The sequence below is a fragment of the Nonomuraea sp. NPDC049504 genome, assembly GCF_040676845.1.
GTDB classification, from domain to species: domain Bacteria; phylum Actinomycetota; class Actinomycetes; order Streptosporangiales; family Streptosporangiaceae; genus Nonomuraea; species Nonomuraea salmonea.
Map to the genome: position 1 here is coordinate 1 of NZ_JBFAPT010000002.1, position 53,758 is coordinate 53,758.

Annotated in this window: 66 protein-coding genes; 56 read left to right on the plus strand and 10 right to left on the minus strand. The window is 69.0% G+C overall.

Translation table 11 applies throughout. From position 1 onward, the window contains the following. From AB0K28_RS03285 to AB0K28_RS03385, 21 genes are all read left to right on the plus strand, one after another. The coding region (locus tag AB0K28_RS03285) for a hypothetical protein (RefSeq protein ID WP_364364541.1) at nucleotides 1-201 on the plus strand (201 nt) is incomplete at its 5' end. A gap of 16 nt (nucleotides 202-217) precedes the next feature. Further along, complete coding sequence (locus AB0K28_RS03290; protein ID WP_364364544.1) at nucleotides 218-4,093, plus strand: DNA-directed RNA polymerase subunit beta'; 3,876 nt, start codon at nucleotides 218-220, stop codon at nucleotides 4,091-4,093. A 510-nt stretch (nucleotides 4,094-4,603) separates the two neighbouring features. Beyond that, nucleotides 4,604-4,978, plus strand: a complete 375-nt coding sequence (gene rpsL / locus AB0K28_RS03295; RefSeq protein ID WP_020542315.1) for a 30S ribosomal protein S12 — start codon at nucleotides 4,604-4,606, stop codon at nucleotides 4,976-4,978. After that, entirely contained in the window at nucleotides 4,978-5,448 is a 471-nt protein-coding gene (gene rpsG, locus AB0K28_RS03300; RefSeq protein ID WP_020542314.1) for a 30S ribosomal protein S7, read from the plus strand. Before rpsL ends, rpsG begins: the two co-directional genes overlap by 1 nt. Nucleotides 5,449-5,481: 33 nt before the next feature. Continuing rightward, complete coding sequence (gene fusA / locus AB0K28_RS03305) at nucleotides 5,482-7,581, plus strand: elongation factor G (protein ID WP_345395629.1); 2,100 nt, start codon at nucleotides 5,482-5,484, stop codon at nucleotides 7,579-7,581. Between the two features lie 153 nt (nucleotides 7,582-7,734). Next, nucleotides 7,735-8,928 carry an elongation factor Tu gene (gene tuf / locus AB0K28_RS03310; protein WP_345395632.1) on the plus strand — a complete coding sequence of 398 codons (1,194 nt, stop codon included), beginning with the start codon at nucleotides 7,735-7,737 and terminating at the stop codon, nucleotides 8,926-8,928. Between the two features lie 304 nt (nucleotides 8,929-9,232). Continuing rightward, on the plus strand, nucleotides 9,233-9,541 hold the full coding sequence (gene rpsJ / locus AB0K28_RS03315; protein WP_012887830.1) for a 30S ribosomal protein S10: 309 nt from the start codon (nucleotides 9,233-9,235) through the stop codon (nucleotides 9,539-9,541). 14 nt (nucleotides 9,542-9,555) lie between these two features. Beyond that, nucleotides 9,556-10,209, plus strand: coding sequence for a 50S ribosomal protein L3 (gene rplC / locus AB0K28_RS03320; RefSeq protein WP_345395635.1), 654 nt, complete (start codon nucleotides 9,556-9,558; stop codon nucleotides 10,207-10,209). Further along, the gene (gene rplD / locus AB0K28_RS03325) at nucleotides 10,206-10,853 is read left to right on the plus strand and encodes a 50S ribosomal protein L4 (protein WP_345395638.1); all 648 of its coding nucleotides are present in this window, start codon (nucleotides 10,206-10,208) and stop codon (nucleotides 10,851-10,853) included. Before rplC ends, rplD begins: the two co-directional genes overlap by 4 nt. Then, the gene (rplW, locus tag AB0K28_RS03330) at nucleotides 10,853-11,155 is read left to right on the plus strand and encodes a 50S ribosomal protein L23 (RefSeq protein ID WP_345395641.1); all 303 of its coding nucleotides are present in this window, start codon (nucleotides 10,853-10,855) and stop codon (nucleotides 11,153-11,155) included. The genes rplD and rplW overlap by 1 nt, the downstream gene beginning before the upstream one ends. 106 nt (nucleotides 11,156-11,261) lie before the next feature. Beyond that, nucleotides 11,262-12,098, plus strand: a complete 837-nt coding sequence (rplB, locus tag AB0K28_RS03335) for a 50S ribosomal protein L2 (protein ID WP_111180890.1) — start codon at nucleotides 11,262-11,264, stop codon at nucleotides 12,096-12,098. 11 nt (nucleotides 12,099-12,109) lie between these two features. Then, nucleotides 12,110-12,388: a 30S ribosomal protein S19 gene (gene rpsS, locus AB0K28_RS03340; RefSeq protein WP_049572698.1), complete on the plus strand. Its 279-nt coding sequence runs from the start codon at nucleotides 12,110-12,112 to the stop codon at nucleotides 12,386-12,388. A 24-nt stretch (nucleotides 12,389-12,412) separates the two neighbouring features. Further along, nucleotides 12,413-12,766 carry a 50S ribosomal protein L22 gene (rplV, locus tag AB0K28_RS03345; protein WP_103960883.1) on the plus strand — a complete coding sequence of 118 codons (354 nt, stop codon included), beginning with the start codon at nucleotides 12,413-12,415 and terminating at the stop codon, nucleotides 12,764-12,766. After that, nucleotides 12,766-13,608: a 30S ribosomal protein S3 gene (gene rpsC, locus AB0K28_RS03350; RefSeq protein ID WP_355425609.1), complete on the plus strand. Its 843-nt coding sequence runs from the start codon at nucleotides 12,766-12,768 to the stop codon at nucleotides 13,606-13,608. Before rplV ends, rpsC begins: the two co-directional genes overlap by 1 nt. Before the next feature lie 2 nt (nucleotides 13,609-13,610). Then, nucleotides 13,611-14,030 carry a 50S ribosomal protein L16 gene (gene rplP, locus AB0K28_RS03355; protein ID WP_111180887.1) on the plus strand — a complete coding sequence of 140 codons (420 nt, stop codon included), beginning with the start codon at nucleotides 13,611-13,613 and terminating at the stop codon, nucleotides 14,028-14,030. Then, nucleotides 14,030-14,266, plus strand: a complete 237-nt coding sequence (gene rpmC / locus AB0K28_RS03360) for a 50S ribosomal protein L29 (protein ID WP_043623744.1) — start codon at nucleotides 14,030-14,032, stop codon at nucleotides 14,264-14,266. Before rplP ends, rpmC begins: the two co-directional genes overlap by 1 nt. Further along, the gene (rpsQ, locus tag AB0K28_RS03365; protein WP_345395660.1) at nucleotides 14,259-14,558 is read left to right on the plus strand and encodes a 30S ribosomal protein S17; all 300 of its coding nucleotides are present in this window, start codon (nucleotides 14,259-14,261) and stop codon (nucleotides 14,556-14,558) included. The genes rpmC and rpsQ overlap by 8 nt, the downstream gene beginning before the upstream one ends. A 191-nt stretch (nucleotides 14,559-14,749) precedes the next feature. Beyond that, entirely contained in the window at nucleotides 14,750-15,121 is a 372-nt protein-coding gene (gene rplN / locus AB0K28_RS03370) for a 50S ribosomal protein L14 (RefSeq protein ID WP_026214151.1), read from the plus strand. An 8-nt stretch (nucleotides 15,122-15,129) separates the two neighbouring features. Further along, nucleotides 15,130-15,423: a 50S ribosomal protein L24 gene (rplX, locus tag AB0K28_RS03375; protein WP_345409517.1), complete on the plus strand. Its 294-nt coding sequence runs from the start codon at nucleotides 15,130-15,132 to the stop codon at nucleotides 15,421-15,423. Then, nucleotides 15,423-15,998, plus strand: coding sequence for a 50S ribosomal protein L5 (gene rplE, locus AB0K28_RS03380; RefSeq protein WP_345395665.1), 576 nt, complete (start codon nucleotides 15,423-15,425; stop codon nucleotides 15,996-15,998). The genes rplX and rplE overlap by 1 nt, the downstream gene beginning before the upstream one ends. 2 nt (nucleotides 15,999-16,000) lie before the next feature. Then, nucleotides 16,001-16,186 (plus strand): type Z 30S ribosomal protein S14, encoded by a 186-nt coding sequence (locus AB0K28_RS03385; RefSeq protein WP_020542298.1) that lies wholly within the window; start codon nucleotides 16,001-16,003, stop codon nucleotides 16,184-16,186. Nucleotides 16,187-16,231: 45 nt separating this feature from the next. On the opposite strand, the gene AB0K28_RS03390 is transcribed toward AB0K28_RS03385, so the two are convergent. After that, nucleotides 16,232-16,381: a hypothetical protein gene (locus tag AB0K28_RS03390; RefSeq protein WP_345395668.1), complete on the minus strand. Its 150-nt coding sequence runs from the start codon at nucleotides 16,379-16,381 to the stop codon at nucleotides 16,232-16,234. On the opposite strand from AB0K28_RS03390, the gene rpsH reads away from it, so the two are divergent. From rpsH to truA, 19 genes are all read left to right on the plus strand, one after another. After that, complete coding sequence (gene rpsH / locus AB0K28_RS03395; RefSeq protein WP_020542297.1) at nucleotides 16,380-16,778, plus strand: 30S ribosomal protein S8; 399 nt, start codon at nucleotides 16,380-16,382, stop codon at nucleotides 16,776-16,778. The two genes, AB0K28_RS03390 and rpsH, sit on opposite strands and share 2 nt — an antisense overlap. Before the next feature lie 16 nt (nucleotides 16,779-16,794). Continuing rightward, nucleotides 16,795-17,337, plus strand: coding sequence for a 50S ribosomal protein L6 (rplF, locus tag AB0K28_RS03400; protein ID WP_345395672.1), 543 nt, complete (start codon nucleotides 16,795-16,797; stop codon nucleotides 17,335-17,337). A gap of 2 nt (nucleotides 17,338-17,339) precedes the next feature. Continuing rightward, nucleotides 17,340-17,723: a 50S ribosomal protein L18 gene (gene rplR / locus AB0K28_RS03405; RefSeq protein WP_345395675.1), complete on the plus strand. Its 384-nt coding sequence runs from the start codon at nucleotides 17,340-17,342 to the stop codon at nucleotides 17,721-17,723. 52 nt (nucleotides 17,724-17,775) lie between these two features. Next, nucleotides 17,776-18,405, plus strand: coding sequence for a 30S ribosomal protein S5 (rpsE, locus tag AB0K28_RS03410; RefSeq protein WP_345395678.1), 630 nt, complete (start codon nucleotides 17,776-17,778; stop codon nucleotides 18,403-18,405). A gap of 2 nt (nucleotides 18,406-18,407) precedes the next feature. Then, on the plus strand, nucleotides 18,408-18,590 hold the full coding sequence (gene rpmD, locus AB0K28_RS03415) for a 50S ribosomal protein L30 (RefSeq protein ID WP_080043226.1): 183 nt from the start codon (nucleotides 18,408-18,410) through the stop codon (nucleotides 18,588-18,590). 2 nt (nucleotides 18,591-18,592) lie between these two features. After that, the gene (rplO, locus tag AB0K28_RS03420) at nucleotides 18,593-19,048 is read left to right on the plus strand and encodes a 50S ribosomal protein L15 (protein ID WP_345395681.1); all 456 of its coding nucleotides are present in this window, start codon (nucleotides 18,593-18,595) and stop codon (nucleotides 19,046-19,048) included. A 171-nt stretch (nucleotides 19,049-19,219) separates the two neighbouring features. After that, on the plus strand, nucleotides 19,220-20,524 hold the full coding sequence (secY, locus tag AB0K28_RS03425; RefSeq protein WP_364364556.1) for a preprotein translocase subunit SecY: 1,305 nt from the start codon (nucleotides 19,220-19,222) through the stop codon (nucleotides 20,522-20,524). Continuing rightward, a complete protein-coding gene (locus AB0K28_RS03430) occupies nucleotides 20,524-21,174 on the plus strand; it encodes an adenylate kinase (RefSeq protein ID WP_364364559.1) in 651 nt (216 codons plus the stop codon). The genes secY and AB0K28_RS03430 overlap by 1 nt, the downstream gene beginning before the upstream one ends. Nucleotides 21,175-21,286: 112 nt before the next feature. Continuing rightward, complete coding sequence (gene map, locus AB0K28_RS03435) at nucleotides 21,287-22,096, plus strand: type I methionyl aminopeptidase (protein ID WP_364364562.1); 810 nt, start codon at nucleotides 21,287-21,289, stop codon at nucleotides 22,094-22,096. 17 nt (nucleotides 22,097-22,113) lie between these two features. Then, nucleotides 22,114-22,545 (plus strand): DUF1707 domain-containing protein, encoded by a 432-nt coding sequence (locus tag AB0K28_RS03440; RefSeq protein WP_345409518.1) that lies wholly within the window; start codon nucleotides 22,114-22,116, stop codon nucleotides 22,543-22,545. A gap of 102 nt (nucleotides 22,546-22,647) precedes the next feature. Then, nucleotides 22,648-23,055: a hypothetical protein gene (locus AB0K28_RS03445; protein WP_364364565.1), complete on the plus strand. Its 408-nt coding sequence runs from the start codon at nucleotides 22,648-22,650 to the stop codon at nucleotides 23,053-23,055. Between the two features lie 279 nt (nucleotides 23,056-23,334). Beyond that, the gene (gene infA, locus AB0K28_RS03450; RefSeq protein ID WP_012887858.1) at nucleotides 23,335-23,556 is read left to right on the plus strand and encodes a translation initiation factor IF-1; all 222 of its coding nucleotides are present in this window, start codon (nucleotides 23,335-23,337) and stop codon (nucleotides 23,554-23,556) included. A gap of 23 nt (nucleotides 23,557-23,579) precedes the next feature. Beyond that, on the plus strand, nucleotides 23,580-23,693 hold the full coding sequence (gene rpmJ / locus AB0K28_RS03455; RefSeq protein ID WP_003956441.1) for a 50S ribosomal protein L36: 114 nt from the start codon (nucleotides 23,580-23,582) through the stop codon (nucleotides 23,691-23,693). Nucleotides 23,694-23,904: 211 nt separating this feature from the next. Further along, nucleotides 23,905-24,285 carry a 30S ribosomal protein S13 gene (gene rpsM / locus AB0K28_RS03460; RefSeq protein WP_132617274.1) on the plus strand — a complete coding sequence of 127 codons (381 nt, stop codon included), beginning with the start codon at nucleotides 23,905-23,907 and terminating at the stop codon, nucleotides 24,283-24,285. A 117-nt stretch (nucleotides 24,286-24,402) separates the two neighbouring features. Beyond that, nucleotides 24,403-24,807, plus strand: coding sequence for a 30S ribosomal protein S11 (rpsK, locus tag AB0K28_RS03465; protein WP_020542285.1), 405 nt, complete (start codon nucleotides 24,403-24,405; stop codon nucleotides 24,805-24,807). Between the two features lie 23 nt (nucleotides 24,808-24,830). Continuing rightward, nucleotides 24,831-25,457, plus strand: coding sequence for a 30S ribosomal protein S4 (gene rpsD / locus AB0K28_RS03470; protein WP_080043218.1), 627 nt, complete (start codon nucleotides 24,831-24,833; stop codon nucleotides 25,455-25,457). Nucleotides 25,458-25,554: 97 nt separating this feature from the next. Next, a complete protein-coding gene (locus AB0K28_RS03475) occupies nucleotides 25,555-26,571 on the plus strand; it encodes a DNA-directed RNA polymerase subunit alpha (RefSeq protein ID WP_043623495.1) in 1,017 nt (338 codons plus the stop codon). A 93-nt stretch (nucleotides 26,572-26,664) separates the two neighbouring features. Next, nucleotides 26,665-27,195: a 50S ribosomal protein L17 gene (rplQ, locus tag AB0K28_RS03480; RefSeq protein WP_364364570.1), complete on the plus strand. Its 531-nt coding sequence runs from the start codon at nucleotides 26,665-26,667 to the stop codon at nucleotides 27,193-27,195. Between the two features lie 86 nt (nucleotides 27,196-27,281). After that, nucleotides 27,282-28,142: a tRNA pseudouridine(38-40) synthase TruA gene (gene truA, locus AB0K28_RS03485; protein WP_364364573.1), complete on the plus strand. Its 861-nt coding sequence runs from the start codon at nucleotides 27,282-27,284 to the stop codon at nucleotides 28,140-28,142. A gap of 91 nt (nucleotides 28,143-28,233) precedes the next feature. Here truA and AB0K28_RS03490 read toward each other — a convergent pair whose 3' ends face one another. Next, a complete protein-coding gene (locus AB0K28_RS03490) occupies nucleotides 28,234-29,148 on the minus strand; it encodes a hypothetical protein (protein ID WP_364364576.1) in 915 nt (304 codons plus the stop codon). A gap of 1,605 nt (nucleotides 29,149-30,753) precedes the next feature. On the opposite strand from AB0K28_RS03490, the gene AB0K28_RS03495 reads away from it, so the two are divergent. After that, a complete protein-coding gene (locus AB0K28_RS03495; RefSeq protein ID WP_364364579.1) occupies nucleotides 30,754-30,978 on the plus strand; it encodes a hypothetical protein in 225 nt (74 codons plus the stop codon). 1,018 nt (nucleotides 30,979-31,996) lie between these two features. Here the strand turns inward: AB0K28_RS03495 and AB0K28_RS03500 are convergent. After that, complete coding sequence (locus AB0K28_RS03500; RefSeq protein ID WP_364364582.1) at nucleotides 31,997-33,760, minus strand: hypothetical protein; 1,764 nt, start codon at nucleotides 33,758-33,760, stop codon at nucleotides 31,997-31,999. 24 nt (nucleotides 33,761-33,784) lie between these two features. After that, a complete protein-coding gene (locus tag AB0K28_RS03505; RefSeq protein WP_364364585.1) occupies nucleotides 33,785-34,549 on the minus strand; it encodes a CAP domain-containing protein in 765 nt (254 codons plus the stop codon). A gap of 306 nt (nucleotides 34,550-34,855) precedes the next feature. Between AB0K28_RS03505 and rplM the strand changes: the two genes are divergently transcribed. From rplM to glmM, 3 genes are read left to right on the plus strand one after another with little or no spacing between them, the layout of a single operon-like run. Further along, nucleotides 34,856-35,299, plus strand: coding sequence for a 50S ribosomal protein L13 (rplM, locus tag AB0K28_RS03510; RefSeq protein WP_345395704.1), 444 nt, complete (start codon nucleotides 34,856-34,858; stop codon nucleotides 35,297-35,299). Between the two features lie 26 nt (nucleotides 35,300-35,325). Beyond that, nucleotides 35,326-35,850 (plus strand): 30S ribosomal protein S9, encoded by a 525-nt coding sequence (gene rpsI, locus AB0K28_RS03515; protein ID WP_345395707.1) that lies wholly within the window; start codon nucleotides 35,326-35,328, stop codon nucleotides 35,848-35,850. Between the two features lies 1 nt (nucleotide 35,851). Further along, nucleotides 35,852-37,198, plus strand: coding sequence for a phosphoglucosamine mutase (glmM, locus tag AB0K28_RS03520; RefSeq protein ID WP_345395710.1), 1,347 nt, complete (start codon nucleotides 35,852-35,854; stop codon nucleotides 37,196-37,198). A 60-nt stretch (nucleotides 37,199-37,258) separates the two neighbouring features. On the opposite strand, the gene AB0K28_RS03525 is transcribed toward glmM, so the two are convergent. The 6 genes from AB0K28_RS03525 to coaA form a co-directional block, all read right to left on the minus strand. Further along, nucleotides 37,259-37,975, minus strand: a complete 717-nt coding sequence (locus AB0K28_RS03525; protein ID WP_364364589.1) for an ABC transporter permease subunit — start codon at nucleotides 37,973-37,975, stop codon at nucleotides 37,259-37,261. Further along, on the minus strand, nucleotides 37,975-38,889 hold the full coding sequence (locus AB0K28_RS03530; protein WP_345395716.1) for an ABC transporter ATP-binding protein: 915 nt from the start codon (nucleotides 38,887-38,889) through the stop codon (nucleotides 37,975-37,977). The genes AB0K28_RS03525 and AB0K28_RS03530 overlap by 1 nt, the downstream gene beginning before the upstream one ends. Then, nucleotides 38,886-39,746, minus strand: a complete 861-nt coding sequence (locus AB0K28_RS03535; protein WP_345395719.1) for an ABC transporter permease — start codon at nucleotides 39,744-39,746, stop codon at nucleotides 38,886-38,888. Before AB0K28_RS03535 ends, AB0K28_RS03530 begins: the two co-directional genes overlap by 4 nt. After that, nucleotides 39,739-40,647, minus strand: coding sequence for an ABC transporter ATP-binding protein (locus AB0K28_RS03540; RefSeq protein ID WP_364364593.1), 909 nt, complete (start codon nucleotides 40,645-40,647; stop codon nucleotides 39,739-39,741). Before AB0K28_RS03540 ends, AB0K28_RS03535 begins: the two co-directional genes overlap by 8 nt. A gap of 40 nt (nucleotides 40,648-40,687) precedes the next feature. After that, the gene (locus tag AB0K28_RS03545; protein WP_364364596.1) at nucleotides 40,688-41,614 is read right to left on the minus strand and encodes a DUF389 domain-containing protein; all 927 of its coding nucleotides are present in this window, start codon (nucleotides 41,612-41,614) and stop codon (nucleotides 40,688-40,690) included. A gap of 163 nt (nucleotides 41,615-41,777) precedes the next feature. Then, complete coding sequence (coaA, locus tag AB0K28_RS03550; protein ID WP_364365847.1) at nucleotides 41,778-42,680, minus strand: type I pantothenate kinase; 903 nt, start codon at nucleotides 42,678-42,680, stop codon at nucleotides 41,778-41,780. A 176-nt stretch (nucleotides 42,681-42,856) separates the two neighbouring features. Here coaA and AB0K28_RS03555 point away from each other — a divergent pair, with 176 nt between their 5' ends. The 12 genes from AB0K28_RS03555 (at nucleotide 42,857) to tsaD (ending at nucleotide 53,385) form a co-directional block, all read left to right on the plus strand. Beyond that, on the plus strand, nucleotides 42,857-44,263 hold the full coding sequence (locus AB0K28_RS03555) for an alkaline phosphatase PhoX (RefSeq protein WP_364364599.1): 1,407 nt from the start codon (nucleotides 42,857-42,859) through the stop codon (nucleotides 44,261-44,263). Between the two features lie 18 nt (nucleotides 44,264-44,281). Next, nucleotides 44,282-44,632 carry a holo-ACP synthase gene (locus AB0K28_RS03560; protein ID WP_345395728.1) on the plus strand — a complete coding sequence of 117 codons (351 nt, stop codon included), beginning with the start codon at nucleotides 44,282-44,284 and terminating at the stop codon, nucleotides 44,630-44,632. 9 nt (nucleotides 44,633-44,641) lie between these two features. Continuing rightward, the gene (locus tag AB0K28_RS03565) at nucleotides 44,642-46,093 is read left to right on the plus strand and encodes an NAD(P)H-hydrate dehydratase (RefSeq protein WP_364364602.1); all 1,452 of its coding nucleotides are present in this window, start codon (nucleotides 44,642-44,644) and stop codon (nucleotides 46,091-46,093) included. 68 nt (nucleotides 46,094-46,161) lie between these two features. After that, on the plus strand, nucleotides 46,162-47,283 hold the full coding sequence (alr, locus tag AB0K28_RS03570) for an alanine racemase (protein WP_364365850.1): 1,122 nt from the start codon (nucleotides 46,162-46,164) through the stop codon (nucleotides 47,281-47,283). A gap of 45 nt (nucleotides 47,284-47,328) precedes the next feature. Beyond that, complete coding sequence (locus tag AB0K28_RS03575) at nucleotides 47,329-48,405, plus strand: alpha/beta hydrolase (RefSeq protein ID WP_364364605.1); 1,077 nt, start codon at nucleotides 47,329-47,331, stop codon at nucleotides 48,403-48,405. After that, nucleotides 48,406-48,900, plus strand: coding sequence for a tRNA (adenosine(37)-N6)-threonylcarbamoyltransferase complex ATPase subunit type 1 TsaE (tsaE, locus tag AB0K28_RS03580; RefSeq protein ID WP_345395739.1), 495 nt, complete (start codon nucleotides 48,406-48,408; stop codon nucleotides 48,898-48,900). A 168-nt stretch (nucleotides 48,901-49,068) separates the two neighbouring features. After that, nucleotides 49,069-49,740: a hypothetical protein gene (locus tag AB0K28_RS03585; protein WP_364364608.1), complete on the plus strand. Its 672-nt coding sequence runs from the start codon at nucleotides 49,069-49,071 to the stop codon at nucleotides 49,738-49,740. Nucleotides 49,741-49,744: 4 nt separating this feature from the next. After that, a complete protein-coding gene (locus AB0K28_RS03590) occupies nucleotides 49,745-50,287 on the plus strand; it encodes a class F sortase (protein WP_364364611.1) in 543 nt (180 codons plus the stop codon). Nucleotides 50,288-50,292: 5 nt separating this feature from the next. Continuing rightward, a complete protein-coding gene (locus tag AB0K28_RS03595) occupies nucleotides 50,293-51,243 on the plus strand; it encodes a phosphotransferase (protein ID WP_364364614.1) in 951 nt (316 codons plus the stop codon). A gap of 27 nt (nucleotides 51,244-51,270) precedes the next feature. Continuing rightward, on the plus strand, nucleotides 51,271-51,918 hold the full coding sequence (tsaB, locus tag AB0K28_RS03600; RefSeq protein WP_364364617.1) for a tRNA (adenosine(37)-N6)-threonylcarbamoyltransferase complex dimerization subunit type 1 TsaB: 648 nt from the start codon (nucleotides 51,271-51,273) through the stop codon (nucleotides 51,916-51,918). Between the two features lie 11 nt (nucleotides 51,919-51,929). Then, a complete protein-coding gene (gene rimI / locus AB0K28_RS03605; protein ID WP_345409520.1) occupies nucleotides 51,930-52,361 on the plus strand; it encodes a ribosomal protein S18-alanine N-acetyltransferase in 432 nt (143 codons plus the stop codon). After that, nucleotides 52,354-53,385: a tRNA (adenosine(37)-N6)-threonylcarbamoyltransferase complex transferase subunit TsaD gene (gene tsaD / locus AB0K28_RS03610; RefSeq protein ID WP_364364620.1), complete on the plus strand. Its 1,032-nt coding sequence runs from the start codon at nucleotides 52,354-52,356 to the stop codon at nucleotides 53,383-53,385. The genes rimI and tsaD overlap by 8 nt, the downstream gene beginning before the upstream one ends. The last annotated feature ends 373 nt before the right edge of the window (nucleotides 53,386-53,758 follow it).

Here is a 53,758-nt window from a genome sequence, read left to right on the forward strand (position 1 = left end):
AACATCCCCGAGCCGGGCATTCCCGAGTCGTTCAAGGTGCTGATCAAGGAGATGCAGTCGCTGTGCCTCAACGTCGAGGTGCTCTCCAGCGACGGTATGTCCATCGAGATGCGCGACACCGACGAGGACGTCTTCCGCGCGGCGGAGGAGCTCGGTATCGATCTGTCCCGGCGTGAGCCGAGCAGCGTGGAAGAAGTCTGAGGGGGAGATCGCACAAATGCTGGACGTCAACTTCTTCGACGAGCTTCGGATCGGGCTGGCGACGGCCGACGACATCCGTCAGTGGTCGCACGGCGAGGTCAAGAAGCCGGAGACGATCAACTACCGCACCCTCAAGCCGGAGAAGGACGGGCTCTTCTGCGAGAAGATCTTCGGTCCGACCCGCGACTGGGAGTGCTACTGCGGTAAGTACAAGCGAGTCCGGTTCAAGGGCATCATCTGTGAGCGCTGTGGCGTCGAGGTGACGCGCGCCAAGGTGCGTCGTGAGCGGATGGGCCACATCGAGCTGGCCGCGCCGGTCACGCACATCTGGTACTTCAAGGGCGTCCCGTCGCGCCTCGGCTACCTGCTCGACCTCGCCCCGAAGGACCTGGAGAAGGTCATCTACTTCGCGGCGTACATGATCACGCATGTCGACACCGAGCTGCGTGAGCGTGACCTGCCCTCGCTGGAGGCGAAGATCTCCGTCGAGCGGCAGCACATCGAGCAGCGCCGTGACGCCGACATCGAGACCAGGCAGAAGAAGCTCGAGTCCGACCTGGCCGAGCTTGAGGCCGCCGGCGCCAAGGGCGACCAGCGCCGCAAGGTGCGTGAGGGCGCCGAGCGCGAGATGCGTCAGCTGCGCGACCGCGCGCAGCGCGAGCTCGACCGCCTCGACGAGGTCTGGAGCCGCTTCAAGAACCTCAAGGTCCAGGACCTCGAGGGCGACGAGCTGCTCTACCGCGAGATGCGTGACCGCTTCGGCCGCTACTTCAAGGGCGGCATGGGCGCGCAGGCGATCCAGGACCGCCTGATCAGCTTCGACCTCGACGCCGAGGCCGAGAACCTGCGCGAGACCATCCGCAGCGGCAAGGGCCAGAAGAAGGCCCGCGCGCTCAAGCGGCTCAAGGTCGTGTCGGCGTTCCTCAACACGACCAACTCGCCGCGCGGCATGGTGCTCGACTGCATCCCGGTCATCCCGCCGGACCTGCGCCCGATGGTGCAGCTCGACGGTGGCCGGTTCGCGACCTCCGACCTCAACGACCTCTACCGCCGGGTCATCAACCGGAACAACCGCCTCAAGCGTCTGCTCGACCTCGGTGCGCCCGAGATCATCGTGAACAACGAGAAGCGGATGCTGCAGGAGGCCGTCGACGCGCTGTTCGACAACGGCCGTCGCGGTCGCCCGGTCACCGGTCCCGGCAACAGGCCGCTGAAGTCCCTCAGCGACATGCTGAAGGGTAAGCAGGGTCGCTTCCGCCAGAACCTTCTGGGCAAGCGCGTCGACTACTCCGGCCGTTCGGTCATCGTCGTCGGCCCGCAGCTCAAGCTGCACCAGTGCGGTCTGCCCAAGCAGATGGCGCTGGAGCTGTTCAAGCCGTTCGTGATGAAGAGGCTGGTCGATCTCAACCACGCCCAGAACATCAAGTCGGCCAAGCGGATGGTCGAGCGCGCCCGCCCCGTGGTGTGGGACGTGCTCGAAGAGGTCATCACCGAGCACCCGGTCCTGCTCAACCGCGCGCCGACGCTCCACCGCCTGGGCATCCAGGCGTTCGAGCCGCAGCTCGTGGAGGGCAAGGCCATCCAGATCCACCCGCTCGTCTGCACCGCGTTCAACGCGGACTTCGACGGCGACCAGATGGCGGTGCACCTGCCGCTGTCGGCTGAGGCCCAGGCCGAGGCACGCATCCTGATGCTCTCGACCAACAACATCCTCAAGCCGGCCGACGGCAAGCCCGTCACCATGCCGACCCAGGACATGGTGATCGGCCTCTACTGGCTGACCACCATGAAGGAGGGCGCCAAGGGTGAGGGCCGCGTGTTCGGCTCGATCGCCGAGGCGCAGATGGCCTTCGACCGCCGCGAGCTGGAGATCCAGGCGAAGATCCAGATCCGGCTCAAGGACGTCCTGCCGCCGCGTGACTGGGTGGCTCCCGAGGGCTGGGAGCAGGGTGACCCGATCCGGCTCGAGACCACGTTCGGGCGGTGCCTGTTCAACCAGACGCTGCCGGACAGCTACCCCTTCGTCGACTTCCAGGTCGGCAAGAAGCAGCTGTCGACGATCGTGAACGAGCTGGCGGAGACCTACCCGAAGATCGAGGTCGCCAACTCGCTCGACGCGCTCAAGGACGCCGGCTTCCGCTGGGCGACCCGCTCCGGTGTCACGATCTCGATCGAGGACGTCGTCGCGCCCCCGAACAAGACCGACATCATGGAGAACTACGAGCGCCGGGCCGACAAGGTCCAGCGCGAGTACGAGCGTGGTCTGATCACCGACGAGGAGCGCCGTCAGGAGCTCATCGAGATCTGGACCCACGCCACGGCCGACGTCGAGACCGACATGGTCAACGCCTTCCCGGCGACCAACCCGGTCTGGATGATGGTCAACTCCGGCGCCCGTGGTAACAAGATGCAGGTCCGGCAGATCGCCGGCATCCGTGGTCTGGTGTCCAACACCAAGGGTGAGACGATCCCGCGGCCGATCAAGGCCTCGTTCCGCGAGGGCCTGTCGGTGCTGGAGTACTTCATCTCCACCCACGGTCAGCGGAAGGGTCTGGCTGACACCGCCCTGCGTACCGCCGACTCGGGTTACCTGACCCGTCGTCTGGTCGACGTCGCCCAGGACGTCATCGTGCGCGAGATCGACTGCGGCACCGACCGCGCGGTCCCGCTCCACGTGGCCGACCGCGACGCCTCGGGCAACCTGGTCAAGGCGGAGAACGCCGAGTCCAACGTGCACGGCCGCATCCTGGCCGAGGACGTCGAGGTCGACGGCAAGGTCATCGTCCCGGCGGGCGTCGACATCAACGACATCCACGTGACGAAGCTGGTGGAGGCGGGCGTCGAGACCGTCCGCACCCGCAGCGCGCTCGTCTGCGAGGCCAAGATCGGTGTCTGCGCGACCTGCTACGGCCGCTCGCTGGCCACCGGCAAGCTCGTGGACGTCGGCGAGGCGGTCGGCATCATCGCCGCCCAGTCGATCGGTGAGCCCGGCACGCAGCTGACGATGCGGACCTTCCACACCGGTGGTGTGGCGGGCGCCGACATCACCCACGGTCTGCCGCGTGTCACGGAGCTGTTCGAGGCGCGCATCCCCAAGGGTGTCGCCCCGATCTCCGAGGCCGAGGGCCGGGTCAGGATCGACGAGACCGACAAGACCAGGAAGATCGTGATCACCCCCGACGACGGGTCGGAGGAGATCGCCTACCCGGTCTCGATGCGTTCGCGCCTGCTCGTGCAGGAGGGCCAGCGCGTCACGGTCGGCCAGCAGCTGGTGGCCGGTGCGGTCAACCCCAACGAGGTGCTGCGCATCCTCGGCCCGCGGGCCGTGCAGCTGCACCTGGTGGCGGAGGTCCAGCAGGTCTACCGCTCGCAGGGTGTGTCGATCCACGACAAGCACATCGAGATCATCGTGCGGCAGATGCTCAAGCGCGTGAACGTGCTGGAGTCCGGTGACACCGACCTGCTGCCCGGCGAGCTCGTGGAGCGTCCGCGCTTCGAGCAGATGAACCGCGAGACGGTGGCGGAGGGCGGCTCGCCGGCCGCCGGCCGTCCGGTCCTCATGGGCATCACGAAGGCGTCGCTGGCCACCGAGTCGTGGCTGTCGGCGGCCTCCTTCCAGGAGACGACCAGGGTGCTGACGGACGCGGCGATCCACGCCAAGTCCGACTCACTGCTGGGCCTGAAGGAGAACGTCATCATCGGTAAGCTCATCCCGGCCGGTACGGGCATGCCCCAATACCGCAACATCCGGGTCGAGCCGACCGAGGAGGCCAAGGCGGCGATGTACACCGTCGGTGGCTACGACGGCTCCGCGGCCGACTACACCTTCGGCACCGGCAGCGGCGAGGCCGTGCCGCTGGAGGAGTACGACTTCGGCCAGTACAACCGGTAAGACGGCTCAGGGCGGCGCGCCCGGGTCCCTCGGTGAGGGGCCCGGGCGCGTCCCTTTTCCGGGCCGCTCACAGGCGCGTACGTAGTCATCCGGCGTGGAGTGGGACAAAACACGGTTACGGTCAGGTGGCGGTTCGCTGACTTGGGGACGGGACACCCTGAGGGCCTATATCATTGGTCCGGAGCTGTGGATGGGCTGGATGAGATAGGCCCAGGCGACCCGGAGTGGCAAGGCTTGCCCGCATTGCCGCGCCGTTTTGACGTGTCGCCAGGGCCTGGGTAGTCTTGAGCATCGTGCCCGTCTTCTAACGGGCTCTCGACCGTGCGCTCAATTGCGGGCGCGGGACGGCTTCCTGGCTCGTAATCCTCGCGGACGTGTCTGTGCGAATAGCGCGACACGCCCGAGCGCGGGGGCACCGAGACAAGAAAAACCAGCAGGTCATGACACCGGCAGTACCTGCGATGCAAGACCCATGACGTAACACCGGCCAAGGCACGAAACGGAGTGGCAGTGCCCACTATTCAGCAGTTGGTCCGCAAGGGCCGGCAGGACAAGGTCTCCAAGACCAAGACTCCTGCCCTCAAGGGGAGTCCGCAGCGGCGCGGCGTGTGCCAGCGCGTTTACACCACCACCCCGAAGAAGCCCAACTCGGCACTGCGCAAGGTGGCCCGCGTTCGGCTCACGAACGGCATCGAGGTCACGGCTTACATCCCCGGTGTGGGCCACAACCTGCAGGAGCACTCCATCGTGCTCGTGCGTGGCGGTCGTGTGAAGGACCTGCCTGGTGTTCGCTACAAGATCATCCGCGGTTCGCTCGACACCCAGGGTGTCCGCAACCGCAAGCAGGCCCGTAGCCGCTACGGCGCGAAGAAGGAGAAGAGCTAATGCCGCGTAAGGGTTCTCCTGGCCGCCGTCAGCTGATGGCTGACCCGGTTTACAGCTCGCCGCTGGTGACCGCCCTGATCAACAAGGTGCTTCTGGACGGCAAGCGCTCCATCGCGCAGTCGATCGTCTACGGCGCCCTTGAGGGCTGCAGGGAGAAGACGGGCAACGACCCGGTCGTCACCCTGAAGCGTGCGCTTGACAACGTCAAGCCGACCCTCGAGGTCCGCAGCCGTCGCGTCGGTGGCGCGACCTACCAGGTGCCGGTCGAGGTGCGCGCCGCGCGCAGCACCACCCTGGCCCTGCGCTGGCTGGTGCAGTACTCCCGCGCCCGCCGCGAGAAGACCATGACCGAGCGCCTCATGAACGAGCTCCTCGACGCCAGCAACGGCCTCGGGGCGAGCGTGAAGAAGCGCGAGGACACCCACAAGATGGCCGAGTCCAACAAGGCCTTCGCCCACTACCGCTGGTAGTGGATCCGACGAGACGACGAGGACGCGAGAGAAGTGGCCACCACGACCGCTCTTGACCTGGCCAAGGTCCGCAACATCGGGATCATGGCCCATATCGACGCGGGCAAGACCACCACGACCGAGCGCATCCTGTTCTACACCGGTATCAACTACAAGATCGGTGAGGTCCACGAGGGCGCTGCCACGATGGACTGGATGGAGCAGGAGCAGGAGCGCGGCATCACCATCACGTCTGCCGCGACGACGTGCGAGTGGCTCGGTCACACCATCAACATCATCGACACTCCCGGCCACGTCGACTTCACCATCGAGGTGGAGCGTTCGCTCCGCGTCCTCGACGGGGCCGTCGCCGTCTTCGACGGTGTCGCGGGTGTCGAGCCCCAGTCGGAGACGGTGTGGCGGCAGGCTGACCGCTACAACGTCCCGCGCATCTGCTTCGTGAACAAGATGGACCGGGTCGGCGCGGAGTTCCACCGCTGCGTCGACATGATGATCAGCCGTCTGGGCGCCACGCCGGCCGTCATCCAGCTTCCGCTGGGTGTCGAGGCCGACTTCAAGGGCGTCATCGACCTGATCACGATGAAGGGCCTCGTCTGGAGCGCCGAGGCGGCCAAGGGCGAGATGTACGACACCGTCGACATCCCGGCCGACCACGCCGACGCCGCCCGCGAGTGGCGTGACCGGCTCATCGAGACCGTCGCCGAGAACGACGACGAGCTGATGGAGCTCTACCTCGAGGGCACCGAGCCCACCGAGGAGCAGCTGGTCGCGGCGATCCGCCGGGCGACCCTGTCCAGCGCCATCAACCCGGTCCTGTGCGGCACCGCGTTCAAGAACAAGGGCGTGCAGCCCCTGCTCGACGCGATCGTCGCCTACCTCCCCGCCCCGACCGACATCCCGTCCTTCAAGGGTCACGCGGTCGGCAACGAGGAGAAGGTCATCGAGCGGCACGCCGACCCGGCCGAGCCCTTCTCGGCGCTGGCGTTCAAGATCGCGAGTGACCCGCACCTGGGCAAGATCACCTACATCCGCATCTACTCGGGCACGCTCGAGGCCGGTTCTCAGGTCGTCAACTCTGTGAAGGGCAAGAAGGAGCGGATCGGCAAGATCTACCAGATGCACGCGAACAAGCGTGAGGAGCGCCCGTCGGCGATCGCCGGCCAGATCGTCGCGGTCATGGGTCTCAAGGACACCACGACCGGCGACACCCTGTCCGACCCGTCGAACCAGGTCGTGCTCGAGTCGATGACGTTCCCGGCTCCGGTCATCAACGTCGCCATCGAGCCCAAGACCAAGGGCGACCAGGAGAAGCTGTCCACCGCCATCCAGCGGCTGGCCGAGGAGGACCCGTCCTTCCAGGTCCGCCGTGACGAGGAGACCGGTCAGACGGTCATCTGGGGCATGGGCGAGCTTCACCTGGAGATCCTCGTCGACCGCATGCGTCGCGAGTTCAAGGTCGAGGCCAACGTGGGCCGCCCGCAGGTGGCTTACCGCGAGACCATCCGCCGCAAGGTGGAGAAGATCGACTACACCCACAAGAAGCAGACCGGTGGTTCCGGTCAGTTCGCGCGGGTGATCATCGACCTCGAGCCGCTGGGCGAAGGCAACGACGGCTACGAGTTCGAGAACAAGGTCACCGGTGGCCGCGTCCCGAGGGAGTACATCCCGTCGGTCGACGCCGGCGCCCAGGAGGCCGCCGAGTTCGGCGTGCTGGCCGGTTACCCGATGGTCGGCGTGAAGGTGACGCTGACCGACGGTGCGGCCCACGACGTTGACTCCTCGGAAATGGCGTTCAAGATCGCTGGCTCGATGGCCTTCAAGGAGGCCGCGCGCAAGGCGGACGCCGTGCTCCTCGAGCCGATGATGGCCGTCGAGGTGACCACGCCCGAGGACTACATGGGTGATGTCATCGGTGACCTCAACGGTCGCCGCGGGCAGATCCAGTCGATGGACGAGCGGGCCGGCGCCCGTGTCGTCCAGGCGCTCGTGCCGCTGTCTGAGATGTTCGGCTACGTGGGTGACCTGCGTAGCAAGACGCAGGGGCGCGCGAGCTACAGCATGCTGTTCGACTCCTACGCGGAGGTGCCTCCGGGCATCGCCAAGGAGATCGTCGCGAAGGCCCGGGGCGAGTAGTTTCCGGTCCGGCCGCGCGAGCGGACGGACCGGGCTCACGTCCTGGTCCCTGGTGCGGTGGTCACAGCGGCCGCCGCACCGCCAAGGGGTTCGGAATCTCCCGGGCCCGAGTGTGTAGACGAAAGTCAGTCAGATTCTCTAAGGAGAGAACCAGTGGGCAAGGCCAAGTTCGAGCGGAACAAGCCGCACATGAACATCGGCACCATTGGGCACATCGACCACGGCAAGACCACGCTGACCGCGGCGATCACCAAGGTGCTCCACGACCGTTACCCTGAGCTCAACGCCGCCACGCCGTTCGACAAGATCGACAAGGCGCCGGAGGAGAAGGCTCGCGGCATTACGATCTCCATCGCGCACGTCGAGTACCAGACCGAGAAGCGCCACTACGCGCACGTCGACTGCCCTGGTCACGCCGACTACGTGAAGAACATGATCACCGGTGCCGCTCAGATGGACGGCGCCATCCTCGTGGTCGCCGCCACCGACGGCCCGATGCCGCAGACGAAGGAGCACGTCCTCCTGGCCCGCCAGGTCGGCGTCCCCTACATCGTCGTGGCCCTCAACAAGGCCGACATGGTCGACGACGAGGAGATCCTGGAGCTCGTCGAGCTCGAGGTCCGTGAGCTCCTTTCCGCTCAGGAGTTCCCCGGCGACGACCTGCCCGTCGTCCGCGTCTCCGCCCTCAAGGCTCTCGAGGGTGACGAGAAGTGGGCCGACAGCATCATCGAGCTCATGAACGCCGTGGACGAGAACGTCCCCGAGCCGCCGCGTGACACGGAGAAGCCGTTCCTCATGCCGGTCGAGGACGTCTTCTCGATCACCGGTCGCGGCACCGTCGTCACCGGTCGTATCGAGCGCGGCATCGTCAAGGTCAACGAGCAGGTCGACATCATCGGCATCAAGCCGGAGAAGACCACGACCACCGTCACCAGCATCGAGATGTTCAACAAGATGCTCGACGAGGGTCACGCCGGTGACAACGCCGCCCTGCTGCTCCGTGGCATCAAGCGCGACGACGTCGAGCGCGGCCAGTGCATCATCAAGCCGGGCACGACCACTCCGCACACCGAGTTCACCGGCCAGGTCTACATCCTGTCCAAGGACGAGGGCGGCCGCCACACGCCGTTCTTCAACAACTACCGCCCGCAGTTCTACTTCCGTACGACGGACGTGACCGGCGTGGTGAACCTCCCCGAGGGCACCGAGATGGTCATGCCGGGCGACAACACCGAGATGCGCGTTGAGCTGATCCAGCCCATCGCCATGGAGGAAGGCCTCAAGTTCGCGATCCGTGAGGGTGGCCGCACCGTCGGCGCCGGTCGGGTCACGAAGATCATCAAGTAGCCAGACCGTTGGGGCGGCGGTCGGCCCCGGGCTCCGGGACCGACCGCCGTACCACGTCACAGCCGGAACCCGCCCGCGAAAGCGGGCGGGGGCCGGCGGCGAAAGGCCCCATGCAAGGCGCCGTGATCCAGCAGTGGCTTCGGCCGGCAAGCATCACGTGACCGAAGTCACTGCCGGATCACGGAAGAAAAGGCAGATCGACTACGTCTGCCTCGTGGGGTTACGCAGGCTTCGACCTGCACGAACAGCGGCAACAGGCCGCACGATACTTTTTCAGACGACAGCGAAGGACACCGAGGCCACTATGGCGGGACAGAAGATCCGCATCCGGCTTAAGGCCTATGACCACGAGGTCATCGACAGCTCGGCCAAGAAGATCGTCGAGACGGTGACGCGGACTGGCGCGAAGGTCGCGGGCCCGGTGCCGCTGCCGACCGAGAAGAACGTGTACTGCGTCATCCGCTCGCCGCACAAGTACAAGGACAGCCGCGAGCACTTCGAGATGCGCACGCACAAGCGGCTGATTGACATCATCGACCCGACCCCCAAGACGGTCGACTCGCTCATGCGGCTCGACCTCCCCGCGGGTGTCGACATTTCGATCAAGCTCTGAGGGAACGCACTGACATGGCTAAGACGATCAAGGGCGTCCTGGGCAAGAAGCTCGGCATGACCCAGGTCTTCGACGCGGACAACCGGATGGTGCCGGTGACCGTGGTCGAGGCCGGTCCGTGCGTGGTGACCCGCGTCCGCACTCCTGAGAAGGACGGCTACTCCGCCGTACAGCTCGGCTTCGGGCAGGTCGACCCCCGGAAGGTCAACAAGCCGCTCGGCGACTACCTGCGTAAGCACGACATCACCCCGCGCCGTTACTTCGCGGAGATCCGCACCGACGACGCGAGCGACTACACCCTGGGCCAGGAGCTGCTGGCCGACACTTTCGAGGCCGGCCAGTTCGTCGACGTGACGGGCAAGAGCAAGGGCAAGGGCTTCGCCGGTGTCATGAAGCGGCACGGCTTCGGTGGTCTGGGCGCGTCGCACGGTACGCAGCGCAAGCACCGCTCGCCGGGTTCCATCGGTGGCTGCGCCACCCCGGGCCGCGTTTTCAAGGGTCTGCGCATGGCCGGTCGGATGGGTAACGTCCGCACCACCGTGCAGAGCCTGAAGGTTCACTCCGTCGACGCCGAGAACGGTCTCATCCTGATCAAGGGTGCGATCCCCGGCGCCAACGGCAGCCTGGTCCTCGTCCGCACCGCTGCCAAGAAGGGGGCATCCAAGTGAGCACCACTATCGACGTCCTCGACGCCAGCGGCGCGAAGACCGGCACCGTCGACCTGCCCGAAGACATCTTCGGCGCGAAGGTCAACGTTCCTCTGATCCACCAGGTGGTCGTGGCCCAGCTCGCCGCTCGCCGGCAGGGCACCCACAAGGCCAAGACCCGTGGTGAGGTCTCCGGCGGCGGCAAGAAGCCGTACCGCCAGAAGGGCACCGGCCGCGCCCGTCAGGGCTCGACCCGCGCGCCGCAGTTCGCCGGCGGTGGCACCGTCCACGGCCCCGTGCCGCGCGACTACTCGCAGCGCACGCCCAAGAAGATGAAGGCCGCCGCCCTGCGCGGCGCCCTGTCCGACCGGGCCGGCGGCGGTCGCGTCCACGTGGTGAGCTCGCTGGTCTCGGGCGAGACGCCCAAGACCAAGGCCGCCCTGGAGGCTCTGCGCAAGATCACCCAGGCTCCGCGCGTCCTCGTCGTGGTCGACGCGGACGACGAGCTGAGCTGGCTGAGCCTGCGCAACGCTCCGGAGGTCCACCTGCTGGACGCCGGGCAGCTCAACACCTACGACGTGCTCGTGGCCGACGACGTGGTCTTCACCCAGGAGGCGTACGACCAGGTCGTGGCGCGGCTGAGTGGCGGGAAGGAAGACGCCTGATGGAGAAGATCGCCGACCCGCGCGACATCATCATCAAGCCGATCGTCTCTGAGAAGAGCTACGGCCTGATCGATGAGAACAACAAGTACACGTTCCTGGTGAAGAAGACCGCGAACAAGACCCAGGTCAAGATCGCCGTTGAGCAGATCTTCGGGGTCAAGGTCACCAGCGTGAACACCATCAACCGGCAGGGCAAGCGCAAGCGGACCCGTACCGGCTACGGCAAGCGTCCCGACACCAAGCGCGCGATCGTGAGCCTGGTAGAGGGCGATCGGATCGACATCTTCGGTCAGATCGGCTAGCAGCCATAGGAATGAGCGCGGGCCGCAGGGTCACGCGCGGGGTGAGACCGTCGCACTCCGGTGCGGCGGGCTCACCCATGTAACCGACGAAGGATGAACGAAAAAGATGGGCATCCGTAAGTACAAGCCGACGACTCCAGGTCGCCGCGGGTCGAGTGTCTCGGACTTCTCCGAGATCACCCGCAGCACGCCTGAGAAGTCGCTGCTTGCGCCCCTTCACAGCAAGGGCGGCCGCAACGTACACGGCCGAGTCACCGCTCGCCACCAGGGCGGCGGTCACAAGCGCGCCTACCGGATCATCGACTTCCGTAGGCATGACAAGGACGGCATCCCGGCCAAGGTCGCTCACATCGAGTACGACCCCAACCGCACCGCCAACATCGCTCTGCTGCACTACGCCGACGGCGAGAAGCGCTACATCATCGCGCCGACCGGCCTGAAGCAGGGCGACCGAATCGAGAACGGCCCCGCTGCCGACATCAAGCCGGGCAACTGCCTGCCGCTGCGCAACATCCCGACGGGTACCTTCATCCACGCGGTGGAGCTCCGTCCGGGCGGCGGCGCCAAGCTCGGCCGCTCCGCGGGCGCTCAGATCCAGCTGCTCGCCAAGGAAGGCCAGTACGCCACCCTGCGTATGCCGTCCGGTGAAATGCGCATGGTCGACGTGCGCTGCCGGGCGACCGTCGGCCAGGTCGGCAACGCCGAGCAGGCCAACATCAACTGGGGCAAGGCCGGCCGTATGCGGTGGAAGGGCAAGCGCCCGACCGTTCGCGGTGTCGCGATGAACCCCGTCGACCACCCGCACGGTGGTGGTGAGGGCAAGACCTCCGGTGGTCGCCACCCGGTGAACCCGAAGGGCAAGCCCGAGGGCCGCACCCGCCAGGCCAACAAGTCCAGCGACCGGCTGATCATCCGTCGTCGGAGCAAGAGGAAGAAGCGGTAGGAGCAGCCGAGATGCCACGTAGCCTTAAGAAGGGTCCCTTCGTGGACGAGCACCTTCAGAAGAAGGTGGACGTCCAGAACGAGAAGGGCACCAAGAACGTCATCAAGACGTGGTCGCGGCGCTCCATGATCGTTCCCGACATGCTCGGGCACACGATCGCCGTGCACGACGGCCGCAAGCACGTCCCGGTGTTCGTCACCGAGTCCATGATCGGCCACAAGCTCGGAGAGTTCGCCCCGACGCGGACGTTCCGCAGCCACGTCAAGGAAGACCGCCGCAGCCGGCGGTAAGCGTCCCGGAAGTAGGAGAAAGCGATGGAAGCCAGGGCTCAGGCGCGGTTCGTCCGTGTCACGCCCCTCAAGGCCCGCCGCGTGGTGGACCTTATTCGCGGGCTGCCCGCTTCGGAGGCGCAGGCCGTGCTGCAGTTCGCTCCCCAGTCGGCGAGCGAGCCGATCTACAAGGTGCTCAGCAGCGCCATGGCGAACGCTGAGCACAACTTCGATCTCGACCCCAGCACGCTCGTCGTGAGCCGCGCGTGGGTCGACGAGGGCCCGACGCTGAAGCGGTTCCGTCCGCGTGCCCAGGGTCGTGCCTATCGGATCAACAAGCGGACGAGCCACATCACTGTGATCGTGGAGTCCCGCGAGCCGAAGGGAAGGACCCGATAGTGGGCCAGAAGGTTAACCCGCACGGGTTCCGCCTCGGCATCACGACCGACTTCAAGAGCCGGTGGTACGCCGACAAGCTGTACAAGTCGTACGTCGCCGAGGACGTCGCGATCCGCCGCATGCTGCAGAAGGGCATGGAGCGGGCCGGCATCTCCAAGGTCGAGATCGAGCGCACCACGGACCGCGTGCAGGTGGACATCCACACCGCGCGTCCGGGCATCGTGATCGGCCGCCGTGGCGCCGAGGCCGACCGCATCCGCGGCGACCTGGAGAAGCTGACCAAGAAGCAGGTCCAGCTCAACATCCTCGAGGTCAAGAACCCGGAGATCGACGCGCAGCTCGTCGCGCAGGGCGTCGCCGAGCAGCTGTCCAGCCGTGTCTCGTTCCGCCGCGCCATGCGCAAGGCGATGCAGTCGGCCATGAAGTCCGGCGCCAAGGGCATCCGTGTCCAGTGCTCCGGTCGTCTGGGCGGCGCCGAGATGTCGAGGTCGGAGTTCTACCGCGAGGGCCGCGTGCCGCTGCACACGCTCCGCGCGGACATCGACTACGGCTTCTACGAGGCCCGTACGACCTTCGGCCGGATCGGCGTGAAGGTCTGGATCTACAAGGGCGAGGCTCCGACCAGCCGCGCCGAGCGCGAGGCGGCCGCCGCCGGCGCTCGTGCCGGCCAGCGTCGTGACCGCGACGACCGTCGTGGTGGCGGCGACCGTCCGCGTCGTGGTGGCGGTGACCGCCCCCGTCGTGGTGGTGGCCGCGGCGACCGCGCCCCCCGTAACGAGGCGGCCGCGCAGGCCGCCCCTGAGACCGGCCCGGCTGCTCAGCCGGGTGCTGAAGGGAGCTGACCATGCTGATCCCGCGCAGGGTCAAGCACCGCAAGCAGCACCGGCCTGACCGCAGCGGAGCCGCCAAGGGCGGCACCAGGGTCGTGTTCGGCGAGTTCGGCATCCAGGCGATTGAGCACTCCTACGTGACCAACCGCCAGATCGAGTCCGCTCGTATCGCCATGACCCGTCACATCCGCCGTGGCGGCAAGGTGTGGATCAACATCTACCCCGACCGTCCCCTGACGAAGAAGCCGGCCGAGACCCGCATGGGTTCCGGTAAGGGTTCTCCGGAGTGGTGGATCGCCAACGTCAAGCCCGGACGCGTGATGTTCGAGCTGTCCGGCGTGGCGGAGCCGGTCGCGCGCGAGGCGCTTCAGCGTGCGATCCACAAGCTGCCTATGAAGTGCAAGATCGTTAAGCGTGAAGTGGGTGAGGCGTGATGGCTAAGGGCCTGACCGCCGGCGAGCTGCGGCTCGAGGACGAGGAGACCCTCGTCCAGAAGCTGAAGGAGGCGAAGGAGGAGCTGTTCAACCTCCGCTTCCAGGCGGCGACCGGTCAGTTGGAGAGCCACGGGCGGCTGCGGGCCGTCCGCCGCGAGATCGCCCGTATCTACACCGTGATGCGCGAGCGTGAGCTCGGCATCGTCACGGTCGAGAAGGAGACGAGCGATGGCTGAGACCGAGACCACTGAGACCACCGAGAGCGCGGAGAAGGACCAGCGGCACTTCCGCAAGGTCCGCGAGGGCCTCGTCGTCAGCGACAAGATGGACAAGACCGTCGTCGTCGCCGTCGAGGACCGCGTCAAGCACCGCCTCTACGGCAAGGTCATCCGCAGGACGACCAAGTACAAGGCGCACGACGAGTCCAACGCCTGTGGCGTCGGCGACCGCGTGCTGCTGATGGAGACCCGCCCCCTCTCCGCCACCAAGCGGTGGAGGGTCGTGGAGATCCTCGAGAAGGCCAAGTAAGGCTTTCTCCGCCATACCGCGCCTCGTGGGGGCTCTCAGAGCCCCCATGACGGCGTCCAAGGACGCGAGGCCCGCGGGCCTCGCGTCGCCTGCGGTGCGGCGCCCTAGGGGCGCTGTGGCCGTGGGAACAAGACAATGACAGGTTCCGCCAGGCTCAGCGATGAGAACCGGCGCGACTAACAGGAGTAGACGTGATCCAGCAGGAGTCGCGGCTCAAGGTCGCCGACAACACGGGTGCGAAGGAGATTCTCTGCATCCGCGTTCTCGGTGGCTCGGGCCGACGCTACGCCGGTATCGGCGACGTCATCGTCGCCACAGTCAAGGACGCGCTGCCCGGCAGCACGGGCGTCAAGAAGGGCGATGTGGTCAAGGCCGTCATCGTCCGCACGGTCAAGGAGCGCCGCCGGCCCGACGGCTCCTACATCCGCTTCGACGAGAACGCCGCCGTCATCATCAAGGACAGCGGTGACCCTCGCGGCACTCGTATCTTCGGCCCGGTCGGCCGCGAGCTGCGCGACAAGAAGTTCATGCGCATCATCTCGCTCGCTCCGGAGGTGCTGTAATGCCGAAGCTGACGGTGAAGAAGGGTGACCTGGTCCAGGTCATCGCGGGCAAGGACAAGGGTGCCAAGGGTCGCGTGATCGCCGCTCTTCCGCGCGAGGACCGCGTGGTGGTCGAGGGCGTCAACCTGATCAAGAAGCACACCAAGGAGACCCACCAGGGCCCGCGCGGCGCCAAGCAGGGCGGCGTGCAGACCATGGAGGCTCCGATCCACGTGTCGAACGTGAAGAAGCTGAAGGACGAGAAGCCCGCCGACAAGAAGGCCGACGAGAAGAAGGCCGACGAGACGGGTGAGGACAGCTGATGACTGCCACGACCACCGAGACCGAGCGCCCCACGCCGCGACTCAAGACGAAGTACCGCGAGGAGATCGCAAACCAGCTTCGTGAGCAGTTCGGCATCGAGAACGTCATGGAGATCCCGGCGCTCACCAAGATCAAGGTCAACATGGGTGTCGGCGAGGCAGCTCGCGACTCCAAGCTGATCGAGGGCGCCGTCCGCGACCTCACCGCGATCACCGGCCAGAAGCCGGCGGTCGTGCGGGCCCGCAAGTCCATCGCGCAGTTCAAGCTGCGTGAGGGCATGCCGATCGGCGCGCACGTCACGCTGCGCGGCGACCGCATGTGGGAGTTCCTCGACCGCCTGCTGGCGCTGGCCCTGCCCCGCATCAGGGACTTCCGTGGCCTGTCGCCGAAGCAGTTCGACGGCAACGGCAACTACACGTTCGGCCTGACCGAGCAGGTCATGTTCCACGAGGTCGACCAGGACAAGGTGGACCGGCCGCGGGGCATGGACATCACGATCGTGACCACCGCGAAGAACGACGACCAGGGCCGGGCGCTGCTGAAGCTCCTCGGGTTCCCCTTCAAGGAGGCCTGATCATGGCGAAGAAGTCGCTGATCGCCAAGGCGGGGCGCAAGCAGAAGTTCGAGGTCCGGGCGTACACGCGGTGCTCGCGCTGCGGCCGGCCGCGCGCCGTCTACCGCAAGTTCGGGCTCTGCCGCGTGTGCTTCCGCGAGATGGCGCACCGTGGTGAGCTGCCCGGCATCACCAAGTCGAGCTGGTAGGTAACCTGAGGGGCGGCCTCGTGCCGCCCGTTCAGGCATTCATATTCAGTAGAAGAGACAGGGCGTCCCGTAAGGGGCGTCCGTGACCACGCCGTAGGTCCACCGGCAGAGCAGGGTGAGGTAGCCGAAAGGCGGACTCAGCCAGTCGAACTGCTTGGCCGACTGGAAACCGCGGCGAGGAAGGCCACTGGCCATGACGATGACCGACCCGATCGCAGACATGCTCACACGTCTGCGCAACGCGAATTCGGCGTACCACGACAGCGTGTCGATGCCGTACTCGAAGATCAAGGCGCACATCGCCGAGATCCTCCAGCAGGAGGGTTACATCCAGGCTTGGACCGTCGAGGACGCCAAGGTTGGAAAGAACCTCGTGGTGGAGCTCAAGTTCGGGCCCACCCGTGAGCGGTCGCTCGCGGGCCTGCGCCGGGTTTCCAAGCCCGGTCTGCGGGTTTATGCGAAGAAGGACAACCTGCCTCGAGTCCTGGGCGGACTGGGCGTCGCGATCATCTCGACGTCCCACGGCCTCATGACCGACAAGCAGGCCGGCAAGCGTGGTGTGGGCGGGGAAGTCCTCGCCTACGTCTGGTAGAGGGGAGGAACACAGCATGTCGCGAATCGGACGGCTGCCCATCCCTGTGCCGAATGGCGTTGACATCACGATCGACGGCCAGGACGTCCAGGTCAAGGGCCCCAAGGGCACGCTCACTCACAAGGTCGCGGAGCCCATCAAGGTGGTCCGCGACGACGACGGCGCCATCGCCGTCTCCCGGCCCAACGACGAGAACAAGGTCCGTGCGCTGCACGGCCTGTCCAGGACGCTGATCGCCAACATGGTGCAGGGCGTCACCCAGGGCTACTCCAAGAGCCTTGAGATCGTCGGCGTCGGTTACCGCGTCCAGGCCAAGGGCCCGACGCAGCTGGAGTTCTCTCTGGGCTTCAGTCACCCGGTCATCGTGGACGCCCCCGAGGGCGTCACCTTCCGCGTCGAGAAGCCGACCCTGTTCCACGTGGACGGCATCGACAAGCAGAAGGTCGGCGAGGTCGCGGCCAACATCCGCAAGTTGCGCAAGCCTGACCCGTACAAGGGCAAGGGCGTGCGTTACCAGGGCGAACAGATCCGCCGCAAGGTCGGAAAGGCTGGTAAGTAGGCATGGCTCCGAAGACTGCGTTCAGCAAGCACACGGCTGCCCGCACCGTCTCGCGGGCCCGCCGTCACCGCCGCGTCCGCAAGAACGTCGTCGGTACGGCCGAGCGTCCGCGCCTGGTCGTCAACCGCTCGACCCGTCACATGTTCGTCCAGATCGTGGACGACTCCGTCGGTCACACGCTGGTGAGCGCCTCCACCATGGACGCCTCGCTGCGCTCGCTCGAGGCCGACAAGACCGAGAAGGCCAAGAAGGTCGGCGAGCTCCTCGCTCAGCGGGCCAAGGAAGCCGGGATCACCCAGGTCGTCTTCGACCGCGGTGGCAACCGGTATGCGGGCCGGATCGCCGCGCTGGCGGACAGCGCGCGCGAGGGCGGGCTCGAATTCTGATGAGGGCCCGAGGAACGCAAATGATGACCGCAATTGAGATGAGGAACCACTGATGGCTGCAGCTCCGCGTCGCGGTGGCGGCACCGGTGGCGAGCGGCGGGACCGTCGTGACGATCGCCGCGGTGGCGCCGCCGACAAGGGCGTCTCGTACATCGAGCGCGTAGTGAAGATCAACCGAGTGGCCAAGGTCGTGAAGGGTGGTCGTCGCTTCAGCTTCACCGCCCTCGTCGTCGTCGGCGACGGCAACGGCCTGGTCGGCGTCGGCTACGGCAAGGCCAAGGAAGTGCCCGCGGCCATCGCCAAGGGCGTCGAAGAGGCCAAGAAGCACTTCTTCAAGGTGCCCCGCATCCAGGGCACCATCCCGCACACCGTGCAGGGCGAGGAGGCGGCCGGTGTCGTCTTCCTGCGTCCGGCCTCGGCCGGTACCGGCGTCATCGCCGGCGGCCCGGTGCGCGCGGTGCTGGAGTGCGCCGGCATCCACGACGTGCTGTCCAAGTCGCTCGGCTCGGACAACCCGATCAACATCGTGCACGCCACCGTGGCGGCTCTGAAGGGCCTCTCGCGCCCCGAGGAGATCGCCGCCCGCCGTGGCCTGCCGATCGAGGACGTCGCTCCTGCCTCCATGCTCAAGGCTCGCGCCGAGGGCCTGGCCGAGGCGGCGGCGGCGAAGGCGGTGAGCTAGTCATGGCACGCCTGAAGATCACTCAGGTTCGCTCGAAGATCGGTGGCAAGCAGAACCAGCGCGACTCGCTGCGTTCGCTTGGCCTGAAGCGAATCGGCGACGTCGTCGTCAAGGAGGACCGGCCCGAGATTCGCGGCATGGTCTCCGTGGTGACGCACCTCGTCGAGGTGGAAGAGGTCGACTAGTCATGACTGACAAGGCTCCGCTGAAGATTCACGACCTGCGTCCCGCCCCCGGCGCCAACAAGGCCAAGATCCGCAAGGGTCGCGGCGAGGCGTCGAAGGGCAAGACGGCCGGTCGCGGCACCAAGGGCAGCCACGCCCGCACCACGGTGCCCCTCGGCTTCGAGGGTGGCCAGGTGCCGCTGCAGAGGCGTCTGCCGAAGCTCAAGGGCTTCTCCAACGCCCTGTTCAAGACGACGTACCAGGTCGTCAACCTCGACAGGCTGGGTGAGCTGTTCCCCGAGGGTGGCGAGGTCACCGTCGAGGCGCTGGTCGCCAAGGGTGCTGTCCGCAAGAACCAGCTCGTGAAGGTGCTCGGCACCGGCGAGATCTCCGTCGCGGTGAACGTGCAGGCACACGCCTTCTCGTCCGCAGCCAAGGAGAAGATCACCGCTGCCGGTGGTTCCGTTACCGAGCTGTAAAGACGCTATGACGAGGCGTGGGGGCTTTGACAATGGGCTCCCACGCCCGTAGTGCGTTAGAGTTCGCGAGACGGCAGGCTTCTGTCCGGCTCGTTTGACAATGAGACTTCAGATGGCAGATCCCCGCACCATCGCTTACTCACACCGCCGTAAAGGCGCGCAGGAGGGACCGTGCTGACCGCGTTTACCCGGGCGTTCCGGACACCGGACCTGCGCAAGAAGTTGCTCTTCACGCTGGGCATCATCGCGCTTTTCCGTCTCGGCTCGGTTCTTCCGACTCCGGGAGTCCACGTCCAGAACCTCGCCGCCTGTTTCGATCAGGCTCGTAGTGGCGAAACCGGCAATATTTACGGGATGGTGCAGCTGTTCAGCGGCGGTGCGCTGCTGAAGCTGTCGGTGTTCGCACTGGGCATCATGCCGTACATCACCGCGAGCATCATCCTGCAGTTGCTCGTCGTCGTGATCCCGCGCCTCGAGGCGCTGAAGAAGGAAGGCCAGGCCGGCCAGACCAAGATCACGCAGTATACGCGTTATCTGACGATCGGCCTCGCGGTCCTTCAGTCGACGGCCTTCATCGCGCTCGCGCGTACCGGCCAGCTCTTCCCGAACTGCCAGCAGGACGTGCTGCTCGACCCCGACAACATCTTCGGCATCGTGACGATGGTGATCATCATGACCGCCGGTACGTCGGTCATCATGTGGCTCGGTGAGCTCATCACCGACCGGGGCGTCGGCAACGGCATGTCCATCCTGATCTTCACCCAGGTCGTCGCGGTCTTCCCGTCCGAGCTGGCCAACATCTTCCAGGCGAACAAGTTCACCTTCGCGGTCGTCATGATCGTGGGTATCTTCATGATCGCCGCGGTGGTCTTCGTCGAGCAGGCGCAGCGCCGCATCCCGGTCCAGTACGCCAAGCGCATGGTCGGCCGCAGGATGTACGGCGGCACCTCGACCTACATCCCGCTGAAGGTCAACCAGGCCGGCATCATCCCGGTCATCTTCGCCTCCTCGCTGCTCTACCTTCCGCAGCTGCTCACCTCGCTCTTCTCCACCAGCGAGAACGCGGTGATCACCTGGATCTCGCAGAACCTCGCCACCGGCGACACGCCGATCTACATGGCGACCTTCTTCCTGCTGATCATCTTCTTCACCTACTTCTACGTGTCGATTACCTTCAACCCCCCTGAAGTCGCCGACAACATGAAGAAGTACGGTGGGTTCATTCCGGGCATCCGCCCCGGCCGTCCGACGGCTGAATACCTGAACTTCGTGCTCACCCGTCTGACCGCGCCAGGCGCGCTCTATCTGGGTCTGATCTCCATGGTCCCGATCGTCGCGCTGGCCGTGGCCGGTGCGAGCCAGAACTTCCCGTTCGGAGGGACGAGCATTCTGATCATGGTTGGTGTCGGCCTGGACACGGTCAAGCAGATCGAGAGCCAGCTGCAGCAGCGTAACTACGAAGGTTTCCTGCGGTAGTGCGTCTCGTTCTGGTCGGGCCCCCCGGAGCGGGTAAGGGGACGCAGGCCCAGTACATCGCATCGAACCTGTCCATCCCGAAGATCTCGACAGGTGACATCTTCCGTGCCAACGTCTCGGGCGGCACGGACCTTGGCAAGCTGGCCAAGACGTACATGGACCGCGGCGACCTGGTGCCCGACGAGGTCACCATCGCCATGGTCCGTGACCGTCTGTCCGAAGACGACGCGCAGGACGGGTTCCTGCTCGACGGCTTCCCGAGGAACGTCGCGCAGGCGGAGATCCTGCGCGACATGCTCAAGGACTGGGGCCAGGAGCTCGATCTCGTGCTGGAGCTCGTCGTCGACGACGACGAAGTGGTGCGGCGGCTCGCCGGCCGGCGCACCTGCAGCCAGTGCGGCCGCATCTGGCACGTCGAGTTCGATGACAAGAAAGACGACAAGTGTGACGCGTGCGGGGGCGCGCTCTTCCAGCGTGACGACGACAAGGAGGAGACCGTCAGGCACCGCCTGGAGGTCTACCAGGAGCAGACGGCGCCGCTGGTCTCCTACTACGCCGATGAGGACATCCTGGTGGGCGTGGACGCCACAGGGCCGGTCGAAGAGGTCACTCAGCGGGCCATGGACGCGATCCGGCCTTTCATGGGCTGAGCGCCGAGTACGACTGATTCGCGGAGGTGGCACGGGTTCCCGTGCCACCTCGCGGCTATTGTGGGGGAATTGGGCCCCCATCGTGGCCCGTTGAGACCCAGGGGGGCAAAAGATGTTCAAACGGAACAGGCACGGCATCCAGATCAAGTCGCCGGAGCAGCTGGAGAAGATGCGGGCGGCAGGTCTCGTGGTCGGGCGTACGCTCGACCTGCTCAAGCGCTCGGTGCAGCCGGGCATGACGCCGCTCGACCTCGACGTCATCGCCGAGAAGGCGATCAGGGACGAGGGCGCGATCCCGTCGTTCAAGGGCTACCAGGGCTTCCCCGCGACGATCTGCGCGTCGGTGAACAACGAGGTCGTCCACGGCATCCCGACCGACGCCCGTAAGCTGCGCGAGGGCGACATCATCTCGATCGACTGCGGCGCCATCCTTGAGGGCTGGCACGGCGACTCGGCCGTCACGGTGCCGATCGGCGAGGTGGACCCCAAGCTGACCGAGCTGATGCGGGTGACCGAGGAGGCCATGTGGCGCGGCATCGCCGCGCTCAAGCCGGGCCGCCACCTGTCGGACATCGGCCACGAGGTCGAGCGGTACGTGAAGTCGCAGGGCCGCTACGGCATCCCCCCTGAGTACGGCGGCCACGGCATCGGCACCGAGATGCACATGGACCCGTGGATCGCCAACCACGGCAAGCCGGGCCGCGGGCCGGCGCTGGAGGAGGGCATGTGCCTGGCCATCGAGCCCATGGTCAACCTCGGCACCGAGCGGACGCGCGTACTGGCCGACGACTGGACCGTTGTCACGATCGACGGCAAGCACTCCGCACACTTCGAGCACAGCGTGGCCGTGACACATAATGGACCTTGGGTGCTCACCGCTCTAGATGGGGGCAAAGAGCGCCTCGCTCAACTGCAGATCTAGCTCCCCGGGAGTGGTGGATGGCGAACAGCCCCGAGATGCGTGCCTCCGACGCCGACCGTGACCGCGTCGCCGCCATCCTCCGCGAGCACACCGCGCAGGGCCGCATCACGATGGACGAGTTCAACGAGCGGCTGGAGCAGCTCTACAAGAGCAAGACCTACGGCGAGCTGGCCAGGCTCACCTCCGACCTGCCCGACGTCGATCTGCGTCACCTGCCGGTCAAGGCCGGTTCGTCGGTGCCCGACAAGAAGGGCATGCACAGCGGCATGGCGGCGGCCTGGAGCGCCTGGGCCGCGGCCAGCGGCATCAACTGGGTCATCTGGCTGATCGTGAGCATCACCGCGGGCGACCTGATCTATCCGTGGCCCCTGTGGGTGATGGGTCCGTGGGGTGTCATCTTGCTGGTGAGCACGGTCTTCGGCGGGAACAACCAGGCGAAGGAGTCCTAGGTTTTATGCAGTAGTGCACTGTGTGCATTCGTGCGCAGTGCGTGAAGGCGGCGATTCCTAGCGTGAGTGGTGTCGGGAAACACCACCCACTCGGAGGAATCGATGCGCAAGATCCTTGCGGCCACCGCTCTCGCCGGCTCCATGGCCATCACCGGCCTCGCCGTCGCCCCCGCCGCCCAGGCCGCCCCGGTGACCGCCGGCGCCGCCCAGGCGGGCTCGGCGGGCAACTGGGGCAAGTACTACAGCAGCAACCACAAGGCCTACACCTACGGCAAGACCTTCAAGAAGGGCGGGAAGGTCTACACCCACTGGTACGGCAAGGAGTCCACCTCGAAGTTCGGCTACGTCTGGTTCCGCTACTACTCCGGCGGCAAGTGGCACAAGTTCTACCGGCCGTGGAACGGCAAGCACCACGGCGGCTGGTCGGGCAAGGGGATCAAGCGGATCTACACGTACACCTGCTGGGGCGGCAAGTCGAAGTACTGCGGTTCGGTGCACCGCATCTACTAGGTCCGTCCAGCCTGGCCCGTCGGAGGAGCTTCCCCGGCGGGCCTCGTGTTGTGGGCGTCGCGGCTTGCGGGGTGGGGTAGACTCCTACGTGGTTGTGTCAGGACACCTGGCACGCGTTTCGCGTTTTGGGCCCAGGTGTCGTACACTCCTTAGTCGGCTCACTATGACTTATCACGCGTCGGCGGTCTTTGCCGGCCGTCGCTCTCTTCGAAGCGTGAAGGTCGCGGCTGCTTAGTGAACCGGAGCCTCAGACGACCGATCAGTGAAACGCGAGGAATTTTGGCCAAGAAAGACGGCGCCATCGAGATCGAGGGCACTGTGGTCGAATCGCTCCCGAACGCCATGTTCCGGGTGCAGCTCGACAACGGCCACAAAGTCCTTGCCCATATCAGCGGACGGATGCGGATGCACTACATCCGGATTCTTCCCGACGACCGGGTAGTCGTTGAACTGAGCCCCTACGACCTGAGTCGCGGGCGGATCGTCTACCGATACAAGTAAGACGTCTGAGGAATCAAAGGACAATGAAGGTAAAGCCGAGCGTCAAGAAGATCTGCGACAAGTGCAAGGTGATTCGCCGGCACGGTCGCGTCATGGTGATCTGCGACAACCTGCGCCACAAGCAGCGTCAGGGTTAGTCGCCGCAAGGCTTCTCCGAGTCCGCCCCGCAAGGGAGCGGGCTCGACGCATGAGAAGCCTTGAGTCAGTTAGCGCGTCGCACACCTGAGCAGGCGGCATCGCCGAACCGCTCAGGAGACCCCCGGTCGGAGGCCGGGGCCCTCACCCCGGGCATTGGGGAGGGGTAGTGCGGTGCAAGACCTCCGCCACAAAGAAGGAGAATGCCCGACCATGGCTCGCCTGGTTGGCGTCGACCTCCCCCGCGACAAGCGGCTGGAGATCGCTCTCACCTACATTTACGGAATCGGCCGCACCCGCGCCCAGGAGATCCTGCAGGCCACCGGTGTCAGCGGCGACCTGCGTGTGCACCAGCTCAGCGACACCGAGCTCGTCCCGATGCGTGACTACATCGAGGCGAACTACAAGATCGAGGGTGACCTGCGCCGCGAGGTCCAGGCCGACATCCGCCGCAAGATCGAGATCGGTTGCTACCAGGGCATCCGGCACCGCAAGGGCCTGCCCGTGCACGGTCAGCGCACGCAGACCAACGCGCGCACCCGTAAGGGCAAGAAGAAGACCGTCGCCGGCAAGAAGAAGCCCGGTAAGAAGTAGTCCCGCACGGGATGTCGCCACCCGTCCGGCCCCGGTCGCGCACGCGACCGGGGGGTGCCGGGCCGGCGACCATCACACACAGCCGCGGACCGAAGACCTCAGGAGTAATGGCAAACAATGCCTCCTAAGAGCCGCCAGGGTGCGCCGAAGAAGGTGCGCCGCAAGGAGAAGAAGAACGTCGCTCACGGGCACGCCCACATCAAGAGCACGTTCAACAACACGATCGTCTCGATCACCGACCCCAACGGGAACGTGATCTCCTGGGCCAGCGCCGGCCACGTGGGTTTCAAGGGCTCCCGTAAGTCCACCCCGTTCGCCGCACAGATGGCCGCCGAGAACGCCGCCCGCCGCGCCATGGAGCACGGTATGCGCAAGGTCGACGTCTTCGTCAAGGGTCCCGGCTCCGGCCGCGAGACCGCGATCCGCTCGCTGCAGGCCACCGGCCTCGAGGTGGGCTCGATCCAGGACGTCACCCCGGTTCCGCACAACGGTTGCCGGCCGCCGAAGCGCCGCCGCGTCTGACTTAGCCCAGGAGATACGAAGAAATGGCTCGTTACACGGGCGCCGACTGCAAGCTCTGCCGCCGCGAGAAGACCAAGCTCTTCCTCAAGGGCAGCAAGTGCGAGTCCGCCAAGTGCCCCATCGAGATCCGTCCTTACCCGCCGGGTGAGCACGGTCGCGGACGTCCCAAGGAGTCCGAGTACCAGCTTCAGCTTCGCGAGAAGCAGAAGACCCGCCGCATCTACGGCGTCCTCGAGAAGCAGTTCCACAACTACTACGAGGAGGCCGCGGGCCGCACGGGCAAGTCGGGTGAGGTGCTGCTCCAGATCCTGGAGAGCCGGCTCGACAACGTCGTCTACCGCGCCGGGTTCGCCCAGTCGCGTGACGCCGCCCGCCAGCAGGTCCGTCACGGACACTTCCTGGTCAACGGGAAGAAGGTGGACATCCCGTCCTACCGCGTCCGCGAGCACGACATCATCGAGGTCCGCGAGACCAAGCGCAACCTGATGCCGTACGAGGTGGCTCGCGCCACCGCCGGCGAGCGCACGGTTCCCGCGTGGCTCGGCGTCGTGCCCGACAAGCTGCGCGTCCTGGTGCACCAGCTTCCGGTGCGCCAGCAGATCGACACGCAGGTTCAAGAGCAGCTCATCGTCGAGTACTACTCGAAGTGAGCCTCGGCCGGGGTACGCATCGCCGTACCCCGGCTACGCTGTTCATCGGAGTGGCGTCATATAGCGGGCGTCACACGAAAAAAGGGGAGACCCGCACATGCTGATCGCTCAGCGTCCGACTCTTCTCGAAGAGTCGATCGACGAGACCCGGTCCCGGTTCGTCATCGAGCCGCTGGAGCCCGGCTTCGGCTACACCATCGGCAACTCGCTGCGCCGCACGCTGCTGTCGTCCATCCCGGGCGCGGCCGTGACGAGCATCCGCATCGAGGGCGTGCTGCACGAGTTCTCGACCGTCCCCGGGGTCAAGGAAGACGTCACCGACATCATCCTGAACCTCAAGGAACTGGTCGTCTCGTCCGAGCACGACGAGCCGGTCGTGATGTACCTGCGCAAGCAGGGCCCGGGTGAGGTCACCGCCGCCGACATCGCGCCGCCCGCCGGTGTCGAGGTGCACAACCCCGAGCTGCGCATCGCGACGCTCAACGGCAAGGCCAAGCTGGAGATGGAGCTGACCGTCGAGCGCGGTCGCGGCTACGTCTCCGCCGCCCAGAACAAGCAGCCGGGCCAGGAGATCGGTCGCATCCCGATCGACTCCATCTACTCCCCGGTGCTCAAGGTCACCTACAAGGTCGAGGCGACCCGAGTCGAGCAGCGTACCGACTTCGACCGTCTCATCCTCGACGTCGAGACCAAGCCCGCGATGAAGCCCCGCGACGCGGTGGCCTCCGCCGGTAAGACCCTCGTCGAGCTCTTCGGCCTGGCCCGCGAGCTCAACGTCGAGGCCGAGGGCATCGACATCGGCCCGTCGCCGACCGACGCCGCTCTCGCCGCCGACCTGGCGCTGCCGATCGAGGAGCTCAACCTCACGGTTCGCTCCTACAACTGCCTCAAGCGCGAGGGCATCCACACCGTGGGTGAGCTCGTCGCCCGCAGCGAGCAGGACCTGCTCGACATCCGTAACTTCGGCGCCAAGTCGATCGAAGAGGTCAAGCAGAAGCTGCACGAGATGTCGCTGGCGCTCAAGGACTCCCCGCCCGGGTTCGACCCGAGCGCGGTGGCCGGCGGCGGCTACGACGACGACGACAGCGCGTACGTCGAGACCGAGCAGTACTGATTCCCAGCTAGCGCGGGCCCCCGTCCGGGGGCCTGGCGGCCCGACCCCGGTACCTGGCACGGCCGGGGCGGGTGAACCTCAAGGAGAAATGACATGCCCAAGCCCACCAAGGGTGCACGTCTTGGCGGCAGCCCGGCGCACGAGCGGCTGATCCTGGCCAACCTGGCCACGGACCTGTTCCGCCACGGCAAGATCCGCACGACGGTCGCCAAGGCCAAGCGCCTGCGCCCGCTGGCGGAGCGCCTGATCACCAAGGCGAAGAAGGGCGACATCCACAACCGGCGTCAGGTCCTGACCGTCGTTCGGGACAAGGGCGTCGTGCACCAGCTGTTCACCGAGATCGCGCCGACGTTCGCCGAGCGTCCCGGTGGCTACACCCGCATCACCAAGATCGGTGCGCGTAAGGGCGACAACGCCCCGATGGCGGTCATCGAGCTGGTGACCGAGCCGCTGAACGGCGTCACCACCCGCCGTACCGAGGCTCCCGCCGCTGCTCCGGCTGAGGCTCCCGCCGAGGAGACCGCTGCCGAGGCTCCGGGTGCTGAGGCTCCCGCCGAGGGTGCTGAGGCCAAGGCTGAGGAGTCCGCGCCCGCCGAGGGCGAGGCGAAGAAGGACGAGGCCTGATCTTTCAGGCTGGACGGGCCCGATCCCTTTTGCGGGGGTTCGGGCCCGTTTTTTGAGTTCGGGCCCTTTTTGATGGGGGGATCATCGTGGTACGGCTTCGCCTCGATCTCGCGTACGACGGGACCGATTTCTCCGGATGGGCACGGCAGCCGGGGCTGCGTACCGTCCAGGGGGAGATCGAGCTGGCGCTCACGCGGATCCTGCGGCTTTCCTCGCCGGCCATGCTGACCGTTGCCGGGCGTACGGACGCGGGGGTGCACGCGCGGGGGCAGGTCGCGCATGTGGACGTGCATGAGGCGGCGCTGGGGGAGCTCGACGGGCGCCGGGGGCCGCTGGGCGGCGATGAGCGGCTCTCTGCGCTCGTGCGGCGGCTGGGTGGGGTCCTGGAGCCCGATGTACGGATTTATCGTGTCTCGGTGGCTCCTGAGGGCTTTGATGCACGGTTCTCGGCCATGTTCCGGCGGTATGCGTACCGGGTGGGGGATGCGCCCGGAGGCGTTGACCCGTTGCGGCGGCGTGAAGTCGTCTGGCACAACCGGCCGCTCGATCTCGGCGCGCTGAACGCCGCCGCCGCGCTGCTGCTGGGGGAGCACGACTTCGCGGCCTTCTGCAAGAAGCGCGAAGGCGCCACCACCATCCGGGAGTTGCAGCGGCTCGACTGGGTGCGCGAGGACTCCGGGGTGCTGGTCGCCACTGTGGTGGCTGATGCCTTCTGCCACTCGATGGTGCGGGCGCTGGTGGGGTCGTTGCTGGCCGTCGGGGAGGGGCGGCGTTCCGTCGAGTGGCCTGCTGAGGTGCTCACCCGGGGGGTGCGGGACTCCGGGGTGCATGTCGCGCCCGCTCACGGGCTGTGCCTTGAGGAGGTCGGGTATCCGGCCGATGAGGAGCTCGCCGGTCGGGCGGCGGCTACGCGGCGGGTTCGTACGGTGAGGGCGGACGCCGGCTGAGCGTCCTTTCGGCCTGCGCCCCTGGTGCGAGGGTGGCAGGGTCGGGGCGTACGGGGGCTGGTGCCTCTTCGTACGCCCCGATTTGCGGTTGTCAGTCCTTGGTGGCGCGGTGTTCCAGGACCTCTGAGGTCAGGTCGCGGAACTCGGCGCTCACCTTCGGGAGCGTCTTCTCGTCGGCCTTCGGGGTGTGGCCGTCGGCGTGGGTGGCGTAGCTGAAGACGATGTAGCGGCCCCAGACCAGGCCGGCCGCGTAGCCGCCGGCGATGTGCACCCGCTCGCCGCCCGACTTCTCAGGGCCGGGCAGGGGGCGGAACCAGACGTTGTTCGGCAGGTCCTTCGCCTGGTCGGCCGCCGCGGCGGCGTCCTTGTCCGGCAGGACGGCGATGCCCGTGGTGACCGCGTAGCGGCGCTTGCCGTCGACGTACGTGGCCCTCAGCACCCGGCTGCACTTGCGCTCCTTCAGCGCGTCGGCGAACGCGCCCGTCGCGGCCTTGGCGCATGTCGTCTCCATGCCGGCCTTGACCCGTGTGAACGTCGTGCCCGCCGCGCTCACCTTCTTCTTCGGGAACGCCTCCGAGAGGGACAGCTTCTGCGGGTCGGTCTGCTCCGAGTCGAGGACGGACGTCGCCGCCGGGGTCTCGGGCGGCGGGGTGGCGGCGTTGGCCGTCGCCGACGGTGGCGGCACCGACGCCGCCGTGGCGGCCGTCGTCGGGGTCGGTGAGGTCACCGTCTGGTACGCGAAGAAGCCACCCGTCGCGATGCCGGCCAGGGCCAGCGCGCCCAGGGTCACCAGCAGGGCCCGCTTGCTCTTAGGCGGTGGCGGAGGTGGTGGTGGCGTCTGGAACGGGGGTTGCTTGAAGGCGCCCGGTGGGAAGGCCGGAGCGCCCGGCCTCGTCTGGGCGGGGACGTTGAAAGCCGACGTGGGCTTCTGGCCCCAGGTGTCTCTGGAGAACGGGAGTTCGGGCAGTTTGTCACCGGTCGCGGGCGTGGGGGGCCAGACGGGCACGTCGCCTGGCTCCGGGGGGCGGGCGGGGTCATGGGGTTGATTCGGTGAGGTGGCCGTCACAGCGGCCTCGACCTCGCCACCGGGGCCGGCCGAGCCTGTGTGGCCGGTCGAACCTGTGTGGCCGGTCGAACCTGTGTGGCCGGTCGAAGCTGCGTGGCCGGTTGGGTCCGTTTGGCCCGTCGAACCTGCCGGGGCGGTCGAGCCTGCCTGGCTGGCCGAACCTGCCGGGACGGTCGGGTCCGTTTCGGCGGTTGAGCTCGCCTGGGCGGCCGCTGCCGCCTTTCCTGCGGTCTGTGGCGTGGTGGGGAGCGGGGAGTCGGGGTTCTCCCGATTTGTGGGCTGCTCCGTGGTGTCGTCGGACTGCTGTGCGTTGTCCTCAGCCGGCTCTGTGCCGGCCTGAGCCGGCTTTGAGCCGTTGCCGACAGAGCCTGGGGAGCCCTGCGTCGGATGGGCGGCCGTTGGCGAGGACTCGTCGCCTTCGTGGGTGGCTGCCGTGTCCGAGTGGGTTGTGTCCCCGTGGGTCGCGTCCCCATGGGTTGCGTCGGGGTGTGGCAGGGCTGGACGGGTGGCGTTGGCGTCGGTGTGGTTCGCGTCCGGAAGGTTGGCGTCCGTGGGGCCGGTGGCCGCGACGTCGGCGTTCGCGTGGCTGGCGTCCGTGTGATCGGCGTCTCCGGGGAGGGTGCCTGGGCGCGAGGGATCCGCTTGGGCGCTGGCCGTCGGTTGCGACGTGTGCTGTCGGGTGATGTCCGGGTCTGTGTCGGCTGGCTCGGTTTCGCCCGGCTTCGTGGTGTGGACGCGGGTGGTGTCCGTGTCGGCCGGGTGGGAGGCGTTCGGGTGGGTGTCGCCTTGGTGGGCCGTTGTGGCGAGTTGGGGGAACGGCGTTTGGGCGTTGGCCGGGCGGGTGGGCGCCTCGTTTGAGGAGAGGGAGCGAGGCGTGTTGGACACGGGTGTGTCGCCTGGCTGGGCCTGCTCCTTGGCGTCCTGGCCGGCCGGGTCGGGGTGGTGCGTCGCCGGGAGGTTGAGGCCCTCCGGGTCCGTGGTGATCGCGTCCAGGTCGGTGTCGCCGGCTGGGTAGTCGGTGTCGCCGGCGCTCACCTGGTTGAGGATGAACGGGGTCGGGTTCGGGTTGAAGGGGGGCGGGAGGAAGGGCTCGTCCGCGTCGGGGACGGCTTCCAGCTCGCCTGTGGCGGCGGGCCATGGGGGCATGGCGTGGGCGTCCGACACCGGGGCGGGCCAGGTCGGCATGCCCGCTGCCGCTGCGGTGAACGCCGGCGGTGGCTCCCACGGTGGCGTTGTCGATCCCGGGCCCTCCGCGGGCCAAGCGCCCTGGCCGGGGTGCCGCTGGTTGTTCGGGGGCATGGGGTGGCCTGGGTGCGGGCCGCCGTGGTGCTGGGGCTGGTGCGGGGCTCCCTGATGCGGGCCTTCGAAGTGTGGGCCCGGGTGAGGCTGGTTGGGGCCGACCTGGTTGGGGCCGACCTGGTTGGGCCCGGTCTGGTTGGGGCCGACCTGGTTGGAGCCGGTCTGGTTGGAGCCGGTCTGGTTGGGGTGGGGCTGCTGTGGCCAGGCTTCGCCGGCCTCCGGGCCGCCGAACGGCGGGGAGGCGGGGTGGGGTGGCGCTGGTGGCTGCTCGGGGTGTGGTGCGGCGAGTGGCTGGTGGGGGTGGGGCGTGGCGAACGGCGGCTGGCCTGGGTGCGGCAGGCCCGCCGGGGGGTGCGGTTGCGACACGCCGAACGGCGCCCCCGGCGGCTGCTGGCCGAACGCGTGCGGGCCCCCCTGAGGCGCGCCGAAGTGCGGGTGACCGTGGTCAGGGGCCGGAGGCCGGCCGCTTGATGGCTGGGCACCTGGTGGCTGGGCACCGGGCCCGCTCTGACCGATCGGGGTGGCGCCGGGCCCGCCCCGACCGAACGGTGGCTGGGGGCCGCCCTGTGCGAACGCACGGTCGTCGGCCTGGGGCGCGCCGAAAGGTGGGGTGGCGGGGTCGCCCTGAGGGTGGCCGAAGGCGTGCTGGTCGGCTTGAGGTGCGCCGAAGGGAGGCGTGGTGGGGGCGCCTTGTGCGAACGCGTTAGGGGCGCCCTGTGCTGGGGCGAAAGGGGGCTGGCCCTGCGGTGACCCGAAAGGCGGCTGGCCCTCGGGTGGTCCGAAAGGCGGCTGGCCTTGCGGTGGTCCGAAGGGCGGCTGGCCGTGCGGTTGGGGGGTGCTCTGTGGGCCGCTGAAGGGGGGTTGGCCGAAGCGGGGTGGGGTGGCGGGGGCGTGGGGCGTGGGCCCGAAGGGAGGCTGGGAGAGGGCCGGGTCGGAGAGCCAGTCGTAGGAAGCCGCGTCGTTGGCGGGGACTTCCCAGGGCTGGGCGTCCGGCGGGAGGTCTGCGGGCGTGTCGTCGGTGTCCTGGGCGGCGGGTGCCGGTTGGTCCCCAGAGGGTGTAGGCGCTGTGGGGGGCGCCTGACCCTGCGCGGACGTCGACGGGGGCTCCGATGCCTGCACGCGTGGCTCGGTGGCTGGAGGGCCGTCGGGCAGGGGAGGGTGGTGGTCGCCGGGGTCAGCACCGGCGGCCGGGGCTCCTGGGGAGCCCGGGGGGTAGGGGGAGGTGCCCGATGGGTGTGGGTGGGCCGACGTCCGCTCGCCGTAGGGAGTGGACGCCGGTGGAACGTCTCGCCCGTTGGTCTGGCCGAAGCTCGGCGGTGGTGTCGCTGGGGCGGCCGAACCGTCGGCCTCCCTCTGATCGTGCTCAGACCCGGGTTCCTGGCCACGCATAGCTTGGAGCCTAGCGAGCGGAGCGAGATCGTTAGGCCGGTATGGGCGTTCCCAGGAGCATCACGAGCCCCTTTGCAGCGGGTTCGCCCCAAAAGACCATTCAGCTGAGCGCGTTGCCGGTCAGAACCCGGTTGTCCAGGGCCACGTACACGGTGGCCTTGGTGATGTCGACGATGGCCTGAGAGATCCGCTTCGAGCCCTTCGAGTCGGGCTTCGTGCCGTCCTTGTTCTGGAACCACACGAGGATCGCGTAGTGGCCGTACGTCGAGATCTTGGCGCCGCCCGCGCCGGAGCCGAGCTGCTTGGTGACCTCGTCCTTGCCCGCCAGGGGCTTGACGTAGTTGCTCGTGCTGCCGGCCTTGGCGACCTTGGCCGCCTGCTTCTCGGAGCTGAGGTTGGCCACGCCGACCGTGCCGATCACCACGCCGGCCTTGTCACGGAAGCTCGCGCGGACGAACTGGGTGCACTTGGCGGACTTGAGCGCCTTCTGCAGGGAGTCGCCGAGAGCGCCGTCCGTGCACTTCTTGTCCTTGCTGGTGATCGTCATCTCGTAGCCGCGCTTCGAGACGGTGAACTTCCGCTTCTTGCCGAACAGCTCCTTGACCGAGATCGGGTCGGGGTCGGTCTTGCGGCTGGCGGCGAAGCCGTACTTGCCTGGCGGGACCGAGGGCAGCGGCGCCGAGGTCTGGCGGGCCGCGGCGGGCTCGGCGGTGACCGGGTCGTCGGCGTTGTACATCAGGGCCAGGCCGCCGCCGAGCAGGCCGAGCACCACCAGGCCGCCGATGCCGGCGAGCAGCGGGCCGCGGGAGCGGCTGCCCTCGTCGTACGGGCTCCAGCCGATACGGCTCTGGGGAGCCCTGTTCGTGAAGTCGTCCTCGGGCTTGCCCTTGCCGGTGTCGCCGCCGGTCTCGGGGTCTGCCGTGGCACCGCGATCTTTGCGGCCTCGGCGGGACTTTCCGGAAGAGGCGGACTCGTCGCCCCTGCCCTTCTTGCCGTCCTTGCCCCTGCCCTTGCTGTCCTTGTCGTCCTTGCCGTCGGCGCCCTCCGGCGGGGTGGGCGCTCCGAAGGCGGAGGTGGCGGCGCTCGCGGAGGAGCCGCCACCAGGGCCGCCCCCAGGGCCGCCACCGGGGCCACCACCAGGGCCGCCGCCGGGACCGCTCGGTGGAGCGGCTCGTCGGCCGGGAACGGGGTGCGCCCCGCTCGGGCCGCCGAACGGGTCCGTGCCGAAGCCGCCCTGCGGCGGACCGGCAGGCCCGCCGCCGAAACCCCCGCCCGGGCCACCGGGACCACCGGGACCGCTAGAACCACCAGGCCCAGGGCCGGCAGGGCCGCCGCCGTGACGGCCGCGACCGCCGGGAGCACCACCCGGAGCGCCGCCGGGCCCACCGGCAGGGCCGTCAGGGCCGCCGAAACCAGCAGGGCCACCGAGACCAGCAGGGCCGCCGGGGCCGCCAGGGCCGTCAGGACCGCCGAAACCGGCAGGGCCGGCAAGGCCGCCGGGACCACCGGGGCCGGCAGGACCGCCAGGGCCAGCAGGCCCACCGGGCCCGCCGGGCCCGCCGTGGCGGCCGGAGCCGCTCATGAACAGGCTGCCGGGCGCGTCAGAGCCACCGCCCGGGTTGTTGGGGAAGGGCTCGTCGACCGGCCTGCCCCTGCGGGGACGGCCGCCTTCGGAGCCGCCGTCGGCTGCGAAAAAGCTGCCAGGGGCCCCGTCGGCGGGCCCGCCACCTGCGGGGCCGTTGCTCGTGAACAGGCTGCCCGCCGTCGCGTCCGCCGGTGAGCCCTCGCCCCTGGGAGTGCCTCCCATGCCGTAGGGGGCGCTGCCGGTGCCGTGCTCACGTTCCCCACTGCCGTTGGAAACCATGCGGCGACATTACCGTGATGTTCGTCATTGGGTTCCGAAGTCTTGGGTCCACCATGGGCCTCCGGGGCCCGCGGCGACGCCGACGCCGATGGCCTTCAGGCGGCAGTCGAGGATGTTCCTGCGGTGGTCAGGGCTGCCCATCCAGCCGCTCACCGCCTCCCGGGCGGTGCTGTATCCGGCGCCGATGTTCTCGGCGGCGCCCCAGCGGTATCCGGCGCGCTCCATGCGGTCCCAGGGGGAGGAGCCGTCGGGGGAGTTGTGGGCGAGCTCGCCGGCGCGGGCCATCTCCAGCGAGTGCGTACGAGCCGACCTGGTCAGCCCCGCGTCGACCCTGAGCGGCCCGCATCCGCGCTTGGCCCTGGCGGAGTTCGTCAGCGTGACGACCTCGGACGCCATGCCCGCCAGCACCCGTACGTCCTCGCGCCCGTCCTCGAACGCCGCCGACGGGTTGTCGTGGGAGTTGAACCCGGGGATCTGCCCGTCGGGGGTGCGGCGCGGCGCGTGCGTGGCGGTGGGCTCGCCCACTTCCTTCTTGATGGTGATGCCCCTGGGGATGCTCTCGACCTGCGGCTGCGCCTTCTTCTGCACGGTCGGCGCCGGGTTGGCGGTGGCCGCGGCGGGCGGCGCGGTCTCGCTGAGGTAGATGTGGCGGGCCGGCTCTTCCTCGCTGCTCAGCCGGCCGATCAGCACGCCCGTGAACAGGACCGCGAGCAGGCAGGTCAGCAGGCCCAGACGGCTCCGGCGCCGGGGGCCGCGCTGGGTGAGCCGGGTGCGAGAGATCTGCCACATACCGCCGCTAACGATAGGGATGTCGGGTCCTGGGAAAGAAGGGGTCCCAGGGAAACGAAACTAAACCGTTCTGAGGTCAGGTAGAATCGCACAGGGTTACCGGTCTTTTGACCTGCACGCCTCAGGGCGGGTAGCTTAGGTTCGTTGTGTGCATAGGTCCTGCGAGACCGATGCGCGGCGCGTCCGGCGTCATCTCCCGTGATGTGGAGACGGAAGGTCCGGGCCGTCGTGTGCCCGCACCGACCGACCAATGTAGCTGTCGCATCCGACAGCGCCGAAGACGCGAGCATAAAGAAGGCTACGACCGTGCGCACGTACTCACCGAAGCCCGCCGACGTCCAGCGTCAGTGGTACGTCATCGACGCGACCGATGTCGTGCTGGGCCGGCTGGCCAGCCACGTCGCGACCCTGCTCCGCGGCAAGCACAAGCCGATCTTCGCCAACCACGTCGACACCGGTGACTTCGTCATCGTCATCAACGCGGACAAGATCGCGCTGAGCGGCAACAAGCTTGAGCAGAAGAAGGCGTACCGCCACTCGGGCTACCCGGGCGGTCTGCGTTCCGTCACGTACGGCGAGCTCATGGAGAAGCGGCCGGAGAAGGCCGTCGAGAAGGCCGTCAAGGGCATGCTGCCGAAGAACTCCCTCGGTCGGAAGATGGCCAAGAAGCTGAAGGTCTACGCGGGTTCTGAGCACCCGCACCAGGCCCAGCAGCCGGTGCCGTTCCAGATCACCCAGATCGCCCAGTAGTAGTTCGAAAGAGTTAGAGGAGAACCGTGGCTGAGCCCACCGGTGTCGAGACGGTCGTAGAGACGGCCGAGCTGGAGGACCTCTCCGGCGAGGACTTCCCGTCCGAGTACACCACCGAGTCCGCCGCCAGCGCTGACGCTCCCGTGCGCAAGCCCGTCACCACGGGCAACTCGTACGGCACCGGCCGCCGTAAGGAGGCGATCGCCCGCGTGCGCATCGTCCCCGGCACCGGTAAGTGGACGATCAACGGTCGTTCGCTGGACGTCTACTTCCCGAACAAGGTCCACCAGCAGATCGTCAACGAGCCCTTCGTGGTGCTCGGCGCCGAGGAGGCGTTCGACGTCATCGCGCGCATCGACGGCGGCGGCGTGACCGGCCAGGCCGGCGCGCTGCGCATGGGCCTGTCCCGCGCGCTGGCGATCCTCGACGTCGACGTCAACCGCCCGCCGCTGAAGAAGGCCGGCTTCCTCACCCGTGACGCCCGCGCCACGGAGCGGAAGAAGTACGGCCTCAAGAAGGCCCGTAAGGCTCCGCAGTACAGCAAGCGCTGAGTTGGCGCGCCTCTTCGGCACCGACGGGGTACGTGGGGTCGCGGGCCGCGACCTCACGGCCGAGCTCGCCATGGATCTGTCCGTGGCGGCGGCCCATGTCCTCGGCGATGCAGGCGCGTTCGCCGCTACCGGACGCCGTCCGGTGGCGGTCGTAGGCCGGGACCCGCGTGCCTCGGGAGAGTTCCTCGAGGCCGCAGTGGTCGCCGGCCTTGCGGCGTCTGGAGTGGACGTGCTGCGCCTCGGCGTGCTGCCCACCCCTGCCGTCGCCCACCTCACCGCGGCGCTCGGCGCCGACCTCGGCGTCATGCTGTCGGCCTCGCACAATGCGGCGCCCGACAACGGCATCAAGTTCCTGGCGCGCGGCGGCTTCAAGCTGTCCGACGCGGTCGAGGACGAGATCGAGCGGCGGCTCGGCGAGGAGTGGAGCTTCCCCGTCGGGTCCGGCGTGGGGCGCGTGCGCGACGCGTACGGCGAGGCGGACCGCTACATCTCCCACGTGCTGACCACGATGAACGCCGGCCTTGACGGCCTGCACGTCGTGGTCGACTGCGCTCACGGGGCGGCCCACATGGTGGCTCCCGAGGCGCTGGTGCGCGCGGGGGCGCGGGTCGAGGCCATCGGCGCGCGGCCCGACGGCCTCAACATCAACGACGGTCATGGCTCGACCCACCTCGACAAGCTCTGCCAGGTGGTCGTCTCGCGCGGGGCCGACCTCGGCGTGGCCTACGACGGCGACGCCGACCGCTGCCTGGCGGTCGACCACACCGGCGCGATCGTCGACGGTGACCGCATCATGGCCGTGCTGGCCGCCGCGCTGCACGGCGACGGCCTGCTGGCCAAGGACACCGTGGTCGCGACCGTCATGTCCAACCTGGGCTTCAAGCTCGCGATGCGCGAGGCGGGCATCACCGTGGTCGAGACCGCGGTGGGCGACCGTTACGTGCTTGAGCGGATGAAGGCCGACGGCTACAACCTGGGCGGTGAGCAGTCGGGCCACGTCATCATGCTCGACCACGCCACCACCGGCGACGGCCTGCTCACCTCGCTGCAGTTGCTGGGCGTGGTGGCCAAGTCGGGGGTGCCGCTCAAGGAGCTGGCCTCGATCATGACGTCGCTGCCGCAGATCCTGATCAACGTCAAGGACGTCGACAAGGGCAAGGCCGCGGCTCCCGAGCTGCTCGCCGCCGTCGCCACGGCGGAGGCGGAGCTGGGTGAGACCGGGCGCGTGCTGATCAGGCCGAGCGGCACCGAGCCGATGATCCGGGTGATGGTCGAGGCGGCCAGCGAGGAGCACGCCACGATGGTGGCGAACCGCCTGGCCGACGTGGTCCGCAAGGTCTGCGTCTGAGACACGGCATCGAAAGAAGGCCCGCGGAGAGATCCCCGCGGGCCTTTTTCGTTCGTACGGTCACTCGTCGCCGGTGAGTGAGAAGGCGCGCAGGCGCTGGCCGGCCCAGAGGACGGCGGCGACGGTGACGACGAGCAGGGCGGGGACGGCGAAGCCGAGCGTGACGTCCGCCTTGAGGAAGGGCGAGTCGCTGAGCTGGTCGGCGATCGACTGGCCCCAGTGCTGGATGGAGAACCTGCGGGCGCCCGGCACGAGGTTGCCGACGAGGCTCTCCCAGACCAGGGCGTAGACGATGCCGATCGTCACCGCGTGCCGGGTGACGATGCCGAGCAGCAGGAACAGCGCGGCGTAGGCGATGCCGGCGGCCAGGGTGCCGAGGGCGAAGCCGGCGGCGACGCCGTCCTCACCACGTACGAGCAGCCAGCCCGACACGTATGTCGGCACCGCCGCGAACACTGCCAGCAGCGACGCGGCCACCAGGAACTTGGTCATGACGATGGTCGGGCGCGAGATCGGCTTCGACATCAGGTGGATGATGGTGCCGTCGTCGATCTCGGGGGCGATGACGCCGGTGCCGGCGATGAGGCCGAGCAGCGGCAGCATGGTGCCGATGGCGAAGTTCTGCAGCAGCAGGACGGCCGAGCGCTGGTCGGCGGCGCCGAAGACCTTGAACAGCACGGCGAGGCCGATCAGGGCCAGCGGGAGCAGCAGGAGCAGGATGATCCGCCGGCGCCCCAGCAGGGCCCGGTAGGTGATGCCCGCGACGACTGTGTTCATCAGGAGCTCCTGTTGATGAGGTAGGAGAAGACGCTCTCCAGGTCCTCGTCCGCGGGGGAGACCTGGTGCAGGCTGACGCCCTCGGCGCGGGCGACCTGGGGCAGGAGGCGGGCGAAGCGGCGGAACTCGGTGGCCTGGACCTCCAGCCCGTCGGGGCGCAGCGTGATGCCGCCGGTGGAGTCGTCGCGTACGAGGGCGGCGGCCAGTTTCCTGTCGTCGCTCGACCGGATCCTGAACAGGTGGGGCCGGTCGGTCATCAGCCGCCTGATCTCGCGGAAGTTGCCCGACGCGGCGTGCCGGCCGGCCACCAGCACCTCGATGTGCTGGGCGACCCGCTCGACCTCCTCCAGGATGTGGGAGCTGAACAGGATGGTCTTGCCCGCCGTGCCCATGGCGCGGATCAGGTCCATGAGGTGCAGCCGCTGGCGCGGGTCCATGCCGTTGAACGGCTCGTCGAGCAGCAGCACGGGTGGGTCGTGGACGAGTGCGGCGGCGACCTTGACGCGCTGGCGCATGCCCTTGGAGTACGTCTCGACCCGCCGGTCCTTGGGCTCCTCCATCTCGACGGTGGCCAGGGCCTTGCGTGCGGCCTCGTCGGGGTCGGGCAGGCCGTGCAGGCGGGCGGCGGACAGCACGAACTGCCAGCCGGTCAGGAAGCCGTAGACGCCCTCGCGCTCGGGGACCAGGCCGATGCTGCGGTAGATGTGGTGGTTCTTCCAGACGCGGGTGCCGTCCAGGGTGACCGTGCCGCCCGACGGGGCGAGGAAGCCGGCCATCATGTGCAGGAGCGTCGACTTGCCCGCCCCGTTGGGGCCGAGCAGGCCGGTGACGCCCGGCCCGATGGTCATGGTGACGTCGTTGACCGCGACGACGTTGCCGTACCAGCGGGAGACCTGAGAGAGCTCGATCTTCATCGCGCGGCCGCCTTCCTGTAGCGCAGGGCCAGCGCGGCGAAGCCGGCGGCGAGCAGCACGAGCAGCACCGCGATCGACACGGCGCCGCTCGGGTAGACGCCGTCCTCGATCGCGTGGGACGGCGTGCCGAACACCGCGTGCTGGACGGAGTCGACCAGCCAGAACGGGTTGACCAGCCAGGCGTAGGTGGCCGCGGCCTCGTTGCCCGCCGAGTAGAGGGTGCCGTAGATGATGGGGACCGCGGCCGACGACAGCAGGTAGACCGTGATCACCGAGGCCACGCCGAGGCCGCGCCTGGGCGTGAACGAGGCCAGCGCGAGCCCGAAGACCGACAGCAGCAGCGCCAGCACCAGCGCCATCAGCACGGAGCTGAGGTATTCGCCGGTGGCGGGCGGTCCTGGCATGTCGATGAGCAGCTCGCCGGCGTAGACCACGGTGATCGGGGCCGCGACGAGCGCGAAGACCGCGATGGTCATCGCGGCGACCTTCGCGCCGACGTACTCGGCGATCGAGACGGGACGCGACAGGTAGAGCGGCAGGACGCGGTAGCGCAGGTCGGGGGCGACCACCGTGGGCGCCTGGGCGGCCAGGAAGATCGCCACGACGGCCTGCATGACGACCGCGAAGCCGCTGTAGTCGATGCCGCGCTGCTGGGCGAGGGCCATCAGGGCGATGTTCACGATGGCCGGGAAGAACATGATGGCGACCAGCGAGTACGGGACGATCTTGCTGCGCGCGGGCCGGCCGAGCCCGAAGACGCCGCGCAGGCTGTGGACCGTCAGCGCCCTGGTGGAGTAGCCGCGGCCGAGCCTGGGGCCGTCGTAGTGGCGATAGCCGATGTCGTAGATCTCAGACATGTGCCACCTCATCCCTGAAGACGTCCTCGATGCGGTGGCGTCCCTGCTCCAGGCGGATCAGGCACAGGCCCAGCTCGGCGGTGGCGTCGCGGATGGCGTCGTACGTCTGCTCGCCCGCCACCTTCACGACCAGCTGCCGCCCCTGGAGCGAGACCGTCTGCCCGTCGCCGGACAGCTTGGCGGCCAGGTCGTCGAGCCCCTCGTCCACCTCGACCGTCAGGGTCTGGGTGGCCTGGGTGAACTCGCCGATGGCCGAGGAGCGCAGCAGTCGTCCCGCGTCGATGACGATGACGTGGTCGCAGATGCGCTCGAGCTCGCCGAGCAGGTGGGAGGTGACCAGCACGCTGATGCCGAACTCGGTGCCGATGCGCCGGATCAGCGTCAGCATCTCGTCGCGCCCGCGCGGGTCGAGCCCGTTGGTCGGCTCGTCGAGGAAGATCAGCTTGGGGTCGTGGACGAGTGCCTGGGCCAGCTTCACCCGCTGTTTCATGCCGGTGGAGTAGGTGCCGACGGCACGGTAGCGCTCTTCCGCGAGCCCCACGTGGCGCAGCACGTCGGCGGCGCGTTCGCGGGCCGCGGTGCGCGGCAGCCCGGACATGCGGGCGAGGTGGACGACTAATTCGGTCGCGGATACGTCGGGGGGCAGGCATTCGTGCTCGGGCATGTAGCCGACGAGCCGGCGGATCTCGGCGCCCTGCGTGGTGACGTCGAGATCGAGCACGCGCGCGGTGCCCTCGGACGGCGGCAGCAGGCCGAGCAGGATCTTGATCATCGTCGACTTGCCGGCGCCGTTCGCCCCGACCAGACCGGTGACCCCCGGCCCCACGGTGACCGAGAGCCGGTCGACCGCGGTGACGGTGGGGAAGCGCTTGGTCAGCCCCTCGGTGGCGAGGATGTGCATGAGCCGGACACTACCCGTCCGCCCGGCGCCGCCGCCTCGGTCATAGGGATGAACGCCGTCCTACTTGAGGCCAGAATCTGCGCTGGACCAGGAGGGTGAGCGTGCCCGCCACGCTCATCCCCAAGAGGTTCAGCGCGAGCTGGGAGATGGAGCCGCCGACCTCCCGCAGCTCCTGGACGGCCAGCGAGACCGCCACGTAACCGGCGGCGGGGACCGTGGTGACGGAGATGAACACGCCGATCAGGGCCGTCGACTTGCCCGCCGTGATCGACAGCACCCCCGCCGCGCCGGCCAGCAGGGCCACGACGAACGACCAGCGGTCGGGCTTGACGATGAACTGCACCTCCTCGTGCCCGCCGATGTCGCCGGGGCCGAACCAGCCCAGCCAGTACGCCGCGAGCGCGCACGCGTACGCGATCGCGATCGCCGCCACGAACCCGACGACCAGCGTCCGCAGCGCGCTCACGATCAGCCGCCCGTCGCCGCGCAGCAGCCCGAAGCAGACGGCGGCGACCGCGCCGAACTCGGGACCGAGCACCATCGCGCCGACGATGAGGACGAGGGAGTTCTGCAGCACGCCGACGCCGACCAGCAGCGTGGCGATGGTGAGGAACACCAGGTACGACCAGGTGACCCGGGAGTCGGCCGAGACCCGCTGGGCCAGCTCGGCCCAGACCACGGCGTCGTCGGGCTCGCCCGGGGCCTCCTCGACGGCGGCGTCGGCGGCCTCCGACAGCGAGAGGTCGACCTGCTCGGCCGCGATGGAGCCCTCGGTCCGCAGCCAGGCGAGCCGGCCGAGCACCTCGTTGGCCGACTCTCTGGCCGCGTCGCAGAGCACCACGTCGCCGCGCGGCTCGCGGGCGGCGCCCGGCAGGACGACGATGTTGGTGACGCCTGGGCAGCTCTCCAACACCGCCGTCGCCTCTTCGGTGCGCGCGGCGGGGACGATCAGTCGCAGGTGCAGCACTCGGACATTCTCGTCGATCGGATGTTGACGGGGTGTTGACGCCGGTACGCGAACGTTCCTCGCATGATCTGGTGTCATGGTCACGGCGAGGAGTGCTGGTTCGCCGGCGTCGACGATCTGGGGTGTGCGGGCAGGTTCGGGCGTTACGTGTACGAGGAGGCGTTCAGGTCTGGCGAAGACGCACCCGTCGTACGGAGTGGTCTGCGCCCTTCTTGAGCACGAGGTCGGCGCGGCCCCTGGTGGGGGCGATGTTCTCGACGAGGTTGCGCTCGTTGATGTCGCGCCAGACGTTCTCCGCGAACGCCGTGGCCTCCTCGTAGGAGAGCTCGGCGATGTGGCGGAAGTAGGACTTGGGGTCTTCGAAGGCGGTGCGGCGCAGCTTGTGGAAGCGTTCGACGTACCAGGTGCGGATGTCCTCGACCTTGGCGTCCACGTAGATGGAGAAGTCGAAGTAGTCGTTGACGGCGAGGGACGTGGGCGGGGCCGGTTGGAGGACGTTGAGCCCCTCGATGATCAGGATGTCGGGATTTCTCACGGTCTGCGCGGCGCCGGGGACGATGTCGTACTCCAGGTGGCTGTAGATCGGCGCCTTCACCTCCGCCGCGCCCGCCTTGACCTCCGCCACGAACCTGACCAGCGCCCGCCGGTCATAGCTCTCGGGGAAGCCCTTGCGGTGCATGATCTTCTTGGCCTCCAGCACCGCGTTGGGGTAGAGGAAGCTGTCGGTGGTGATCAGCTCCACGTGCGGGTGCTCGGGCCAGCGCGCGAGGAGGGTGTGCAGCAGCCGGGCCGTGGTCGACTTGCCGACCGCGACGCTGCCCGCGATGCCCAGGATGTACGGGACGCGCTGCTCCTCGTGCCCAAGGAACGCGCTCAGCACGCTGCTGCGCTGCTTGGACCCGGTGAAGTGCAGGTTGAGCAGCCGGGTCAGGGGGAGGTAGATGTCGGTGACTTCGGTCAGGTCGATGGGGTCGTCGACCCCGCGCAGCTCTTCCAGCTCGTCTGCGGTGAGAGTCAAGGGCGTGTTCTTGCGGAGCTCGCTCCACTGCTCCCTGCTCAGTTCCACGTAGCCGTTGTTCACCTAGGCAGCGTAGCGATGCCCGACAAAACGGATCATGGGAGGGGCGCGTCCCCGGATATCCACAGCCTGTGGATGAAGACGTGGGATTACCGAGACTCAGTTCGGGGAAAGCGAAGGAGTTCGGCTGCCGCGAGCGGGTACTGTGCCTCACGGAGGTTGCCATGGACCGTCGCCGCTTCATCTCCACCGTGGCCGCCGGCATCGCCGGGCCCTTCGCGGGCGTCGCGTGCGTGAGCCATCAAGGCCAGGCCAAGCCGGTGCGCGCGTACGGGCCGCTGCGTCCCGTACGCGACCTGCGTGACGGCGAGGTGCGCCTGCACCTGCCCGACGGCTTCCGCTACCGCTCGTTCAGCGTGGCCGGCAGCAAGTTCGGCGACGGCTCGACCGTCCCCGGCCGCCACGACGGCATGGCCGCCTTCGCAGGGCCCAAGGGCAGCACGATCCTCATCCGCAACCACGAGGTCAACGGCCCGGTCGGCGCGTTCGGCGACAAGAAGCGGGCCTACGACCCGATGGCCGGCGGCGGCACCTCCACGCTGCGCGTCACCCGCCACGGCGAGGTGATCGAGAGCGCGCCCTCGCTCTCCGGCACCATGATGAACTGCTCGGGCGGCCCCATGGCCTGGCGCGCCTGGGTGACCTGCGAGGAGACCGTCAACGGCCCCGACGTCGGTGACGACTTCTCCGGCGGCGACAACTCCAAGCTCACCCGCAAGCACGGTTACCTCTTCGAGGTGCCGGTCGGCCGCGCCGCGAGCGCCAGGCCGATCCGCGCGGCCGGCCGCTTCGCCCACGAGTCCGTCGCCTTCGACCCCTCCTCCGGCGCCCTCTACCTCACCGAGGACAACTTCGGCTTCCCCTCCGGCTTCTACCGCTACCTGCCGCCCAAGCACCCGGTGCTGGCCGGGCGGCTGCTCGACGGCGGCCGGCTGCAGATGCTCGCCGTCAAGGGCGCCAAGCGCAAGGACCTGTCGGTGGGGCAGAAGCGCGGCGTCACGTACGAGACCACGTGGGTCGACATCGACGACCCCGACCCCGACTTCCGCGGCAGGCCGTCCAACGACGAGGCCGTCCAGGCCGTGGGCAAGCAGGGCAGGGAGGCGGGCGCGGCGATCTTCTCCCGGCTGGAGGGCGCCGTGCAGCACCAGGGCACGGTCTACTTCGTCTCCACCCAGGGCGGGGCCACCGCGCCCGGCGACGAGGCGCCCGACGGCTTCGGCGACGGGCGCGGCCAGGTGTGGGGCTACGAGACGTGGAGCGGCAGGCTCAAGCTCGTCTACGAGTCGCCCCGCGCCTCGGCGCTCGACGTGCCCGACAACGTCACCGTCAGCCGCCGCGGCACGCTCGTGCTCTGCGAGGACGGCGACGGCGCCAACTACCTGCGCGGGCTCAGCAAGGCGGGGGAGATCTTCGACTTCTGCCGCCTGGAGCCCGTCGACGGCGACCCGGGCGCCGAGTTCGCCGGCTCCACGTTCGGGCCGGGCGGCCACACCCTCTACGTCAACGTGCAGGCAAGACAGGGCATGTCCCTGGCCATCTGGGGGCCGTGGGAGCGCGGCCCGTTCTGAAGCCCATACGCTGGGACGATGATCCTGGGTATCGGCGTCGACGTCGTTGACATCGCCCGCTTCGAGGCCGCGCTGCAGCGCACTCCGCAGCTCAAGGACCGGCTGTTCACCGAGGTCGAGCAGCCGCTGCCGGTCCACTCGCTGGCCGCCAGGTTCGCCGCCAAGGAGGCCGTCGCCAAGGCGCTCGGCGCGCCCAAGGGGCTCGGTCATCTGGAGGCCGAGGTGCGCTGCGACGAGCTGGGCAAACCGGAGCTGCGGGTCTACGGCAAGGTGGCCGAGGCCGCGTACGGGCTGGGCGTCAAACGCTGGCACCTTTCGCTCAGCCACGACGCGGGGGTGGCCGTGGCCTACGTGATCGCGGAGGGATAGCGTCAGATCATGAAGACCGCCTACACAGCCGACCAGATCAGGCAGGCCGAGCAGGCGCTCATGGCCCGGCTGCCCGACGGCACGCTGATGCAGCGGGCCGCGGCCGGGCTGGCCGCCGTCTGCGCCGATCTTCTGGGCCGCGTCTACGGCAGCCGCGTGGTGCTGCTCACCGGCAGCGGCGACAACGGCGGCGACGCGCTCTACGCGGGGCAGCGGCTGGCCAGGCGCGGCGCCAGGGTGGGCGTCGTGGCGGCCGGCTCGAAGACGCACGAGGCGGGGCTGCGGGCGCTGCTCGACGCCGGTGGGCGGGTCGTCGATCGGTCCGCCATCGACGAGGCCGATCTGATCATCGACGGGCTGGTCGGCATCGGGGTGTCGGGGGCGCTGCGCGAGCCGTACGCGGAGCTGGCCCAGCAGGCCGCCGCCGCGCGCGGGCAGGTCGTGGCGGTCGACGTGCCGAGCGGGGTCGACGCCTCCACCGGGCGGGTCGAGGGCGCCGCGGTGCGGGCGCGGGTGACCGTGACCATGGGGGCGTACAAGACGGGGCTGCTGGTCGATCCGGGCGCCGCGCACACCGGGCGGGTCGAGCTGGTGGACATCGGGCTCGGGCCCTACCTGCCCGACCCCGACGTGGCCGCGCTCACCGACGCCGACCTCGACGTGCTGCTGCCGCGGCCGGGCAACGAGTCGGACAAATACCGCAGAGGCGTGCTGGGCGTCGCGGCGGGCGGTGACCTGTTCACCGGCGCGGCCGTGCTCGCCGTCGGCGGTGCGCTGCGGGGCGGCGCCGGCATGGTCAGGTACGCCGGCCGCCCCGCCCCCGTCGCCCAGGTGCGCTCCCACTGGCCGGAGTCCGTGGTGACGGAGCTCGACGAGCCCTCCATCACCCGCGTGGGCCGGGTGCAGGCGTGGGTGCTCGGCCCGGGGCTCGGCACCGACGACTGGGCGCACGAGCTGGCCGCCGAGGTGCTCGCCTCCGACGTGCCCGTGCTGGTCGACGCCGACGCGCTGACGCTGGTCGCCAGGGACCGCTCGCTGCTGTGGCGCAACGCGCCCGTCCTCATCACGCCGCACGCCGGCGAGCTGGCCAGGCTGCTGCGCGCCGACCGCGACGCGATCGAGGCGGCCCGCCTCGAACACGCCCGCAGGGCGGCGGCGGAGCTGGGCGTCACCGTGCTGCTCAAGGGCTCGACCACGGTGGTGGCCGAGGACGCCCGCCCGGTGCGGGTCAACCCCACCGGCACGTCGTGGCTGGCCACCGGCGGCACCGGCGACGTGCTGGCCGGCCTCGCGGGCGCGCTGCTCGCCCAGGGCCTGAGCTGCTACGACGCCGCGTCCTGCGGCGCCTACCTGCACGGCGTGGCCGGGCGGCTGGCCGCCGAGGGCGCGCCGCTGGCCGCGGGCGACGTGGCGACCGCGCTTCCCCGGGCCATCCGGGCCGTGACCAGCGCCATTTCGTGACGTCCAGGCCGGGCGAAGCGTGCCCGGCCATGAGCCCGAGCTGCCAGACTGGAGAGATGGACCACCCGATGACCACCCCCGCCGAGGCACGGGTCGACCTGGGCGCCATTCGCCACAACGTGGCCCTGCTGAAAGAGCGGGCCGGTGGCGCGCAGCTGATGGGCGCGGTCAAGGCCGACGCCTACGGCCACGGCCTGCTGCCCACGTCCGAGGCCGTGCTGGGGGCGGGGGCGAGCCGGCTCGGCACCGCGTTCATCCAGGAGGCGCTCGACCTGCGCGCCGGCGGGGTGAGCGCGCCGATCCTGGCCTGGCTGATCACCCCCGGCGAGCCGATCGCCGAGGCGCTGGCCGCCGATGTCGAGCTGTCGGCCTCGCATCCCGCCCTGCTCGACGAGATCGCCGCCGCCGCCCGCGCCACGGGCCGCGCAGCGAAGCTCCACCTCGAAGCCGACACCGGCATGAGCAGGGGCGGGGCGCCGCAGGCCGCCTGGCCCGACCTGCTGGCCAAGGCGCTTGAGCTCAAGGCCGAGGGCGCCATCGAGATCGTCGGCATCTGGTCCCACTTCGCCTGCGCCGACATCCCCGGGCATCCGTCGGTCGCGCGGCAGCTTGAGACGTACGAGACGGCTCTGAAGCTGGCCGAGCAGGCCGGCGCTGCGGGCTCTGAGGTGATCAGGCACATCTCCAACTCCGCCGCCGTCGTCACGCTGCCCGAGGCCCGCTTCGACATGGTCAGGACCGGCATCGCGATGTACGGCCTGAGCCCCGTCCCCGAGCTGGGCGACTTCGGCCTGCGGCCCGCCATGACGCTGGTGGCCAGGGTCGGCCTGGTCAAGCGGGTCGTCGAGGGCTCGGGCGTGTCCTACGGCCACCTCTACACCACTTCGTGCGAGACCACGCTCGCCCTGGTGCCGCTCGGCTACGCCGACGGCGTGCTGCGCCACGCGACCGGGCGGGCCGAGGTGCTGGCGGGCGGGCGCCGCCGGCTCGTCGCGGGCCGGGTGTGCATGGACCAGTTCATGATCGACATGGGTGACGACCCGATCTCCGCGGGCGACGAGGTCGTGCTGTTCGGCCCCGGCGACGGGGGCGAGCCGACCGCTCAGGAGTGGGCCGATACCCTCGGCACGATCACACATGAGATCGTGACGAGGATCGGAGCGCGGGTGCCCAGGATCTACCACCAGTGACGAAGGGCACATCGCGTCGGCCATGAGTGGAGAAGGATCGGGCACATGACGACGACGGCAAGACGGCGCCGGGTAGGGATCGCCGGCGCGCTCGTCGGCGCGGCCTCAGCAGGCGTCGCGGCGGCGGCGCTGGCCAAGCGGTACGCGGTCGGCCGCATCAGGCTGCGCCCCGACACCGAGGCCAGCGAGCCGTTCGGCGAGCTGCGCGGCACCGAGCACACGCTCATCACCTCCGACGGCAAGGCGCTGCACGTCGAGATCGATGGCCCGGAGCGGAAGAACCCGTCGGCCGACGACGAGCCGCCGCTGACCGTCGTCTTCTGCCACGGCTACTGCCTCAGCATGGAGTCGTGGCACTACCAGCGCAAAGACCTGCGTGACAACTACCGCGTGGTCCTGTGGGACCAGCGCTCCCACGGCCGCTCCCAGCGAGCGGGCGCCGAGGACAGCACGATCGACCGGCTCGGCGACGACCTCGCCGAGGTCATCGCCGCTCACGTGCCCGGCCCGTGCGTGCTGGTGGGCCACTCCATGGGCGGCATGACGATCATGGCGCTGGCCGACCGTCACCCCCACCTGTTCGGCGACAAGATCCGGGCGGTGGCCCTCATCGCGACCTCGGCGGGCAAGCTGGCCGAGCTGACGCTGGGCCTGCCCGCGATGCTGTCGAAGGTCGTCCACAAGGTCGCCCCCACCACGGTGTCGATGCTGGGCAAGCGCGGTTCGCTCATCGACAGGACCCGCAACGCGGGCAGCGACATCGCCTTCCTCCTCACCCGTTACGTCGGCTTCGGCGACTCGAAGAACGTCAGCCCGACCGTCGTCGACTTCGCCGAGTCGATGATCAGGGCCACCCCGACCGAGGTGGTCGCCGACTTCTACCCGGCGCTGATGAACCACGACAAGCTCTCCGCGCTGCACGTGCTCGACCCGGTGCCCACCGCGATCCTGGTGGGCGACCGCGACTGGCTGACCCCGCCCGACCACAGCAAGGCCATCGCCGCCGCCCTGCCCAAGGCGCAGCTGACCGAGGTGCCCGACACCTCGCACCTGATCCAGCTCGAGCGTCCGGGCGTCGTCAACGACGCGCTGCGCGACCTGCTGAAGAGAGTGGAGCTGTAAGTGCGCGTCGCGACCACCGAGGAGATGCGGGCCTTCGGCGCCCGCCTGGCCGCCCGGCTGCGCGCCGGCGACCTCGTCGTGCTGTCGGGCCCGCTCGGCGCCGGCAAGACCACGCTCGTGCAGGGCCTCGCCGAGGGACTCAAAGTACGCGGGCCCATCACCTCGCCGACGTTCGTGATCGCCAGGGTGCATCCGTCGCTGCGGCAGGGGCCGCCGCTGGTGCACGTCGACGCGTACCGGCTGGGTGGTGACCTGGAAGTCGACGACCTCGACCTCGACGCCTCGCTGGAGGAGTCCGTCACCGTCGTCGAGTGGGGCGAGGGGCTGGTCGAAGGGCTGGCCGACGACCGGCTGGAGATCCACATCGACCGCGAGGCCGGCGACGAGGCCCGCGTCGTCACCCTGCGCGGCGTGGGCGCCCGCTGGGCCGGGCTCGGGCCCGGCTCCGGGCTCGACTTCGGGGCCGACACGCCGTCTGAACCGCCACAAGACTAAAACGCAGGTCACTATCCGGTAAGACTGGCACCCTTGACGTACCGGGCCGGCTATCTGAAACATGATCGTTGGTCAGTGATTCGCCCAGAATTTCTGGGTATCAGGAGGGGCGACATCCATCGTTCTGGTGGATGCTGGGTAGCAAGACGGCAAAGTGGGGTGCGGCCGGTGCTCAGGGTCAGACGAGTCGCGTACGCGGGAGCCATCGCCATGGTCGGCCTGACCGGCTGCTCGGCCTCGGCCGACACCGATCCGACACCCACACCCACCCCAACCGCCAGCGCGAGCCCCACAGGCACCACCACCGCCAGCCCCCGCGTGACCACCACAAGGCAGAACATCAACGTCCAGGTCAACCCCGACCGGGTCACCGCGGGCGAGACGTCCCGGGTGTGGGTGCTGGCCAACTGTCCGGTGCCGACCGGCGGCCCCGCCCACACCGGCACGGCCACGTCCAAGGCGTTCATCAACGGCGTCCCGCTCAGCCCCGTGCCGGCGTCCACGACGTCCCCCACCGCGACTCCCGCCTCTCCCTCGCCATGGGTGCGCGGCGAGGCGCAGGTCTCGGGAACGATCCGGCGCGGCAACTACCGGGTCGACGTCAAGTGCGAGGGCACCAACGACATGGGCCGCGCCACGCTGCGCGTCGTCGCGGCCGAGCCCGACCCCACCGAGACCACCACGCTGCCCACCAGGGCGCCACGGGCGGGCGGCGGCGGCACGTACGCGCAGGACGCCTCCGAGGAGTCGTCGATCCCGCTCGGCCCCGCGGGCGTGCTCATCGCCCTGGCGCTGGCCGGCGGCATCGGTTACGCGATCAAGCGGCGCACCAGGGCATAAGGTCATGGCCCGTCCAGGACGGGTGGTGCTCGCAGGGGCCGTGACCGGCCTGCTGCTGGTCGCGTTCGGCAAGAGCATGGAGACCGGCACCACCACCCCCGCGCAAGCCTCCGTCGTGCCCAAGACGATCGACATCCCGTCGATCGACGTCGAGGCGCCGCTGATGAAGCTCAAGCTGCTGGAGAACGGCGAGGTCGAACTGCCGCCGTACGAGAAGCCGAAGACGGCCGGCTGGTACACCGGCAGCTCCGTGCCCGGCGAGAAGGGCGCCTCCGTGATCATCGGGCACGTCGACACCAAGACGGCGCCCGCCGTGTTCTACAAGCTCAGGGAGTTACGCAAGGGCGAGACCGTGAAGGTCGAGCGCAGTGACGGCAAGGTCGTGCGCTACAAGGTGGACGCGATCGAACAGGTGCACAAGGACAGCTTCCCGGCGAAAAAGGTGTACCTGGAAGACGGCCTCAAACTGGTAACGTGCGGTGGCAAGTTCGACTACGCCAAGGGCGAATACGTCGACAACATCATCGTCTACGCGTCCCAGGTCTGAGGCTCATGACCGACACCGACACCGACACCGACACCCAGACCAACCCGCCCGCCACCGGTGCCCGCGTGCCCTGGTCCGACGTGCCCGCGGCGGTGCGCGCCGCGATCGAGGACTTCCTGGGTGACGCCGTGGCCGAGGCCGTCACGCAGCCGGGCGGCTTCTCCCCGGCCGCAGCCGTCCGCCTGCGCACGCGCGGCGGCAGGCGCGTCTTCGTCAAGGCCGTCGGCCCCGAGCCCAACGCCGACGCCGTCCGCATCTACCGCTCCGAGCTGGTGAACGCCGCCGCGCTGCCCGCGTCCGTGCCCGCGCCCCGGCTGCTCACCGGGTTCGAGCGCGACGGCTGGGTCGTGCTCGTCTTCGAGGACGTCGAAGGCCGCCACCCCGCCATGCCCTGGCGGCGCGACGAGCTGGACCGGGTGCTGGCCGCCGTCGAGGAGATGTCCGCCGCGCTCACCCCGTCGCCCATCGACGCGCCGCCGATCGAGGAGGTGTTCGGCAAGCAGTTCCACGGCTGGCGCAACCTCATGAGCGAGGACACCACCGGGCTGGACCCCTGGGCGGTGCGGCACCTCGGCGCGCTGGCCGAGCTGGAGTCCGGCTGGGCCGCCGCGGCAGCCGGAGACACCCTCGCCCACGCCGACCTGCGGGCCGACAACATCCTGCTCACCGACGACCGCGTCTACGTCGTCGACTGGCCATGGGCCGCCCGCGCCGCGTCCTGGTTCGACCTGGTCGGGATGCTGCCGTCCATCGGCATGCAGGGCGGGCCCGCACCGCACGAGCTGGCCGAGCTGCCCGGCGACGACGTCACCCGGGTCGTGGCCGCCATGACCGGCTATTTCGTCCGCTCGTCCAGGCAGCCGGACCCGCCTGGACTGCCCACGCTCAGGGCGTTCCAGCGGGCGCAGGGCCTGGTGGCACTCGAATGGCTGAAGCGGCGTACCGGCTGGGAGTGACCCCGCCTGCGGGTAGGCTAAACAGTCGTGCTGGTCCTGGCCTTTGACACCGCGACGCCCGCCGTCACCGCGGCTCTCCACGACGGCGAGCGGGTGCTCGCCGAACACACCACCATCGACGCCCGCCGCCACGGTGAGCTGCTCGCGCCCGCCATCGAGCTGGTGCTCGGCGCGGCGCGGGTGACGCTGCGCGAGGTCACGGCCGTCGTCGCGGGCAGCGGGCCCGGCCCCTACACCGGTCTGCGGGTGGGGCTGATGACCGCGCAGGGCCTCGCGACCACCCTGGGCGTGCCGGCGTACGGCGTCTGCTCGCTCGACGCCGTCGCCTACGCCAGCGGGCGCACCGAGCCCTTCGTCGCCGCCACCGACGCGCGGCGCAAAGAGGTGTTCTGGGCCCGCTACACCGATCTGCGCACCCGCCTCGACGGTCCCTTCGTCGACCGGCCCGCCGACGTCCCCGTCGAAGGGCTGCCGGTGGTCGGCGCGGGCGCCCAGCTCTACCCCGACCTGCTCGGCGACGGCGCGGGAGCACCCCCCTACCCCTACGCGGGCGCGCTCGCCGCCCTGGCCGCCGAGCGGCTGGCCAAGGGGGTCGCGCTCGACCCGCCACGCCCGATCTACCTGCGCAGGCCCGACGCGGTCGTGCCGGGCGCCCCCAAGAAGGTGACGGCGTGAGACTCAGGCCGATGACCGAGGCCGACCTGCCGGCGGTCATGGAGATCGAGCGGGTCACCTTCCCGCTCGACGCGTGGAGCGAGGGCATGATGCGCGGCGAGCTGGACGAGATACCGCGCACCCGCCACTACGTCGTCGCGCTGGTCGACGACGAGATCGTCGCCTACGCCGGGCTCGCCGCCGCGGCCGACCAGGCCGACGTGCAGACCATCGCGGTGCTGGAGAAGCACCAGCGCAACGGCATCGGCAGCGCCATGCTGACCGAGCTGCTCGCCGAGGCGCGCCGCAGAGGCGCGCGGGAGATCTTCCTTGAGGTACGCGCCGACAACCCGCGCGCCCAGAGCGTCTACCGGCGCTTCGGGTTCGAGGAGATCGGCACCCGCCGCCGCTACTACGACGACGGCACCGACGCGATCATGATGAGGAAACGGCTGGATGACTGACGCACCCCTGGTCCTGGGCATCGAGACGTCCTGCGACGAGACCGGCATCGGCATCGTCAGGGGCCACACGCTGCTCGCCAACACCGTCGCCTCCAGCATGGACGAGCACGCCAGGTTCGGCGGGGTCGTGCCCGAGGTCGCCTCGCGCGCCCACCTGGAGGCCATGACGCCGACCGTGGAGGCCGCGCTGGCCCAGGCCGGGCTGACGTTCTCCGACATCGACGCCATCGCCGTCACCGCGGGCCCCGGCCTGGCCGGTGCGCTGCTCGTGGGGGTCGCCGCCGCCAAGTCCTACGCGCTCGGCCTCGGCGTGCCCCTCTACGGCGTCAACCACCTCGCCGCCCACGTCGCCGTCGACCAGCTGGAGCACGGGCCGCTGCCCAAGCCCTGCATCGCGCTGCTCGTCTCCGGCGGGCACTCCTCGCTGCTGCTCGTCCCCGACGTCGCCGAAGACGTCATCTCGCTCGGCTCCACCGTCGACGACGCCGCCGGTGAGGCGTTCGACAAGGTGGCGCGGGTGCTGGGGCTGCCCTTCCCCGGCGGGCCCCACATCGACAAGGCTGCCCGCGACGGCTCCGGGGCCGCCATCGCGTTCCCGCGCGGCAAGATCGATGATGGCACGCTCGACTTCTCCTTCTCCGGGCTCAAGACGGCCGTGGCGCGGTGGGTCGAGGCCCGGGAGGCGTCGGGGCAGTCCGTGCACGTGCCCGACGTGGCCGCGTCCTTCCAGGAGGCGGTGGTCGACGTGCTCACCCGCAAGGCGCTGCAGGCCTGCCGCAAGTACGACGTCCACGACCTGCTCATCGGCGGCGGCGTCGCCGCCAACTCCCGCCTGCGGGCCCTGGCCCAGGAGCGCTGCGACGCGGCCGGCGTACGCCTGCGCGTGCCCCGCCCTGGTCTGTGCACCGACAACGGCGCCATGGTCGCCGCCCTGGGCTCGGACTTGGTGGCCGCCGGCGTCACCCCGTCCTCCCTCCAGATCCCCGCCGACTCCTCGCTCCCGATCACCACCGTCCACGTCTAAGGGGCTCGGGGCTCCTCGGACGCGCGCCCGACCCACCGCAGCTCTCGACCCCGCCGTCGTGCGCGGGCGTCGGCCGGGGGAGGGAATGAGGGCCCAGCGGCCTCTCGGACGCGCTCCTGAGGCCTGCTGGCCTCGCTCTCGCCGCCTTGGGTGGGCGTCGTGGGGGAAGGGGGGTGCGGTCCCTCTGGGAGTCGCTGAGCCCCGCAGGCTCCTGTCCGTGTCGCCTGCCCACCCGCGCCGCCCCTGCGCCGCCCACCCGCGCCGCATCGCATCGCATCGCATCGCGCCGCGCCGCATCGCATCGCGCCGCATCGCATCGCGCCGCATCGCATCGCGCCGCATCGCATCGCGCCGCATCGCATCGCGCCGCATC

Excerpts from the sequence above, each read along its gene's own strand:
- AB0K28_RS03290 (WP_364364544.1), top strand. The coding sequence starts at position 218 with ATGCTGGACGTCAACTTCTTCGACGAGCTTCGGATCGGGCTGGCGACG.
- rpsG (WP_020542314.1), top strand. The coding sequence starts at position 4,978 with ATGCCGCGTAAGGGTTCTCCTGGCCGCCGTCAGCTGATGGCTGACCCG.
- rpsJ (WP_012887830.1), top strand. The coding sequence starts at position 9,233 with ATGGCGGGACAGAAGATCCGCATCCGGCTTAAGGCCTATGACCACGAG.
- rplC (WP_345395635.1), top strand. The coding sequence starts at position 9,556 with ATGGCTAAGACGATCAAGGGCGTCCTGGGCAAGAAGCTCGGCATGACC.
- rplW (WP_345395641.1), top strand. The coding sequence starts at position 10,853 with ATGGAGAAGATCGCCGACCCGCGCGACATCATCATCAAGCCGATCGTC.
- rplB (WP_111180890.1), top strand. The coding sequence starts at position 11,262 with ATGGGCATCCGTAAGTACAAGCCGACGACTCCAGGTCGCCGCGGGTCG.
- rpsS (WP_049572698.1), top strand. The coding sequence starts at position 12,110 with ATGCCACGTAGCCTTAAGAAGGGTCCCTTCGTGGACGAGCACCTTCAG.
- rplV (WP_103960883.1), top strand. The coding sequence starts at position 12,413 with ATGGAAGCCAGGGCTCAGGCGCGGTTCGTCCGTGTCACGCCCCTCAAG.
- rplP (WP_111180887.1), top strand. The coding sequence starts at position 13,611 with ATGCTGATCCCGCGCAGGGTCAAGCACCGCAAGCAGCACCGGCCTGAC.
- rpmC (WP_043623744.1), top strand. The coding sequence starts at position 14,030 with ATGGCTAAGGGCCTGACCGCCGGCGAGCTGCGGCTCGAGGACGAGGAG.
- rpsQ (WP_345395660.1), top strand. The coding sequence starts at position 14,259 with ATGGCTGAGACCGAGACCACTGAGACCACCGAGAGCGCGGAGAAGGAC.
- rplE (WP_345395665.1), top strand. The coding sequence starts at position 15,423 with ATGACTGCCACGACCACCGAGACCGAGCGCCCCACGCCGCGACTCAAG.
- AB0K28_RS03385 (WP_020542298.1), top strand. The coding sequence starts at position 16,001 with ATGGCGAAGAAGTCGCTGATCGCCAAGGCGGGGCGCAAGCAGAAGTTC.
- rpsH (WP_020542297.1), top strand. The coding sequence starts at position 16,380 with ATGACGATGACCGACCCGATCGCAGACATGCTCACACGTCTGCGCAAC.
- AB0K28_RS03390 (WP_345395668.1), bottom strand. The coding sequence starts at position 16,381 with ATGGCCAGTGGCCTTCCTCGCCGCGGTTTCCAGTCGGCCAAGCAGTTC.
- rplF (WP_345395672.1), top strand. The coding sequence starts at position 16,795 with ATGTCGCGAATCGGACGGCTGCCCATCCCTGTGCCGAATGGCGTTGAC.
- rplR (WP_345395675.1), top strand. The coding sequence starts at position 17,340 with ATGGCTCCGAAGACTGCGTTCAGCAAGCACACGGCTGCCCGCACCGTC.
- rpsE (WP_345395678.1), top strand. The coding sequence starts at position 17,776 with ATGGCTGCAGCTCCGCGTCGCGGTGGCGGCACCGGTGGCGAGCGGCGG.
- rpmD (WP_080043226.1), top strand. The coding sequence starts at position 18,408 with ATGGCACGCCTGAAGATCACTCAGGTTCGCTCGAAGATCGGTGGCAAG.
- rplO (WP_345395681.1), top strand. The coding sequence starts at position 18,593 with ATGACTGACAAGGCTCCGCTGAAGATTCACGACCTGCGTCCCGCCCCC.
- map (WP_364364562.1), top strand. The coding sequence starts at position 21,287 with ATGTTCAAACGGAACAGGCACGGCATCCAGATCAAGTCGCCGGAGCAG.
- AB0K28_RS03440 (WP_345409518.1), top strand. The coding sequence starts at position 22,114 with ATGGCGAACAGCCCCGAGATGCGTGCCTCCGACGCCGACCGTGACCGC.
- AB0K28_RS03445 (WP_364364565.1), top strand. The coding sequence starts at position 22,648 with ATGCGCAAGATCCTTGCGGCCACCGCTCTCGCCGGCTCCATGGCCATC.
- rpmJ (WP_003956441.1), top strand. The coding sequence starts at position 23,580 with ATGAAGGTAAAGCCGAGCGTCAAGAAGATCTGCGACAAGTGCAAGGTG.
- rpsM (WP_132617274.1), top strand. The coding sequence starts at position 23,905 with ATGGCTCGCCTGGTTGGCGTCGACCTCCCCCGCGACAAGCGGCTGGAG.
- rpsK (WP_020542285.1), top strand. The coding sequence starts at position 24,403 with ATGCCTCCTAAGAGCCGCCAGGGTGCGCCGAAGAAGGTGCGCCGCAAG.
- rpsD (WP_080043218.1), top strand. The coding sequence starts at position 24,831 with ATGGCTCGTTACACGGGCGCCGACTGCAAGCTCTGCCGCCGCGAGAAG.
- AB0K28_RS03475 (WP_043623495.1), top strand. The coding sequence starts at position 25,555 with ATGCTGATCGCTCAGCGTCCGACTCTTCTCGAAGAGTCGATCGACGAG.
- rplQ (WP_364364570.1), top strand. The coding sequence starts at position 26,665 with ATGCCCAAGCCCACCAAGGGTGCACGTCTTGGCGGCAGCCCGGCGCAC.
- AB0K28_RS03500 (WP_364364582.1), bottom strand. The coding sequence starts at position 33,760 with ATGGTTTCCAACGGCAGTGGGGAACGTGAGCACGGCACCGGCAGCGCC.
- AB0K28_RS03505 (WP_364364585.1), bottom strand. The coding sequence starts at position 34,549 with ATGTGGCAGATCTCTCGCACCCGGCTCACCCAGCGCGGCCCCCGGCGC.
- AB0K28_RS03525 (WP_364364589.1), bottom strand. The coding sequence starts at position 37,975 with ATGAACACAGTCGTCGCGGGCATCACCTACCGGGCCCTGCTGGGGCGC.
- AB0K28_RS03530 (WP_345395716.1), bottom strand. The coding sequence starts at position 38,889 with ATGAAGATCGAGCTCTCTCAGGTCTCCCGCTGGTACGGCAACGTCGTC.
- AB0K28_RS03535 (WP_345395719.1), bottom strand. The coding sequence starts at position 39,746 with ATGTCTGAGATCTACGACATCGGCTATCGCCACTACGACGGCCCCAGG.
- AB0K28_RS03540 (WP_364364593.1), bottom strand. The coding sequence starts at position 40,647 with ATGCACATCCTCGCCACCGAGGGGCTGACCAAGCGCTTCCCCACCGTC.
- AB0K28_RS03555 (WP_364364599.1), top strand. The coding sequence starts at position 42,857 with ATGGACCGTCGCCGCTTCATCTCCACCGTGGCCGCCGGCATCGCCGGG.
- AB0K28_RS03560 (WP_345395728.1), top strand. The coding sequence starts at position 44,282 with ATGATCCTGGGTATCGGCGTCGACGTCGTTGACATCGCCCGCTTCGAG.
- AB0K28_RS03565 (WP_364364602.1), top strand. The coding sequence starts at position 44,642 with ATGAAGACCGCCTACACAGCCGACCAGATCAGGCAGGCCGAGCAGGCG.
- alr (WP_364365850.1), top strand. The coding sequence starts at position 46,162 with ATGACCACCCCCGCCGAGGCACGGGTCGACCTGGGCGCCATTCGCCAC.
- AB0K28_RS03575 (WP_364364605.1), top strand. The coding sequence starts at position 47,329 with ATGACGACGACGGCAAGACGGCGCCGGGTAGGGATCGCCGGCGCGCTC.
- AB0K28_RS03590 (WP_364364611.1), top strand. The coding sequence starts at position 49,745 with ATGGCCCGTCCAGGACGGGTGGTGCTCGCAGGGGCCGTGACCGGCCTG.
- AB0K28_RS03595 (WP_364364614.1), top strand. The coding sequence starts at position 50,293 with ATGACCGACACCGACACCGACACCGACACCCAGACCAACCCGCCCGCC.
- rimI (WP_345409520.1), top strand. The coding sequence starts at position 51,930 with ATGACCGAGGCCGACCTGCCGGCGGTCATGGAGATCGAGCGGGTCACC.
- tsaD (WP_364364620.1), top strand. The coding sequence starts at position 52,354 with ATGACTGACGCACCCCTGGTCCTGGGCATCGAGACGTCCTGCGACGAG.